We start from the raw sequence: 47850 nt of genomic DNA on the forward strand, positions 1-47850 counted from the left end.
TTGCGTTGGGTTTAGTGGTTAAGGTGTTATGCGGTCACTTTTGTATTGCGTGCCCGCGCCCCTTAACGCGGCGTTATACAAATGGAGTAATAAATGAACTCGTGGCTAGACTTTGAGCATAGGTTTCGAACATTAGCACCTGCACTTCAATATCATCGATTGGATGATCAAACTGGAGCGGCAGGAGAGTGGTGGCGTGTCGCTGGTCAACCTTGCAAATCAGTCGAGGAGTTTGAGTTACTCTGTGAGTTAGCAGGTGAGCAGTTAATCGAGTTACTAAAGTCGGAAAGTGAATATGGAAATATCATTTCTGGTGAGAGACCTCAATGTGCATGGTACAGAATGCTTAAAAAGCATACATCATCATATGAAATTGGCACGTCTGGGTACGAAATAGACGAAAATGGCTCTAAAAATTGGATACATACAGGCACGCTCTACCATATCGGGGAGTCTTCGGCTAATTTAGCGTTGTGGTTAAATACTAAATATCCCATACCATTAAAAGTTAAAGATGTTTGGTACAAGCGTTTGTACCGTGATTACGGTAAGGAAATCCTTATTGGATTAATTGTTGCGATATTAGGTAGCTTTTTTGCGCTGTAATTATTTGTATAACAAACAATTCAACAGTGATTTGCAACGCTTGGCGCTCTCACTTCAGGTTGAGTTTTGTGTTTACGGCGCAGTGTTTAAGTTCAGTGTTTGCGCTGCTCACACGTTAATTGGGCGTTATAAGCCTTAGAGGATATGATGAAATTATTTGAATTTCTTGAAAGAATAACGAAAGAAAAGTTTCCATTTCAAATCAATTACATTGAGTTGTCGGGCTGCGTAGATGTCGATGTTAATGCATTCACAGAACGTTGGATAGTGTCATTCGATGAGGATGGTTTTGTTGATTTCAGAATATTTAAAGACATTGGCGCACCTGACAATGAAAACGCTGAGTTATTGGAATTATTATTTAACCGTCCTCAACAAGCATGGTTAGATGCATCTAAAGATCTCAGTATTGAGTTTGTATCACCTTTTAAATTCATGGGAAGTGATGGTAAAGAGCATGAAGTTACGGGTTTATTACCTCAGTTTGGGAGCAAATACGGTACACTAATTGTCTCTCGTAAAGATGATGATGAGTCTGTATTTGAATCAACAAAATTGGTTGGTTATTACAATTCAGGGTTAAACCCCATTTACTACGACAAATACGACCGTAGTAGGTTTATAGAAACGTTGAAAGATTGGGGGTGGGTCTCTGAAAACTCTAAACCTGATTGGTTAGGCAAATAGGCTTATAACAAATTGTTCAAGAGTGATTCGGCACGCGTGGCATTTTTACTATGCGTTGGTTCTAGTGATTAAGCTGGTATGCGGAGGCATCAGTATTGCGTGCCTCACACCTTAACAAGGCGTTATGCGTATTTTAGAGAGATAAAAATGACAGCAAGTGAATGGCTAGATAGAAGCTTAAACCACGAAGACCCTATGGATTCTTTTTCTAGTTGTTGGATAGGGTTTAATAATTTATACAACAACTATCCGTCTAATAGTGAGCGTAGCTCTATCCGTAATTTTGTTGACGCCAATGTTACTGAGGGCGATGCTGAGGAGATAATAAACCTGCATGACACTGAGATTGAGTATTTTATGTCTCAAGCGGTTATAAACCTGAGGAATAGTGAAAGAGATACTCAGATTGATATTAATGCATATAACGAGTCCGATAGTTTTATAGCGAAATTGAAATCAATACTCATGATTGCATACCAAGTTCGTTGCAATCTCGTTCACGGAGGTAAATCTCCAAGTAGAGAGCGAGATGTTGAACTTTGCCGTTACTCTTGGCCTTTTGTGGCGGAGCTTGTCGATAGATACGCATAACAATAAATTTAAGAGTGATTCACAACGCTTGGCGCCATCACTTCAAGTCAGTTTAGTGTTTAAGGCACAATGCTTTAGGTAAGGTGTCAGCGTTGTTCACACCTTAATTTGGCGTTATACAAATACAGGGATGAAAATGGAAATTACAATTAAGAAAATCTCGAAAAGGTCTCTTTTCAAAATGCTCTTTATCGGCTTTAGCCTAAGTTTCTTTGTTTTCTTTTTAATCTGTGGCATCGCATCCATATTTGGTGCGGAGACTGTAAAGTGGGAAGAAACACCAGTAACGGGTATATCTGGTCTGTTACTAGCCTTAGCAATGTGGCCAATATTTAGTTTTTTCTTAACACTGTTTATGTGGTGCTTTGTGGCATTTGGTTTGTGGATTTACTCTTTAGTTAAACCTTTGAATCTGGTCTTTAAAGAGACAGTAGAATCCAATTAACCATTTGTATAACAAGGCGTTTAAGGCGGATTCACAACGCGTGGCGTTCTCGGTTAAAGTTAGGTTAAGTGTTTAAGGTACAATGGTTTAGGTTTGGTGGTTTGCGTTGTTCACCACTTAACGCGGCGTTATGTGTTCTTCCAACACCAGCGTATCTACTGGTGTTGGAGCCTAGAAAGACAGCGTCAGTTCTAGATCATAGGGCCTCTGGGACAGCCAATTGAAATTACTTCCCCGTAGCTTGTTGTGGGCGTGAATATCATAGCTAAATCAAAGGGTAGAAAAACAACATCTGTAGCTAAATTTATTGGTACTGCCATTAACGATAAAGGGCTTAAAGCGTAGTCGACCGCTGTTCCCCGAAAGAAGCAAGGCAGACGGACTACTGACAATGCCGTTCCGGAAAATGGTTTACCATAACCTCCGTAACCATGTGCATCCATCGATGAGCAGCCAGATGTTAAAGTAACAAGTAGTAATGATAGTACTATTTTTAAACTGAATTTCATTTACCTAGACCTTAGCTAACGTTTTATTAATGAATGAATATCAGACAACTTTATAGCTAGTGCTAATTGTTTTCTAATGATTGGTTGTTTTTGAATCAAAAAATGTGCTATTGACGAAGAAATACTAATTTTCATAGAGTTAGCAAACACATAACAAGGCGTTTAAGCGGGATTCATGCCGCGTGGCATTTTTGGTATGCAGTGAGTTTTTGTGGTCAAGGTGGTCTGCGGAAGGTTGATTTTGGCGGCATTCACCCCTTAACGCAGCGTTATGCTTAATCAAATAAAATCAGTAGTTTATGGTTTTTCTTTGTTCCCTCGGCTGATTGTTTTTGTGCTTGTCGGCAAATTGACTTCATTGGTCGCTGTTTTCTGGACATTTATTCTTTGGAGCTGAAAATTCTGAGAATTGCCTCAATCAATTTTCGGGCAAGTGCGAGGTTAGGGCAGTTGGCTCAATTAGGAATTCGTTTTTAGGTTTCCAAGTTTGGGTGGTCAGAATCCCGAGTCTGATCATCAAAACTATGAGTCATTTCAGTTTTCTACGCTGTGGCTTTTGTTTGTAAATCAAAGTCGAGTTAATCTTGGTTTTATTAAAACGTAAACCATTGAAGCTTAAGCATAACAAGGCGTTTAAGCGGGATTCATGCCGCGTGGCATTTTTGGTTTGCAGTGAGTTTTGGTGGTGAAAGTGGTATGCGGAAGCTTGGTTTATGCGGCATTCACCCCTTAACGCAGCGTTATGCTTTTTGGTGACTTAAGGATTAGTTAAGAGAGTAAATATGCCGTTTACACCTTTGCATATGGGGCCAGCGTTAGTTTTGAAATCGGCGGCTAGTGCAAGTTTTTCATTAACTGTTTTTGGTTGGTCTCAAATAGTTATGGATATTCAACCTTTAGTTGTGATGTTGACTGACTCAGGAGAGTTGCATGGCTGGAGTCACACGATTCTAGGAGCTACTTTGCTAGGTCTGTTATCAGCAATAACGGGTAAGTATCTGAGTGAAAGTGGATTGTTTATTATTCGGTGGCAGCGCTTTCTTCCAATAAAGTGGAGAACTGCTTATCTAAGTTCCTTTCTAGGTACATACAGCCATGTTTTTATTGACGCCATAATGCATGTAGATGTTTTACCTTTTTCTCCCTTATTCGATGGCAATCCGTTTCATGGGATGGTCAGCATAGCCGTGCTTCAACAAATTTGCATAGCGAGCGCTGTTATTGGTGGGATTCTTTGTGTTGCTCGAGATAGTAAATCAAAAAAAGCATAACAAAGCGTTAAAGAGGGACTTAGCACGCGTGGCATTTTCAATTTGCGGTAAGTTTAGTGGTTACGGCGTGATGCGGTCACTTTTGTAGTGCGTGCCGGCGCCCCTTAACGCGGCGTTATGCCACACGGCAGGATTTGGCCTAGGAGAAAAAATGAATAAAAAATTAGCACAGCGTTTTAATGAGCTGCAAGATCAGCTAGATACTATCGAGGCAACCAAGCATATGGTAGATGGTTTGTATGGTCCAATTCCAAGTGTAAATGAAGAGTTGCTCACTAGTTGGAAAGTTAAGGTAAAGAACTTGCTGGTAACAGCTTGTGGGGAGCAGTCACAACACTTTATCGCTTTTGTAAAAGGCGAAGACTACCGAACAATGGAATCTAACTATGATGTCAAAAAGCGTATAGGTGCGATCTTTGAAGCTGCAAAAGAAGACTTTGAAGGTGGATACTTAACCTCGCTAAAACAACTTGTTCAAGCTGAAGTCTTTGAAAGTGAGTTAGAACAAGCGCAGGAGTTATTGGATAGTGGTTATAAGTTAGCATCAGCAGTAATTGCGGGCGTTGTGCTTGAAACGGCATTACGTGATTTATGTACCAACAATAACATTGCACATGGAAAGCTGGACACCATGAACTCTCAACTAGCGAAAGCAGGTATATACAATAAGCTTCAACAAAAGCAGATCACAGCTATTGCTGATATTCGTAATAGTGCTGCTCATGGCAAACCTGAGCTATTCTCTGAGCAAGATGTTAGAAATATGATCAGGGATATTGAATCATTCCTTATCAACTATGTGGCATAACAAACTGTTTAAGAAGGATTCGCAACGCGTGGCATTTTCACTATGCGCTGATTTTAGTGTTTAAGGTGGTATGCAGTGGCTTTTGTATTGCGTTGCTCACCCCTTAACAGAGCGTTATAACGCATTTGAGTACGCCACATATCAAGGATTGAAATGGAAGAATATTGGAATCCCATGGTGCCTGAGTTGTCGGTATCAAACTTTGCTAACTCTATAGATTTTTATTGTGAAATCATTGGCTTCAAAATTAGAAATCAGAGAAAAGAACCAGATTTTGCTTACCTTGAGCTTGAGCAAATCCAAATTATGTTGGAGCAAATCCACGATGAAGCATGGGTGACAGGTGAGTTGGTTTGGCCACTTGGAAGGGGTGTGAATTTTCAGATTGAGCTTTCTGATATTGCGCAGGTGTATGAACGAGTTAAGGCTTCAAATATTACACTCTTCAGAGAACTAAAAGAAACTTGGTACGACGTGGGTGAGTGTTTGTCTGGACAAAAGGAGTTCCTTGTCCAAGATCCTGACGGTTATTTGTTAAGGTTTTCGCAGTACTTAGGTGAAAAACCTAAGGTCTAAAACTGCGTTATAACAAGGCGTTCAAGTGGGATTCGTGCCGCGTGGCATTTTTGGTATGCGGTTGGCTTAATCAGTAATTTGATCTTAGGTTTTTGAGTTTTAGCGGCCAAATTTCAAAGTCCGATTTTTAAAACTATGAGTCATTTCGGTTTTCTACGTTTTGGTTTTTGTTTGTAAATCAAAGTCGAGTTAATCTTAATTCAATTAAAACGTAAGCCATTGAAGCTTAAGCATAACAAAGCGTTTAAGAGGGATTTGGCACGCGTGGCATTTTTGGTTTGCGTTGGGTTCGGTGATTAAGTCACTGTGCGGTAGCTTTTGTATAGCGTGCCTGCACCCCTTAACGCGGCGTTAGCAGCAAGAAGTAATAAGGAGCCATAAATGGAATTAAAGTATCGTTCAGCTGATTTTGAAGATTTGGAAAGTCTTGTAGCTTTGCTCTCAAATGACCCACTTGGTAGTAAAAGAGAAGATGCATCTGTTCCGTTAAATAGTGGGTATCTTGAAGCGTTCGAAGCAATTGTAAGAGATCCAAATAACGAATTACTTGTTGTTGAGCTGGAAAACTCTCTAGTTGGGATGCTTCAAATTACTTTTATTCCTTACCTAACGCATATTGGTAGTTGGCGTTGTCTTATCGAAGGTGTTCGAATCCATAGTGACTATCGTGGACAAGGTTTCGGTGAGCAAATGTTCGCACATGCCATCGAATTGGCAAAGAATAAAGGCTGTACAATCGTTCAGCTAACAAGTGACAAGCAGCGTCCTGATGCAATCAGGTTCTATGAGAAACTTGGATTTAAAGCAACACATGAAGGGTTTAAACTCGCGTTGTAAGTTGCTGCTAACAAAGCGTTTAAGACGGATTCCCAACGCATGGCGTTTTCGGCTTACTTTGGTTTTAGTGTTTATGTCACAATGGTTTAGGTAGGTTGGTTAGCGTTGCTCACCACTTAACGCGGCGTTAGCTGAATGGTGGTAAATATCAGCATGATCGAAATTAGAAAGTATCAAGAATCAGATGCGCATGATTTATGGGCTATTTTTTATCATACGGTTCGTAATGTGAACTTACGTGATTATTCACAAGACCAAGTTGAAGCATGGGCTCCAGATGATTTTTCTTCAGAGATTTGGCAACGAAAAATGAACTCGCTGTCACCTTTTGTGGCTGAAATTGATGGAAAAATTGTTGGTTATAGTGATCTTCAAGAAAATGGATTAATTGATCATTTCTTTTGTCACCATGAACATCAAGGTAAAGGAGTCGGACGACAGTTAATGGAACATGTACTCAGAATGGGTGAGTTACAAGGAATTACAAGGTCTTACTCTGAGGTGAGTATTACAGCTCGTCCGTTTTATGAGAGATTTGGGTTCAAAGTTATACAAGAACAAACCATAGAAGTTCGCGGTCAAAAGCTGTGCAACTTTGTCATGGAGAAATTCAGCTAACAAAGCGTTAAAGAGGGACTTGGCACGCGTGGCATTTTGGGTTTGCAGTTTGTTTAGTGATTAAGGCGGAATGCGGTCACATTTGTAGTGCGCGCCTGCGCCCCTTAACGCAGCGTTATGTGCTTAGGGAGAAAAAGTAACATGCTTAGAAAGCTGGGAGACTTTCCGAATAGGAGTGTCGTAGAGTATGCGACAGTACTTATTCGCGTGAGAAATGATCTTCTACCTCAAAACCTGCGCTCTTATCATTGGGAGCATGATGATAATTCAATGATTACTGTCAGTGCTTCACCTGCCGGACGATTGCGTGGGAAGAGCATTTACCTTGATTCAATAGAGTTAGCAGAACAGTTTGCAGCCTTTTTGCACCAACAGTTCGAAAAACGAAAATATAAATCAAACTACACAATCGAAGTACTTGTAGATACTACTTCACAAGGTAAAACAGTATCTCGTTGGAAAGAGTCTGACTCTCGTGATGTAAGGGATGTGCTTTCGTTAAATGTACGCACATAACAAACAGTTCAAGTGGGATTCAGCACGCGTGGCATTTTTGGTATGCGTTGATTTCGGTGTTGAAGTGGAATGCAGCGGCTTAGTCATTGCGTGCTTCACCCCTTAACTGGGCGTTATGCTCTCAGGAGGGAGTTGTGTATCTCAGGGAAAAAGATAAAGCTTTGAATAAAGGTGCAATTTTAATCGGCACTATAGGTATTATCGTTATTTCTATTGCATCAGGAAGCTTATTTGTAGCGCTAGGTTTGAGCTCGATAGCCGCAATTAGCTTATTGTTACAGCAAAAGTTTCCGGATAAAAATGGTCTTTACAGCATCGAGGTTCTAGGTGGGCGTATTAGTCTTAAACTGGGAAATAGCGCACTTTGGCATTTGAGTGTATGTGATGTTGAGTCCTATGATACGACTTACTCAAGGGACGGTGCAGTGATCAAAGAAATTACTTTAAAAACGGTGAACGATAGTTATGTCTTACCAAAACTAGATCGCTTTGAAACTACCGCAGTTTTGGATCTTGTAAGTCTTTTACAAACCCTAAAAGAACGAGCATAACAAATTGTTCAAGAGTGATTCGGCACGCGTGGCATTTTTACTATGCGTTGGTTTTAGTGGTTAAGGTGGTATGCGGCGGCTTAGGTATTGCGTGCCTCACACCTTAACAAGGCGTTAGGCGAGGGAAGTCATGTATAGAATCTTATTCCTGTTTTTATTATTGCCATTATGGTCAGTTGCAGCCGTAAATTTACCATCTGATTATGTTGGAATTGAAATATATCAATCTACAATTGATGACGTGTCTAAAAAACTCGGTAAATCTCAATTTCAAAGTATCCCATATGGTCACCATGAAAATGGTTATTGTTATGTTTCTGATAATGGTATTTATGCGGTTTTTAGTTCAGGCCCAATGGGAGCCCAATCCATTATTACCAGAATGAGTATTCATTTGGACAATCCAGGATTGAAATGTAGCCCAAGCAAGCTAGAGTTACCTACTTGTATTGGTGAATTTTGTTTAGGTGTTTCAAAAAATAAATCTGAAAGCCTTTTAGGAGGAGTTTTAGATCTTACAAATGATGGCAGTAATAGTTACGTGAAAAGCTTCTGGTTGACAAGGGAATTGACAGAAGAGGAAAAACAGAAGTTGAATTTATCTGAAGAAATGACTGTTGCTGATATTACCAATAACATTTGGTTCAAATTCGTAAATGAAGAAGCAATAGAAATTGGTGTTATAAAGTTTGAAACGTACTGAGTCGCCTAACAAACAATTTAAGAGTGATTCAGCACGCGTGGCATTTTTTGTTTGGCTTAGTTTTAGTGTTTACGGCACAATGATTTAGGTTTGGTGGTTGCGTTGCTCACCACTTAACGCGGCGTTAGGTTAATCTATTCAACGTAGGGAGTATAAATGGAATTTGTCCCCGTAAATCTCGAAACGGACGGTACTCTCGATTTGTGTATTCAATTTCGTCGTGATGCACATCTCGTAAGTTTTGGAGATGACGCCAGCTTTAATGTCGGCGAGACTAAAGCGTGGTTTACAAGGCTAAATACATTTGACAATTCTGGCTTTTATCATGTTTTCAAAAACAATAAGGTTATCGGTCAAATAGAATTCAGAAATGGCTTGTTGGATGAGCAAGGAGTAAAGTTTGGCTACATTAACTTGCTGTATTTGTTACCAGAATTTCGCAACAAAGGTTTAGGTAGTGAGCTAGAAGGCTTTATATTTGCTCAGTTCAAACACGAGCAATGTGCGTATGCGCAGCTGCGCTATATACCAGCAAATTTACAAGCAGTTAGTTTTTATCATAAGCATGGTTGGACTGATGTAGGTGATATTGGTGAGCGCGGACAATTAGCAGAAAAACGATTAACCTAACAAGGCGTTTAAGTGGGATTCATGCCGCGTGGCATTTTTGGCTTGCAGAGAGTTTTGGTGGTGAAAGTGGTCTGCGGAAAGTTGGTTTAGGCGGCACTCACCCCTTAACGCAGCGTTATGCTTACAATCAAATTTTTATTAACTAAGGTTGTTTAACAATATGAAAAATATAGCAATACTGACACTATCTTCTCTAATGCTCTTTTCTTCTTACACTTTTGCTAGAGATGATATTGGCTCATATTCCATAGAAAACGCTCTGAGCTCAGAAGCCGCAAAAAACAAGCTAGGTACAGATGTAAAGTTTTACTTTGGAGAACAGAAATTTCCTAAAGTTGTGGCAGAATTTGGCGAGTTCAAAACGAACAAAAAGACAAATGCATTTAATAAAACAGATGAAGAGGCGTGTAACTGGGTCTTTTTATCGGCCATGATAGTACTGAAAGAAAGAGCAATTAAAGAAGGTGGTAACGCGGTCGTTGATATCAAATCCAACTACAAAAACAACCTAACTTCAAGCGTTGACACTTTTCAATGTGGTGCTGGGACAATGGTCGCTGGCGTTGCATTGACGGGTAAAGTCGTGAAGCTAAAGTAAGCATAACAAGGCGTTCAAGAGGGACTTGGCACGCGTGGCATTTTCAATTTGCGTTGGGTTCAGTGGTTAAGGTGTGATGCGGTCACTTTTGTATTGCGTGCCTGCGCCCCTTAACGCAGCGTTATGTTTTTAGAGGGTACATTGTTGAAATATTGGGGTTATTTGACGAGAGAACAACATTTAGAGATGTTTGAAAAAGAGTTTCCACCAATCACGTGCCCTGAAGCAGATAAGTTTTTCTCAGTCTCTACAACTGATATCACGAGACGGATAATTGAAGAAAAAATACCCGTTGGTATGTTAAGTGCGAGCAAAGCTAGTCTTAACGCTATCTGCGATGAGTATATGATTGTCAGTACAGTGGGAATGACTTGGTTACTACCAGTAGTGTGTAAATATGTACTTCAGAGAAAAGCTGCTCATAAAGCATTTGCTGATAAGATCCCCTTGTATATTGAGTTAGGAGAGGTAGGGTACAGCTTCGACCTGGATTTTTTAAACGAACAACAAAAAGAACTACTATACAACCTCTTAGAGTATTTGGCTGAAATGTATTCGTTAGATGTATGTAATGCTCAGATCAAGTTGGCAAACAAAACATAACAAGGCGTTCAAGAGGGATTCATGCCGCGTGGCATTTTTGGTATGCGGTGAGTTTTGGTGGTGTAAGTGGTCTGCGGAAAGTTGGTTTATGCGGCATTCACCCCTTAACGCGGCGTTATATTTATTTGAGGCTTCCATGAGAATTGAACATTTTTATAAAGTGGATAATGCTAGAATCATAGCCGACCTTTCTGATGATAATAAGCACAGGGTATCTCTAACAATCCCTCTTTTAGATAGATCTACAAATAAAACCCTATGTATTATTGGACAAAACCCGAGTAAAGCTAATCAGCTTTGTGCAGATAAAACCCTGCATTTTCTAGAGCGATTTGTTTATGAACGAATGCCACAGTACTCGAAGATTGTAATGCTCAACTTATATACAAGGTTTGATACTGCAAAAGAATTTAAGGTCGATCTACTACGCTTGGATTCTGAGCGAAAGGTTCGGCGAATTTTAAAGGAAAATACAGACTTTCTGCTTGTCTTTGGTAAGCTAAAAAATCAAGGTGGGTACAAATTCCCTAAAAAATTTTCTCACTTTAAACATCACTTAATGGGTAAAAATAACTACATCATAGGTGTTGACGGTATAAACGATTACGCACCACATCCAGGAAATAAAGATATTTACTACGGTAACTATACTTACTCACCAAGACGAGTAAATGTAGAGGAACTTTAAATATAACAAACAATTTAAGAGTGATTCAGCACGCTTGGCATTCTTGATTTGGGTTGAGTTGAGAGTTTACGGTGGTCAAATTGAGAGTCGTGGTCGCGTGCTTCACACCTTAATTGGGCGTTATGTGTTCGGAGATAGTCATGGCTAGGTATGGAGCTTTGTTTATGCTGCTTTTTGCTAGTTTTTCAAGTTTAGCGACAACCTTAGTGACAAAGAACTATGTTGTTTCGATAGCATCAAACTGCATGGAAGGCGAGGTTACTTGTGATGATGTAACTTATTATGGCAAGTCCAAGAAATCTGGTGATGAGATCATTCTTAAAGGTCACACGTTACATACTCATTTGTCAGACGGTACTCCTTCAAAATTTTTGGGTTATAAGTTCACTAATAGTAACGTTGTTTACATGATTTCAGATTCTGGTGTACTGACAGTAACCCAAGATGAAAAAGTTTTGGTGAGTGAACAAGGGCAGTGGGAGTAGTTGAACTACACACATAACAAGGCGTTCAAGAGGGATTCATGCCGCGTGGCATTTTTGGTATGCGGTGAGTTTTAGTGGTGAAAGTGGTCTGCGGAAAGTTGGTTTGAGCGGCACTCACCCCTTAACGCAGCGTTATGCATTTTAAGCGCTCTCATCACAATTCGCAGAGCACATCACGCTTCTATTATTGCGCTCAATTTCATACAAAAGTAGTATCATAAGGGCGATTTTGCTCTATGACACTGATATAGCTACTACTTTAGTTCGTTGCTATATCAGTCTCAAATCAGTATGACTTTGAGGTTTAACAATGGAACAAGAAAAGTACTTAGGTTATATAAAGTACGATGGTGAGTTAGTAGAAGATGGGTTAATGGATGCCAGAAGACAAGCTAAAGCTCTACTCGCATATGATGGCGCAATTAGAGAGCTTATTTCTAAACAAGCACCAGACTTGAAGCATATTGATTTTGAAATTCCAATGAGGGTCCAAAAGGGTTCTTGGGAAGCTTTAGTTCCAGAAACAGTTGCTGGGTGGGCGCAAGCTGGACTTGGGGTTGTTGCGACCGCTTATTTTAGTAAAGCTGCATCAAAAATGGCTGAGAAAGATTTTGAGAACTTCGGCTTCACCTCAATATTCTCGAAAGCACTAGATGGGTTAAAGTGGTTTGCACGAATCAGCAAACATCTAGGAGAAACGGGTAAAAAAGATCTTTCCAACCTTAAGTTTAAAAATAATAACGAACTTATCGGTATTCCTAACAATCGTGGAGAGTACATATATGTTCCAAAGCCTGCGTTAGATCTTTATCTAGATTCCAACTCAAAATTGCTAGAAGAATTGGCTCGTAATATAGCTGAAGGACGCTCGTTGAAAATAGGAACATACAGCGATGGGGTTAAGGACGAAGTTACTATTGGTAAACAAGACAAAGCAATCTTCTGTAAGGATGACAGTGAAGATGACGATGAAGTCTTAGTTTTACCTGAGCTAGTGCATGGTGCAACGGTTGTGATTGAAGGCGAAGTTACGAGGGAAAATAAAACATCCAACTCCTTAGGCTTTAAATACTTAGGGCACATTCTTACTGCTTATCCTGATGTGGGTAGTGTCGTTAAATATAAACCTCTTCTGTTCTTGCGCTGTAAGCTAGTCGGTACCGTTAGCCGTTTAGATGAAAAAGGTCGAATTGCAGCGAAACGACCAAAACTTATTGTGTCCCACTTGGAAGCGCTCGAACAAACCAACGGTGACCTATTTAACTAAATGCATAACAAAGCATTTAAGAGGGATTCTCAACGCTTGGCAGTTTTGGTAAAAAATTTAGCTTAAGTGTTTATGGCACAATGCCTTAGGTTAGGTGGTTGCGTTGTTCACCCCTTAATGCGGCGTTATGTGTTGCCAGAGGAAAAGGTATGGAAGTACAGCTTAAAATCGGTAGCGACCCCTTATTCGCAGAGTCTTTAACCAAGACAAATATGGCAAGTTACTATCTAACTCGTGGGATTATCTGGGATCACAATCAGTTTCTAAACAGTTGGGAAGAACTAGAAAACTACGAGATTCACCTAAACCAAACTCGTGTAGGTGTTCTTCGTTTTAGCTATAGTGGCGAAACGACCTATCTGAGAGACTTTCAGCTTTTACGGGAGTTTCAAGGTAAAGGAGTTGGGACTAAGTGCCTTGATCTAGTCGTAGGGCATGCACTCAATCGCCAATCCACTAAGCTCGTTCTACGTGTGTTTAGTGAAAACCCAGCAATCAATCTGTATGAGTCCAAAGGCTTTGTTAGAACATCTGAAGTCAAAGGGTTGGTGGAAATGGAAGTCCCTTTAAGTTCAAACACATAACAATAAATTTAAGAGTGATTCACAACGCTCGGCGCTTTCACTTCAAGCCAGTTTAGTGTTTATGGCACAATGCTTTAGGTAAGGTGTCAGCGTTGTTCACACCTTAATTTGGCGTTATGCTTAATCACGTAAAATCAGTGGTTTATGGTTTTTCTTTGTTCCCTTAGCTTTTCAGTTTGGTGTATGTCGGCAAGTTGACTTCATTGGGCGCTGTTTTTCGGACCCTTATTCTTTGGCGCTGAAAATTCAGAGAGTTACCTCAATCAATTTTCAGGTAAGCGCGAGGTTAGGGTGGCTGGCTCAATCAGCAATTTTATCTTAGGTTTTTGAGTTTTAGCGGCCGAATTTCAAAGCCCAGATTTTCAAAACTATGAGTCATTTCGGTTTTCTACGTTTTGGCTTTTGTGTGTAAATCAAAGTCGAGTTAGTCTTGTTTCCAGAAAAACGTAACCCATTGAAGCTTAAGCATAATAAGGCGTTCAAGTGGGATTCATGCCGCGTGGCATTTTTGGCATGCGGTGAGTTTTGGTGGTGAAGGTGGTCTGCGGAAGGTTGTTTTGGGCGGCATTCACCCCTTAACGCAGCGTTATATTTTTTAGGTAACTGTCATGGAACGACTATTTTTTCTCCTGCTCGTGTTGTTGAGTGCGAGTGTAAGCGCAGGCAACTCATTGTCAGATTTGGTTGAAGCTGCAAAAGAAAGAACAACACATACTGTAATTTATGATGGAAGCTATATAAAAATTGCCTATCCCAATGGAGATGTGCCGCCTAGTCTCGGGGTTTGTACCGATGTAATTATTCGTAGTTACAGAAAACTGGGCGTAGATTTACAAGTCTTAGTTCATGAAGATATGCGTGACAACTTTTCACTGTATCCCTCAAACAGAATTTGGGGTTTGTCAAAACCGGATCGCAACATAGACCATCGTCGAGTGCCGAATTTACAGATTTTCTTCAAACGACATGGCCAAAGTTTAACGATTAGTGATGAAGGTTTGGATTATAAAGCTGGTGACATCGTGACATGGATGCTCCCAGGTAATTTGCCTCATATCGGTATCGTAACAAACGACTTGTCGCAGGATGGGAAACGGCCTCTAATAGTCCACAATATTGGTTCAGGTCCAGTGCTTGAGGATATGTTGTTTGACTTCCAAATTACGGGTCACTTCCGCTATGAGCCCTAAATATAACAAGGCGTTAAAGAGGGATTTGTGCCGCGTGGCGTTTTTGGTATGCGGTGAGTTTTGGTGGTGAAAGTGGTCTGCGGAAACTTGGTTTGTGCGGCACTCACCCCTTAACGCAGCGTTATGTTTAATCATGTAAAATCAGTTGGTTGCATATCTTCTTTGCATTCTCGGCTTTCTAATTTTGGTCTTGTCGGCAAGTTAACCTCATTGGGCGCTGTTTTCTGGACTCCAATTCGTGGGCGCGAAAAATTCTGAGAGTTGCCTCATTAAAGTTCAGGGCGTTTGTGAGTCGAATAAAGCGTCTTAGTTTCAAAGTTTGAGCTCCAGTTTTCGGTTTTTCACGCTAAAACTCAAGATTATTGGAATAAAATTTATGATTTAATTCAGCATTTTAGCGTCTGGTTTTGGTTTTCAAAGTTAAGTCGAGTTAAGCTCTTGGTATCGTAAAACTTAACCCTTTGAGTCTTAAACATAACAAGGCGTTCAAGAGGGATTCGTGCCGCGTGGCATTTTTGGTATGCGGTTGGTTTTGGTGGTGAAAGTGGTCTGCGGAAAGTTGGTTTGAGCGGCACTCACCCCTTAACGCGGCGTTATAAAACAGGTGGAGTTTTTCATTGTGCAGCATCATAAATTTCTTGTTGCAAAAGAGCATCTTCAGTGTGCGATAGATCTGTTTTTGAGCGAAAAATATAGCTCAGCTTTAACGCTTGCAGGAGCATCAGAAGAAATTTTTTCTGGATTTATTAGAAAGCATACGCAGAAAGATCCGGCTTTAAGGCAAGTTACTCGCTTGCTTAATCGTAAAGTTTTTCCTGATTACAATGAAAAGGATGTCATTAATGTTCTAAACAAAACAAAGAATGCAGTTAAGCATCCTGATTCTAAGGGTGTATTTGATCCGATAGTAAACGGTCACATTAAAGAAGAGGCTTTGGTACTTATAATGAGGGCTCTATGCAATTACTGCTCATTTTCTGAATGTTTCTCTGATGATTTCCAAAATATTGATAAGTACCTTCAAATAGTTGACAGTAATCCTCATATGCATATGAAAGTAAGTGTTTTATAACAAACAATTTAAGAGGGATTCCCAACGCTTGGCATTTTTGTTTCTACTTCAATTTTAGTGGTTACGGTACAATGCTTTAGGTTAGGTGGTAGCGTTGCTCACCCCTTAATTGGGCGTTATGTTTACTTGAAATTCAAAGGCTTAAATATCTTAGGCTCTAGTTCTTTGTCCCTCAGGCAACTCGTCCCTAGTAGACTCAGCAAATCAGTATTGTCGCCCTAAGTTCTTGAATCTCTTTGGCCGTAAAACATGCCAATGTTCGCGGGTTGCTTCATTGTCAGGTCGTGGCGGTTGGCTGTTTGTGTAACTGGCTTAAAGTCGCTTTTAGGTTTTTTGCCAATTAGTATTTCGGCTTGTCAGTTGCCTCGGCAATTCAGCATTGTTTTGCGCTTTGATTGGAAAGAAAGGGCGCTTGTTGTTACTTGGTCGGGTTGCCTCATTGGGCAGGGAAGTGGAATTGCTCGTTTCTGGTTGGTCGCCTTTGGCGGTCAAGTTGGTTCTAGCCTTGTGGTTTACTTCAGAAAACTAGTCAGAAATAGTAGTTCTTTCTCAATTAAATCATGTGTTTGTGGTAAAACATAACAAACAATTCAACAGTGATTCGCAACGCTTGGCGCTCTCACTTCGGGTTGAGTTAAGTGTTTACGGCGCAGTGGTCAAGTTCATTGCTTGCGCTGCTCACACGTTAATTGGGCGTTATGCGACAAGGCAAAATTTTGGGTTTCTTCTAATTTAATCTCTTTGGCCATTCGTTTTTTGGTTTCGGCAAATCAGCATTTTCGGCTCAAATTCTTGAATCGTTCAAACCGAAAAACATGCCAAAGTTCGTGAAGTTGCCTCATTCAAAATTGTATTTGGTCGGGGAAAGTTTTTCGGGCGTAAAGTGTGGAAATTGCAAGTTTATGGAAAGCCGGTATTTGCTGAAATTGCGGCTCGTTGAGTTTCGTGTAAGCAAAAGCCAAATCTTCGCTTTAAAGCCGTGTTCCGCGCTCGTGGCTGCCTTTTTATTAAATGTTGAACCCGTTGGTTCTTGAATCACAAAAAGTTATCTGCGCGTTTGTAGTTTCTCGTGTTTAAGGTAATGTTTTCGTTAGCCTATTTTAGCATTGCCGAAAAATCGCATAACAAACAATTTAAGCAGATTCGCAACGCGTGGCAGTTTTGGTTTGCGGTGAGTTTTGTGTTTAAGGCGTAATGCGGTGGCTTTTGTATTGCGTTGCTCACTACTTAATTGGGCGTTATATGCAATGGATTGGAATGTTTATGAAAGGATTAAATGGAATCTTAAATGGTTTTTCCTGGGGAATCGGTTTCTCAGTTGCAATCATTCTTAGTGGGTTGGTCTATACAAAGTTCGTTGAACCTTCGCTCGGAAATATTCTTGAAGACAAAGAAATCGACGACAAAGCAATTGAGTATTTGGCGGATTTCAAAACTGCCTATGGTTTAACATTGAAAAATGTCTTCAAAGATGGCGACGACGTGCGTTTAGCTGTTGTACAAGAAAACCTTACGGAAGACGCATTATATTCTCGTGAAGTTTTAGCATCTGCGTTTGATGTAAATGGTAATTTTATTGGCAATTGTATCGGCGAAAATGAACTTTTCATTATGCAGCCAAAGGAAACCTCTTATCTTGAGATCAAATGTGCATTTGTACCGTCGCAAGTCGAGCAAATCGATTCGTTTAAGTTAAGAATTAAGCCGATTTAGCAAGCGCCAGAAAATTGCATATAACAAGGCGTTCAAGAGGGATTCATGCCGCGTGGCATTTTTGGCATGCGGCGAGTTTTGGTGGTGAAAGTGGTCTGCTGAAGGTTGGTTTGAGCGGCATTCACCCCTTAACGCAGCGTTATGTTTAATCACTTAAAATCAGTTGCTTGCATCTTTTCTTAGCTTTCTAATTTTGGCTTTGTCGGCAAGTTGACTTCAGTGGCCGCTGTTTTCTGGACTCCAATTTGTGGGCGCAAAAAATTCAGAGAGTTGCCTCATTGAAATCCAGAGTTCTGGCGAGGTGAGTGAAGTGATTTTGATTTCAAAGTTAAAGCCTCAGCTTTTCGGTTTCTGACTTCAAAGTTCAATGTCAGTACAATCAAATTTATGAGTTAATTCAGTTTTTTAGCTCCTGATTTTGGTTTTCAAAGATAAGTCGAGTTAAGCTCTTAGTATCGCAAAACTTAACCCTTTGAGTCTTAAACATAACAAGGCGTTTAAGAGGGATTCATGCCGCGTGGCATTTTTGGTATGCGGCGAGTTTTGGTGGTGAAAGTGGTCTGCTGAAGGTTGGTTTGAGCGGCATTCACCCCTTAACGCAGCGTTATGTGCTTAGAGGAAAAATGAACAAAATCATCTTAATTTTACTGTTGGTGTCGTCTTCAGTGTTTGCGGATAGCGAGAGCTTTTTCAATCGGTTATTTTTTGAAAATGTTTCGTACCCAGAACTTGTTACTCCAGAAAATAAAGACGTAGTAAGACCAATATTTCAGCAAATTGATGCCAGCTTAGCCTCAGAGGAATGGAGCAATGCAGATAAGTTAGACGTATTGCGTAGCATATTAGCAATTTATTTGTCTGAAGTTGCATCAGTAAAATCGATGTCCTTTGAGCAAACCTTGTCTAAATTCAAAGCTGGCGAGCTAAACTCTGACATCACTAAAGCCTATGCTGATGAACATAATTCAAAAGTAGTTAGTAGTGAACTCGATAAGGTCGTTAATGCACGAAACTACGAGGAGACTCAACAGACAGCTAAAGAACAGCAAAGGCTAAAGTTGTTAAAATGTATCATTGATAATATGAAAAACTTACCAGCCAATATGAAAGAAGTAGTTGATGCATATTGCAAATTAGAGCAGAAAGTTTAGTACGCACATAACAAAGCATTTAAGAGTGATTCCCAACGCTTGGCATTTTCAGTTTAAGGTTGGGTTTTGTGTTTACGGCGCAATGGTTTAGGCTTGCTGGCAGCGTTGCTCACACCTTAATGCGGCGTTAGTTGCCAACGAGGAAAACGCAGCTAAAACAGAATGTGTAGGTCTGATCGCACGTGTGCTTTGCTCTATTTTGCACTTCGAACTATCGGGATCTTGGTTCGCGGAAATTGAGCTTCGTTCTTTTCCTAGTTTGATTGGCCGTTTCAGAAGCCGATATACTTGTTGAAAGTCAGCTTTGTGGCATTGTTTCTCCAAAAGGTCTTTTGGGTGTTGTTAGTTCGTTTTCTACGGCGTTGCGTGTTCCAAGTGGTTTCAGCGACAAACGCTTTGAAACTGCGCCTGATTTGAGTTTTCCAACATACGTAAAGCAAGTGTTGGCAAAGCGGTAATTAACTTCAAATCAAAGCTTTAGGTTTGGCAACTAACAAAGCATTCAAGAGGGATTCACAACGCTTGGCAGTTTTGGTTTGAATTAGCTTAAGTGTTTACGGCACAATGGTTTAGGCAGGGTGGTGGCGTTGTTCACCCCTTAATGCGGCGTTATACGTTTTAAAAAATGGAGCCAACATGGCATTTGAAATTGAGACAAAAAAACAAATACAAAACTATATTGAAGGTCATTTAGCTGACTGGGATTGGCATCAAGCTAGATTTAATATCATCAGTGACGAAACATTAAGAGATAGGTTAGCTGACGAATTTATGTCCGCTAGATACATATATAAGTTACTAGAGGGTATGGCTGCTGATGATTGGTTACTTAGAGCGCAAATAAGAATTCAAGTGCTTTCATACGCATCAATTTACGAAGCCGTTATTCATCATATTTTGTTTGAGGACTTTAAAACTCACCCAGAAGTAATTGCCTTAACAGAGTTCCAAGCCAAAAAAGTCATCAGTATTCCTGCCAATAAGTTGGCAACCTTAGAAAAAGAGCTTGAGCACGATGGTAAGAAGATCATCCCAACTTATATCGGAATCGGTCGTACTGATATTACAAAGGTAAGATTTGACAGCAAAGCGGAATGTGCTTTCAAGCTTGGTTTAATTGATGAGTGGTTAAGGGATGAGATTATTGAGTTTTATGAAGCTAGAAATGCTATTCATATACACGCCGAAATTAGAAAAAGTTTGGAGTATCAGTTAGATCTTTCTAAGCGTGCATACAGACGAATGGAGCCGTTTATAGAACAGATTACTAACAACCACTCTAGTGTAGCGGCAAGCAACGTATAACAAACAATTTAAGAGTGATTCAGCACGCTTGGCATTTTTGGTTTGGGTCTAGTTCAGTGTTTACGGTGATCTAATCAAGTATTGTGGTAGCGTGCTTCACACCTTAATTGGGCGTTATGTCTCAGTAGGAATGGTATGATTTTTGACGAATGGAAAAATAGAGAAATCCACAAAGGAAAATTTTTCATCACCGATGGGGTTATCGATATCGATAGGTGGGAACAGTCAAGTTTTAAAATCCTATTTATACTGAAAGAAGCATACAGTGGTACTCCAGACTCGGAAGGAGAATGGGACTTAGCTAGTTATCTGAATCAAGGCTTACATGCCTTGCGAGGTAAAATGTGGAAAACAGTATCCCAATGGTGTTTAGGTATCCAAAAATTAGTGATCTCGGGCGAAGTCTGCATTTTTGATGAAAGTTACAAGGGAAATATGGAGTTTGATGACGCACTTCGTGGTTGTGCTGTCATAAATTTAAAGAAAAGTTCAGGCTATAGTTCATCTAACAATGCTGATCTTCGCCAGTATGTCGAGAGTGACTGGGACTTGATTGAGGCACAAATTGATGAGTTGAAGCCTGACCTGATAGTTTGTGGCTCCACTTGGCCGTTGATTAAGTCAAAAATACCTCATGAAAAGTGCGGCGAGTGGTTGTATAAAAGTGACAGACATTACTTCGTTGATTTTTGGCATCCTGCTAATCAATATCCCAATAAGCTCAACTATTACTCTTTATTAACTGCTCTGAAGCTAAGTATTCAAGAGTGGCGACCAGAGACATAACAATAAATTTAAGAGTGATTCACAACGCTCGGCGCTTTCACTTCAAGCCAGTTTAGTGTTTATGGCACAATGCGTTAGGTAAGGTGTTAGCGTTGTTCACACCTTAATTTGGCGTTATGTTCACAAGATGGATTGTAGATATGGATGAAAAAGTACAAATAGCTTTTGGTGTTTGGGCGGGTGTTTCACTCCTCGGTTATGTGTTGTTCTATGCGAATAAAAATACACAGTTTAAGAGGAAATATTATCCAGCATTCTCTGTCGTGACAGGCGCTTTATTTTTGTTCATTGTTAACTTGATGGGCTTTTTCAAACATCAATTCTGGATTGTAATTGTCCCAATTGTTGCGCTAATAACTTTTATGAACATACGTGGTGCTAAGTTTTGCGACAACTGTGGGAAATCAAACTTTACGCAATCGTTAAAAGATAGAAAAATCGAATGTCAAAAATGTGGGCATACTATTTGAGCAATGTGAACATAACAAGGCGTTCAAGTGGGATTTATGCCGCGTGGCATTTTGGGTTTGCAGTGAGTTTTGTGGTGAAGGCGGTCTGCGGAAGGTTGGTTTGAGCGGCATTCACCCCTTAACGCAGCGTTAGCTGTAATAAGTATTTGGGAGTTCTAAAATCGGATGTATAAATTAGAAATATTCTGTACGCCTGAGCAACAAGATCTAGTGCTGAGTACTTTACATGAATCAGGTGTAGATAAAATCGGAAACTATGATCATTGTTGGGCTATTGGTTCAGTTACAGGCTCTCACCGAGCGCTTGATGGCTCAACTCCAGTATTTGGAGGCAAAGGAAATGTGGAAAGCTATCCTCTGCTGAAGGTTGAAATCAACGTTGCGAAAAGCCAAGTGAAACCTATAGTTGAGCAACTACGAATCTGTCTTGGTTGGGAGGAGCCTTTGGTAAATGTCTTCAAAGTTTATAACTCGGAGTTTGACCTTTAACGGTGGAGCATACAGCTAACAAGGCGTTTAAGGCGGATTCACAACGCTTGGCGATTTCAGCTCTAGTTAGGTTAAGTGTTTAAGGTACAATGCTTTAGTTTTGGTGGTAGCGTTGTTCACCACTTAACGCGGCGTTATGTGTCACCAGAGGAGAATGCATGGAAGTGAAGCTAAAAGTTGGTAGTGACCCCTTATTTGCAGAGTCTTTAACAAAGTCAAATATGGCAAGTTACTATCAAGCCCGTGGGATAATCTGGGACCATAATCTGTTTCTAAGTAGTTGGGATGAGTTAGACAACTACGAAATCTATCTAGACCAGGTTCGTGTTGGTGTGTTGCGTTTGAGTTACAGTAGCAACAAGACCTTCTTGAGAGATTTTCAAATTTTGCCCGAGTTTCAGGGTAGAGGAATCGGTGCTAAGTGTCTTGAGCTAGTTTTTAGGCATGCGCTCGACAGACAATCCACTAAGCTAGTTCTGCGTGTGTTTAGTGAAAATCCAGCAATCAACCTGTATGAGTCAAAGGGGTTTGTTAGAGCATCTGACGTCAACGGGTTGATTGAAATGGAGATCCCTTTAAGTTCAAACACATAACAAGGCGTTCAAGAGGGATTCATGCTGCGTGGCATTTTTAGTGTGCGGGTAGTTTTTGTGGTGAAAGTGGTCTGCGGAAGGTTGGTTTAGGCGGCATTCACCCCTTAACGCAGCGTTATGTTTAACTTAAATTCAAAGGCTTAAAGGTCTTAGGCTCTAGTTCTTTCTCCCTCTGGCAATTCGTTCCTAGTAGACTCAGCAAATCAGTATTATCGGTCTAAGTTCTTGAACCACTCAGCCCGTAAAACATGCCAATATTCGTGGGTTGCTTCATTGTCAGGTCGTGGCGGTCGGTTTTTAGTTTAACTGGCTTAAAGTCGCTTTTAGGTTCTTTGCCAAGTAGCATTTCGGCTTGGCAGTTGTCTCGGAAATTTGCCATTGTTTTACGCTTTGGTTGGAAAGATAGGGCGCTTGTTGGAGCTTAGTTGGGTTGCCTCATTGGGCAGGGAAGTGGAATTACTGGTTTTGGGTTAGTCGCTTTTGGCGGTCAAGTTGGTTCTTGCCTTGTGGTTTGGTTCAGAAAACTGGCTTGAAATAGCAGTTCTTTCTCAAGTAAATCATGTGTTTGTGGTAAAACATAACAAACAATTCAACAGTGATTCGCAACGCTTGGCGCTCTCACTTCGGGTTGAGTTTAGTGTTTACGGCGCAGTGTTCAAGTTCAGTGTCTGCGCTGCTCACACGTTAATTGGGCGTTATGTTTAATCACGTAAAATCAGTTGGTTGCATCTTTTTTTGCTTTCTCGGCGTTATAATTTTGGTCTTGTCGGCAAGTTGACTTCAGTGATAGCTGTTTGCTGGACTTCAATTCGTGGGCGCTAAAAATTCAGAGAGTTGCCTCATTGAAATGCAGTGTTTTGGTGAGGTGAGTGCAGCTTGCTCAGTTTCAAAGTTAGAGCTTCAGCTTTCGCTTCTCACGTTGAGATTCAATGCAAATTCAATCAATTTTATGAGTTAATTCAGTTTTTAGCCTATGGTTTTGGTTTGCAAAGGTAAGTCGAGTTAAGCTCTTGGTATCGTAGAACTTAACCCTTTGAGTCTTAAACATAACAAGGCGTTCAAGAGGGATTCATGCCGCGTGGCATTTTTGGCATGCGGTAATTTTTGGTGGTGAAAGTGGTCTGCAAGAAGTTGGTTTGTGCGGCATTCACCCCTTAACGCGGCGTTATAAACTAGGATAAAAAATGTACAAAAAACAAGACTTTGAGTCGTCTTATTTGCCTTTGTCGGAATTAGTGTCAATAGGTCTAATTGTTGGTTTTGGTGGGGCAGTGTTGGAATATATTGGCGTTATATATACAGCACTTACTCACTCTTGGGATGAGTTCCCTATACACTATCTTATCGTCAATCTAAGTGAGTTTGTAATTTCTCCTATCTATGGTGCAATTTCTGCACTATTAGCATACCCCTTTTATAAGCAATGGGTTAAAAGGAAAAATGGGTTAAAAATGACGGTTTTCTCAATGTCCGAAAATAAGTAACTCTATTGTGTATAGTACGTTTATAACAAGGCGTTTAAGGCGGATTCACAACGCTTGGCAGTTTTAGTTCCAGTCAGGTTTAGTGTTTAAGGTACAATGGTTTAGGTTTGGTGGTAGGCGTTGTTCACCACTTAACGCGGCGTTAGTTTGCTCCGAAAAAATCTAGAATCCAGTATTAAAGGAGAGTGCATGTGGAAGAGTCAGTTTTGGCATTTTTTCGAATGCTAGGTTCCTTATTAAAGACAATTGTTCAGTCAGTCATTATTGATCGTATTGGTTACGGTGTAGGTTGGGTGGTATCGAAATCGGTTACATTCGGGCGTTTCCCATCTTCAGAGGTAACGGAATCAGAACGCGGAAAAGTCAGCTATATTGGGCTTGCTAATATTGCTTTAGTTCTTCTAGGAATCGCTGTATTCAATGGTATGTAGCGCGAGTTTGGTTACGCAACTAACAAGCAATTCAAGCTGATTCGCAACGCTCGGCACTTTCGGTTTCAATTGGTTTAGTGATTAAGGTGAAGTGTTCGGGTAAGGTGGCAGCGTTGCTCACAACTTAATTGGGCGTTATATGCTTTCAAAATCTGTGAGCAAAAGGGAGTTTAAAATGATTCTAAATCATGTCTCAGTTGGTGTTTCAAATGTGCCATCTGCGGTGGTTTTTTACGATTCAGTTCTATCTACTTTGTCCATAAAACGAGCTCATTACATCGAGAATGTCGCGGCTGCCTACGGCGAAAATTTTGAGTTTTGGGTAGGTTGCCCATGTGAAAATTCAGCCTCTTCAGGTAATGGAACTCACATTGCTTTCAACGCGCCAAACAAAGAAGCTGTTGACCAGTTTTATGCTACTGCATTAGAGCTTGGTGGCGAGTGTGCCGGTAAGCCTGGCTTGCGTCCAGAGTACGGTGAGACTTACTATGCAGCGTTTGTCCGCGATGTTGACGGTAACAAAATTGAAGCAGTCTTTATGTAGCCGAAGCTACGCATATAACAAGGCGTTTAAGACGGATTCACAACGCTTGGCGGTTTCAGTTCCGGTCAGGTTTAGTGTTTAAGGTACAAAGGTTTTGGTTTGGTGGCAGGCGTTGTTCACCACTTAACGCGGCGTTATATGCTTCCGTCAGTAGAAGGAATAGAACTTATGTCACTCTATGAGAAACGAAATAGCAATTCGCAGCAAGAAGACGCGATGTTAGTTGCTTCGGATTCTTGGTTTACAGTCAAATTTGCCCAGGAAGCAGCAAAGTCTTGGAAGCGTATTATCTTACTCTTCGTTGTTGCCATTCTATGTTTGTTTGCACCAGCATTGGGCCTTATTGTATCTGCAATTAATGCTTTGTTTTCGTAAATACATAGGGAATCGTCTGAAAGGTAGGTAAGTGCCACTTAAAGAAGTCGTATTTTCATATTCAAGTACGCATATAACAAGCAATTCAAGCTGATTCGCAACGCTCGGCGCTTTCGGTTTCAATTGGTTTGGTGATTACGGTGCTGTGTTTTAATGTGGTGGCAGCGTTGCTCACAACTTAATTGGGCGTTATGCTCTAGGAGGTAATTTTGCTCGATTTACTCAAAAAAGTGGTTCTAATTAACCTCTCTGCGGCTCTTGTTGTGATCGTTCTAGCCCAGTTTGTTCCATTCTTTGCTACCACTCAGTTGGTCGATTTTCTCTTCTTTGTTGTCATAGTCATATGGATTTTGGCGAAGCTAATGTGGGAAGGTGGAGTTCATAGTAAGACGACTCGGTTAGATGACCCTAGAACAGACAAAGTCTACAAAATGGTAGAAGGGCATGATTTCGAAAAAGACGAACGCGAGCACTACCGAATGAACTACCAGACAGGTTTAGTTTTCTTTATAGCCGGTCTGCCAGCGTTTATAGCTTGTTTAGTCCTTCAATTTCTTTGAGCACGAGCATAACAAGCAATTTAAGAGGGATTCTCAACGCTTGGCACTTTTGCTTCTACTTCAAATTTAGTGTTTACGGTACAATGCGTTAGGTTGGGTGGTGGCGTTGTTCACCCCTTAATTGGGCGTTAGTTTACTAATCAAGATCATCACCCTAGTTTTTATTTCGGGTGATGTCTTAGCTACAAGTGGTTTTGGGGGAGTTGTGATTGACCAAGTACAGCCACAACTAAGATAAAACCGTCTTCTTTTGTAAAGTAAGCCGTGTGTTTTCCTACCGGAAAATAGAAACCGCTTGGATAAATCTCATCACAACTGCGACCTACGGCTGGATTGTCGGCAAGCATTTGAAACCCAGTTAGCAATGTATCTTTATAGTTGTTCCACTGCATTTCAGAAAAGTTGTTGACGGTATAGCTTTTAATTTTTCGTAAATGAGCCTGAGCCAATTTACTTAGTTTGTATTTGTTCTTTTGCATAGTGGGTTACAAGGTGCTTAGGAAATCTTCACCATCAACTACATTGCCTTGTGCTAAGTCTTGTTTAGCTGACTCGAAACAATGTTTAAGGTAATCAGCTTTCATTGCCTCTAGTTCTTCATAGTCTTTGATAGACATTACCACTACGGCATCTTTACTGTTTTTGCTAATCTTTACTGGTTCACGTTGGGCGCTTAGAAGCAGCTCACCAAAGTTACGCTTTGCATCATTTGCTGTTAGTGTGTGCATGCTCAATCTCCAAATTTGGAAGTACAGTAAGATTATAGTTTGTCGCACAAAATGGTCAATATAATTAAATCGTGCGATTTGTGCGAAGGGTAAACTAACAAGCAATTTAAGAGGGATTCACAACGCTCGGCATTTTTGCATCTACTTCAAATTTAGTGTTTATGGCACAATGCTTTAGGTTTGGGTGTTGGCGTTGTTCACCCCTTAATTGGGCGTTAGTTTATATCGGACAAGTTCAAAAATGGAAATAGCAGACTTAAAGAAGCAGTACAAGAGTGATAGTGGTTTCAGCAGTTTAGCTTATCATGAGCATGACGAAGCTAAATTTAGAATGGCTGGTATACATGGTACATCCCGTATACATAAAACTTGTATGAGTGGACCGGTTTTGTGGAATTTGCATTTTGATCAGCTTTGGACCATTCGTAATAGCATCCCATCTGACCCTATTGAATTTGAATGTTGGTTTAAGTCTCAAATCAAGACAATATCCCAACTTATCGCAGCTAAGAGGCTTCATAATAATTGCGGAGCAGAACATTATGCAATTGGTCTAGCTCAAAAGTGTTTAAACTTGTTCCTTAAAGATCTCTGGGCGTTTGACCAAGTAACACCCTCACAGATAAATAATTTTCATGCAGTGCTAGATAGTTTGGTCCTCTCACATTGCGACAATGTGCCAAGGACTTGGGCTGCGTGGACGAATGTTATAGCTAGGAATGAAGATGAATTTGAAAAACTATACAGTGACTACCTTACAATCCAGAAGTGGCTTAGAACTACACAAAACCGCTTGAAGTTCGATTTTGCTAATGTTGTTGAACTAGAACAATTTATTTGGCACTTCGAAAAAAACGGTTATTCATACGTGGTTAAAGATAAACTAACAAGCAATTCAAGCTGATTCGCAACGCTCGGCGCTTTCGGTTTCAATTAGTTTGGTGATTACGGTGAAGTGCTTAGGCAATGTGGCAGCGTTGCTCACAACTTAATTGGGCGTTATGTGTCTTTCCGGAATTTATCTTTCTAAATCAAAAAATAAAAATTAGAATTGCGGAAAATGTTTCTAGTGGATTACTAGTATGAATCGTCACAATATCATTGGGTTCTTATCATCGGTTTTGTCTTTGAGTACCCTAGTTTTCGTCATCATGGACGGGTCTCACTTTCCGCTTCTCGTTTGGCCTTACGAAGCTTTCCAAGGTTTGGTATTTTCTTTCGTTTGGGGTTTTGATGTCTCGACAACGGTTGGCTACTTTTTCTCAATAATAGTTGCTGTTACTGTGGCGGTAGTAAGTTTCGCGGTGGGGCATAAATTATCGCGCTTTGTGGTCAAAACAGGTAATCTTTAACTGTTAATTCAAACACATAACAAGGCGTTCAAGTGGGATTCATGCCGCGTGGCATTTTTGGCATGCGGTGAGTTTTGGTGGTGAAGGTGGTCTGCGGAAGGTTGGTTTAGGCGGCATTCACCCCTTAACGCAGCGTTATGCTTAATCACGTAAAATCAGTGGTTTATGGTTTTTCTTTGTTCCCTCGGCTGGTTGGTTTCGAGTTTGTCGGCAAGTTGACTTCATTGGGCGCTGTTTTTCGGACACTTATTCTTTGGCGCTGAAAATTCAGAGAGTTGCCTCTATCAATTTTCAGGTAATCGCGAGGTTAGGGTAGCTGGCTCAATCAGCAATTTGATCTTCGGTTTTTGAGTTTTAGCGGCCAAATTTCAAAGCCCGATTTTCAAAACTATGAGTCATTTCGGTTTTCTACGTTTTGGCTTTTGTTTGTTAATCAAAGCCGAGTTAATCTTGTTTCCAGAAAAACGTAACCCATTGAAGCTTAAGCATAACAAAGCGTTAAAGTGGGATTTGGCACGCGTGGCATTTTTAGTTTGCGTTGAGTTCGGTGGTTACGGCACTGTGCGGTAGCTTTTGTATTGCGTGCCTGCACCCCTTAACGCGGCGTTAGGTTTATTACCTTAGTATCAATACGTTAGTCTCATTTTTAGATGCATGTATCTAATTAAAAATAAACCTATATATAGACATTGAAAGCATGAGGCCATGTTGAATAATGAGTTACCGCGGTCAGCGGATTCTACTTAATTCGAATCTACATATGATTATTTTAGAGGGCATATTCAATATGAAATCGTTTTTTTTCTTTGACTCAATGTTGACACCAAGGCTAATTACAGTGTGTTACTGGTTCACACTTGTCGCCGTAGTTTTTTCTGGAATAACTGCGATGAACTCAGGCTATCAAGGCATTACGCCTACAGACGTTTTTCTTGGTATAGGTGCAATATTGGTCGGTGTATTAGTCTCAAGGGTCTGGTTTGAGCTAATGATCGTTTTGTTCAAGATTAATGATAACTTACAAGCACTAAGAGAGAGTAAAGAATAGTTCCCCCACACCAAACCTAACAAGGCGTTCAAGAGGGATTCATGCCGCGTGGCATTTTTGGCATGCGGTTAGTTTTGGTGGTGAAGGTGGTCTGCGGAAAGTTGGTTTAGACGGCATTCACCCCTTAACGCAGCGTTATGTACTTTATTGGAATATTGAACTTTATGGATGATAGCTCAGCAACTTGGCGTCAATACTACGAAAAATCATTGTTACGCCCCCACAATTCGCGCACTGAAATCGCAATTGAGTTGAATCAGTCTGGACTGCAAACCGCTGTCGATTGCGGTTGTGGAACGGGAAGTGAGATAGCGTATCTAGAGCAGCAAGGTTATCAGGTGTATGGCTTTGATATTAACCCAGACTCTGTTGCGATATGTTCTGAAAGGTTTAGTTCCAAACCACTGGTTAAACTTTCAGAGTGTTCATTTGAGTCTTTCAAATATCCTTCTGCTGGTATAGTGATAGCAAACTCAAGTTTGTTCTTTGCTGACCCGCTAGAGTTTAAAAATACATGGCGTAAAATTGCCTCTTCTATTGCGGTTGGTGGTGTCTTTGTCGGTGATTTTATGGGGCCTAGAGATAGTTGGGCAACGAATTATCGTTTACCTACGGCGCCGTTGAGTAAGAAACAAGTTGAGCTCTTGTTTAAAGAGTTTGAAATAGTCAGTTTCAAAGAGCGTGATGAGCCTGGCGCAACAAGGATTGGATATCCTAAGCATTGGCATATCTTTTCAGTGATTGCCGTAAAACGTACATAACAAGGCGTTCAAGAGGGATTCATGCCGCGTGGCATTTTTGGTATGCGGTGAGTTTTGGTGGTGAAAGTGGTCTGCGGAAACTTGGTTTGTGCGGCATTCACCCCTTAACGCGGCGTTATGCCTTATGAGGAAATAAATGAGTTTGGAAAGTGTTGTTTCGTGGTTAGCTGTATTTATTTCAGTTGTCAGTCTGTTGGTTAGTGCATATGCAATTTATCGTGATAGAAGTCGGGTCAAAGTTTTCTGTAAAGTAGTTTACGACTGTTCCAAAGATCAATCGGAAAACTTGGATAACCCGCCTCCTTTTCTGCGTATCTATGCTGTAAATACAGGCAAGAGGGCAATCTTTCTGTCTGATTTATGTGGTTATGTTTCAAGAAGAGCATCAAGCTCTTGGGCTTTAAAAGAAGTACCAGTAGTTTTTGATAAAAATGGAGCTCCATCAGTGGTATCTAGTGGATTTGTCCATGATGTCGCAGTGAGATTAGATGATGGAGAAATTTACGAATATCGTATCAGGCATGATGACTATACAAAGTTATACGCCATTGATCATGATGGGGTGCTTTTTAAGAACTATTTTTTAACGGATGTACTTGGTAAGAAATATCGAGTAAAAGGTTCAAAAAAAGGCATTGAGAAGCTGTTGGCATATAAGGCATAACAAGGCGTTCAAGTGGGATTCATGCCGCGTGGCATTTTTGGTATGCAGTTAGTTTTGGTGGTGAAAGTGGTCTGCGGATACTTGGTTTATGCGGCATTCACCCCTTAACGCAGCGTTATGTTTGCCAATGTTGGTAACAGCGAAAGTACAATATGATATATAATAGGGAAATTAAGAGTATGAAAGTTGTGGCTACACATAATAACTGGCTTTTATATAGTGATGGGGAAAGTTATATCCTAAATTCAAGATGTGATTATGGCATTGGAGAGGAAACAGCTACTTTTTTATTAAAGGAGGATGAAGTTTCTCGTTATTTAAAACTTGGAGAGGAAGTAATTCACGAACTTTCTGATTCGGCACGTAGTTCATCAGGAAAGCATTATTATGAGAAACAGCGCCCTGTCAGCGATAAGCTAATGAAAGAATACCATAAAGCAAAGAGTGAATATATTGATAAGTATATCCGAAAAAATGGGCAATGATATCTTTCTACTTTTGAACGTTGATGGTGCAAACATAACAAACTGTTTAAGAGGGATTCGCAACGCGTGGCATTTTTATTATGCGTTGAGTTTGGTGGTTATGGTGGTATGCGGATACTTTTGTATTGCGTTGCTCACCCCTTAACAGGGCGTTATGCTTAATCAAATAAAATCAGTGGTTTATGGTTTTTCTTTGTTTCCTCTGCTTTTGGGTTTTGTGCGCGTCGGCAAGTTGGCTCCAGTGGGTGCTGTTTTCTGGACACTTATTCTTTGGCGCTGAAAATTCACAGAGTTGCCTCAATCAACTTTCGGGCAAGCGCGAGGTTAGGGCGGTTGGCTCAATCAGCAATTTGATCTTAGGTTTTTGAGTTTTAGCAGCCAAATTTCAAAGTCCTATTTTCAAAACTATGAGTCATTTCGGTTTTCTACGCTTTGGCTTTTGTTTGTAAATCAAAGTCGAGTTAATCTTGTTTTCAGAAAAACGTAATCCATTGAAGCTTAAGCATAACAAGGCGTTCAAGAGGGATTCATGCCGCGTGGCATTTTTAGTATGCGGTTAGTTTTAGTGGTGAAAGTGGTCTGCGGGAAGTTGGTTTGTGCGGCATTCACCCCTTAACGCAGCGTTATGTAGCAAGGAGATACGGTGTGCTTAACTTTTTGAATAAAAAGTCTTATGTTCAGTCAGTTGCTAAAGATGTAGCTCCTAAACTGTGTGCTAAGTTTGGGAAAAAGCTAGTCTATTCGTTTCAGGAAATTAGTTGGGCATTGAGTGAGATTAAGCGTAGTGATGACCAGTTCTATAGGTCAGTTTCTTATAGCATGTTGTTGCCTTACAGTAAAGAGTTGGCTATCGAGTTACAAGAAGACTTAGGTGACTTGTTAGAGTTTCAAAAGTCTGTCGGAGAGATCTTATTTAACGTGTCGGAAGTTCCATCGTTTGAAAGCTACCTGTTATATGCAGAGGTAAATTCAGCACCTAAATGTAGTGTTACGAACACGACTCTAGATAGTTCCGGTGGAGTAAACTTTCTTGATTTTGGTGGCGCTGACTAGCTACATAACAAGGCGTTTAAGAGGGATTCATGCCGCGTGGCATTTTTGGCATGCGGTGAGTTTTGGCGGTGAAAGTGGTCTGCGGAAAGCTGGTTTAGGCGGCATTCACCCCTTAACGCAGCGTTATGTTTAATCACGTAAAATCAGTTGGTTGCATCTTTTCTTTGCATTCTCGGCTTTCTAATTTTGGTCTTGTCGGCAAGTTAACTTCAGTGGTCGCTGTTTTTTGGACTCCAATTCGCGGGCGCGAAAAATTCTGAGAGTTGCCTCATTAAAGCTCGTTGCGTTTGTAAGTCGAATAAAGCGTCTTAGTTTCAAAGTTTGAACTCCAGTTTTCGGTTTCTCACGCTAAAACTCAAAATCATTAGAATCAAATTTATGAATTAATTCAACTTTTTAGCGTCTGGTTTTGGTTTTCAAAGTTAAGTCGAGTTAAGCTCTCAGTTTCGTAAAACTTAACCCTTTGTGCCTTAAACATAACAAGGCGTTTAAGAGGGATTCATGCCGCGTGGCATTTTTGGTATGCGGTTGGTTTTAGTGGTGAAAGTGGTTTGCGGAAAGTTGGTTTAGGGGGCATTCACCCCTTAACGCAGCGTTAGCTGGCAAAGGAGAACAAGTGAGCCCGAGATTGATTGGTATTCAAAATGGCATCATTGTATTCGTATTTTGGTTATGCGTCGGGCTACTTTTAGTTTCTGATTGGCGTATTGCTATCCCATTGTTTGCAGCATATTTATTCCCAATTTCTTTAGTGGTCGCATGGCGTAGCGCGAAATTGGGTTGCAACCTTGCCAAGCAATGTGTGACTGTCAAGGCCTACGCAGTAGAAGGTTTTTTGGTCGGTTTTACTGTGTGCATCGTGTTTTTTGGGTTAACTATCTCTAACCAAGCTTTTGCAGCCGGAACTGTACTTGATGGCGCAGATTTAAACGACATCATAAAGTATGTGCTGCTTTTCGCCTTGCCAATCAGTGTTTCTGTAGGCTTGCTCGGTTCTGTTCAAGGTTTGTTATTCTATCACCTTAACCGTTGGCAGTTAGCCAGCTAACAAGGCGTTCAAGAGGGATTCATGCCGCGTGGCATTTTTGGTATGCGGTTAGTTTTGGTGGTGAAAGTGGCTTGCGGAAGGTTGGTTTATGCGGCATTCACCCCTTAACGCGGCGTTATGCATTTTATGAAATTGGAGTGATTATGGAAGTTTGGGTCACATTTGATTCGAATGTATGGGAAATAATAGTAGATGAGAATAAAAGAGCCAACGCAGATCAAGTTTATACTCAGCTTTTTGAGTTAATAAAATCGAAGGCTATTATTCCTTTTTTCTTTGAGGGTCTCGCAACTATCGAGACATTGAAAAAAACCGATAGAAAAGAGTATATAGCAAATTATAAAGGCGCTTTTTCTATGTCTGTTGACGGTGAGGTTGTGTCTGCTTCTAAAGGCTCAGATGCTCCGCAACTAACAGATTATTTGGCGACTGCAATTCCTAAAGCTTTAGAACTTGGATTCAGGTTTACGAAATTACCAAGAATCGGAGCTCCGATGCTAGAAATTGACGAAAAATATCGTGCGCCAGATGAACGATATGAGCTAGGCGAGAGGTTGAAGCGTTCATTTGAGTGCCTAAGATTCATTGAAAGTATAGGGGCTGGCAGAGACCATCTAATGAAACAGCTACCAGAGGTAGAGGGGGGTGTTATTCAGAGGACTAAAGCTGCTCACAACTTATCGGACAAAAAGTATGCTAAAGGTGTTGGCGAATGGGTTGATGGAGATGCTCTGGCTGCAAACTATGGTTATGGTATCGATTTTTTCTGTACCAATGACAAAGCTAGTGGTGCTGGTAAAACGTCCATATTTTCTGAGGCAAACCTTGAGCAGCTAGAGAGCAAATATCCGGTAAATGTGATCTCTCCACTAGGCTTGATAAGTAGATTGGGAGCTCAAAATGCATAACAATCTGTTTAAGAGTGATTCGCAACGCGTGGCATTTTTGCTATGCGTTGTGTTTAGTGTTTAAGGTGGTATGCGGAAGCATCGGTATTGCGTTGCTCACACCTTAACAGGGCGTTAGGCCAAGAGTATTTTAGAGTAGAGTATGTCGATAGAAATAATCAGGGAAGCGGCGTGGCCTGAAATACTGAAACTACAATCAGAGGTCTATCTGCTAGTCGAACCCGAAAGTCTTGAGGTGTTAAAGGACAAATGGAATAGAACCCCCAAATGCTGCTTTATCTATCGTGATTGTGAAGAGCTAAAGGGTTATTTGTTAGCGCACTCTTGGAATAAAGAGCAGCCTCCGAAGTTGTTTAACGCCTTACCTAAAGAAACTGAAGGGGATATCTTGTTTCTTCATGACTTGGCAATAGCAAGTTCCTCATTTGGCCAAGGCATTGGCTCAAAATTGATGAAGCATCTGGTTGGGATTGCAACTGGTTTGGGTTTCAAAGAAATTAGGTTGGTTTCAGTCCAGAACTCAGAGCCGTTTTGGCAAAGGCAGGGTTTTAAACCGCTATCGGAAAATGTATGCAAAAGTTATGGTGCTGATGCGCAATTGATGTGGCGAAAACTCTAGGCCTAACAAGGCGTTAAAGAGGGATTCATTCCGCGTGGCATTTTTGGTATGCGGCGAGTTTTGGTGATGAAGGTGGTCTGCGGAAGGTTGGTTTGAGCGGCATTCACCCCTTAACGCAGCGTTAGTTGCCAACGAGGAAAACGCAGCTAAAGCAGAATGTTTAGAGTTAAAGTCAGTGTGTTTTTGGTTGGGTTTTCGTACTTCAATTTTGAATCGTTCGGGTTTGTGAAAATCGTTCTCAGGTTTCTTTTGTGGTTGGATTTTCTGTTTCAGAAACCGATTTGTTTGTTGAAAGCCAGCTTTGTAATATTGTTTTCTCAAAAGATTTTTTTGGTGTTGTTAGTCCGCTTTCTACGGAGTTGTATGTTCCAAGTGGTTTCATTGACAGGCGCTTTGAAATTGCGCCTGAACTGATCTTTTCAAAGCACATCAAGCTAGTGTTGGCAAAGCAGCAATTAACATCAAATCAAAGCTTTAGGTTTGGCAACTAACAAAGCATTCAAGAGGGATTCACAACGCTTGGCAGTTTTGGTTTGAATTAGCTTAAGTGTTTACGGCACAATGGTTTAGGTAGGGTGGTTTGCGTTGTTCACCCCTTAATGCGGCGTTATGTTTACTTGTATTTCAAAGGTTTAAAGGTCTTGGGCTCTAGTTCTTTGTCCCTCGGGCAATTTGTCCCAAGTAGACTCAGCAAATCAGTATTATCTGCCTAAATTCTTGAATCTCCCAGCCCGTAAAACATACCAATGTTCGTGGGTTGCTTCATTGTCAGGTCGTGGCGGTTGGCTTCTTGTTTAACTGGCTTAAAGTCGCTTCTAGGTTCTTAGCCAATTAGTATTTCATCTTGGCAGTTGTGTCGGCAATTCAGCATTGTTTTACGCTTTGGTTGGAAAGAAAGGGCGCTTGTTGTTACTCGGTCGGGTTGCCTCATTGGGCAGGGAAGTGGAATTACTCGTTTCTGGTTGGTCGCTTTTGGCGGCCAAGTCGGTTCTTGCCTTGTGGTTTGCTTCAGAAAACTGGTCAGAAATAGCAGTTCTTTCTCAAGTAAATCATGTATTTGTGGTAAAACATAACAAACAATTCAACAGTGATTCGCAACGCTTGGCGCTCTCACTTCGGGTTGAGTTAAGTGTTTACGGCGCAGTATTCAAGTTCAGTGTATGCGCTGCTCACACGTTAACTGGGCGTTAGCACACAGGTTCAACATTCGTGATTAAGGAAGAGGTAAATGTCTAAAGATGAAACGCTTCTACATTGTGGAAACTGCAATCAGAAGACGGCTCATAGAAGGCTAAGTGCATCTGAAGTCGAAGCTCAGCAGCGAGTGAAGAATAGTACCAAGTCTCGTATTCTCAATATCGTTTTTGGTGTTCTGCTAGGCTCAAGCAAATCAGAGTCGCAGGTTAGTTACTTCAGGTGCAAGGTCTGTAATGCGGAACATGATAGCAATGAAGGTATGCCTCACGGTTGGGGCTAGTTAATGCGTAACCCTATGTGCTAACAAGCAATTTAAGAGGGATTCACAACGCTTGGCACTTTTGTTTCTACTTCAGTTTTAGTGTTTATGGCACAATGCTTTAGGTTTGGGTGGAGGCGTTGTTCACCCCTTAATTGGGCGTTAGGTTTCTCCGCGGGAAACATCGAATTCGAGGATTTTAGATCATGGATTATGAAGCGAAGCTACGACTTGCTCACAAAGAGTTAAATGATAAAGGCGTTTGGAAGTCGAACTACAATCCACCAATTGTAAAGTGGCTACGTAAACTTGGAATGTGTTTTCCGCCACCTTATTACCAAAGTTATTTTGCAAACGTTATGCTTTGTGTGACGTTCTTTGCTCCTGTATGGGGAATCTTCCAATGGTTTCTTGTGTGGAACGAGCTAGGTAAACCAGTTTTAGAAGCCATTTTCATCTCGTTACTTGCTGGCACTTTGTTTGGCTTTATTATGGCAACCTTCTACTACATTAGACGTAAGCAATTAAATCTAACAGATTGGGGTTCATTGGGAGAATAAGCCCAAAACCTAACAAAGCGTTCAAGACGGATTCCCAACGCATGGCGTTTTCGGCTTTCCTCAGTTTAAGTGTTTATGTCACAATGGTTTAGGTAGGGTGGTTGGCGTTGCTCACCACTTAACGCGGCGTTAGGAGGCTTAGTGACAATTGTAAAGTTGGGGAAGATTGCACTTGATGTGGACGTCGAAAGGACTCGAGCAATCTATAGCCAAATAACCAGTGCAAGTTCAATTGATTGTGGTTGCATCTATTGCAAGAATTACAGGAAAGCGCATCCTTTCTCTTTGCAAAAGGAAGTATTGGATTTTCTAGTTCATTGCGGTGTTGATCTTGAGAAAGACGTTGATATCTACTTTATGGACGATAGAGAAGGTGAGTATTGTAAGTATGGCGGTGAGTACTACATTGTGTGTAAATCCTTGCCAAAGATTGATAGTGACAAATTGCCTGACGGTTTTGAATTTGCAGTGACATACCCAAGTCCAGTTATTCCTACTGAGCTTCGTGAGATATCTGGTGTAATGTGCTTTAGTTTTATGTCATTAAGTGTTCCTTGGGTGCTAGAAGAACGCTCCTAACAAAGCGTTTAAGAGGGATTCATGCCGCGTGGCATTTTTAGTATGCGGTTAGTTTTGGTGGTGAAGGTGGTCTGCGGACAGTTGGTTTAAGCGGCATTCACCCCTTAACGCGGCGTTATGCGGCAGAGGGGCATAAGGGGCTAGAGCTTGAGTTCTAGCCCAATTAAACAACTACTACTTAGTTCTTACAGCCGTTTTTGTCACATGTGATCTTACTGTGTGAGTCACTCCAATGAGATGCTTCTTTCTTGGTGTCAAAGCCACAACCAGTAGTTCCTCCTTTTTTGCCTTTATGAACGACTCCAGTGGGTGTATGTTTTACTGCCATAAACGTACTTCCTATCTATCACCAGTATTGGTGCCCGTATTTTACTTCTGAGAGTAGTTTTAAAGTGTATGCTTGGTTGCTTATTTCATCTGAAAGTAAGGTAAAATTAAACTTTGCGAGCAACCGCATAACAAACTGTTTAAGAGTGATTCGCAACGCGTGGCATTTTTACTATGCGTTGGTTTTAGTGCTAAAGGTGGTATGCGGAGGCATCAGTATTGCGTTGCTCACACCTTAACAGGGCGTTAGCTTAAAACATTGAAAATCAATTGTTTGTGGCTTTTTCTTTCTTCCATCGGCAATTAGCTCAGGTTTTTCGGCAAATCAGCATTGTTTGTCAATGCGAGTTTTGAGCAGTTGCCTCAATTGAGTTTTGGGATTGCGCGAGGTTCGCAAATTTGGCGCAAAGTCGCTTTGGCAGTTTTGCATTCTCTTTGAGTTTTCAGAAAGTGATTTATCAAAATTTTCGGGTTTTCAAATAGCATGAAAGGCCACAAAGTTTGAACCAATTCGGGTTTCAAAACTCAGGTGGTTTGTTGGTTTTCCAAATCGGTTTAATCTCAGCTTTTGGCAAATCTAAGGTGCTGAAATTTAAGCTAACAAACTGCTTAAGCGGGATTCGCAATGCGTGGCATTTTTAGCATGCGGTGAGTTTCGTGATTAAGTTTGTATGCGGTAGCTTTTGCAGTGCATTGCTCACCCCTTAGCAGGGCGTTAGCTAACAAGGAGATTTGAGTGTGTCGAGGAAATGTTTTCTTTGTTTCATTCTGATTCTATGGAATAACTTTTCTTATGCCGAAGTTATTTCGTATCCTAATTGTGAGCGAAGTGAAAGTTTAAAAACGCCGATTCAACTCTATTTGTCCGAAAAAGTACTGGCAACTCGAACTAAGGATGCTGTTCACCAAATACTCAACAAATGGGTTAATTATTCGAATGTTGTATTACGCAACTCATGTGTCCCAATCGAGCGTTATTTAAGTAAAGTTGAGTTTCTCGATGATATTGATGAGACTTGGTTTCAATCTTTAAGTGCAGCGAAAGTATTGCTTACTTTAAGCCTTGGCTACGAACCACCTGAATTGAATAACAGATCTATACCAAGTTTTGTTGGTGTGGTTTTTGATAGCTATAAAGCTAGTTTTGGCGGGTCTAATTGCGGATTATCAAGCGATTCGGGTAACTTTTTCTTCGCTGCTTTAGATTGCGCAGACTTTGTTATGGAACATGAAATAGGACACTTAAGCGGGGCTCATCATGATCACGAGTCAATTTTATCCTCTCACTCAACTTTAAATGCTTTTGAGCAAACGACTTATCCTCGGATAAAGTCATTTGCTTATGGTTGGCGCTGCGGTAATTACGGGACGGTAATGTCATTTGCACCCCAAAAGATCCCAGCTTACTCATCTCCAGAGTTATTTGTGGGTGACCTAGCATGTGGTGACCAACGTTTGGGTGATAATGCGCGTGTTATGAGAACATATGCGCTTAAACATATGCGAAAATTTGATTAGCTAACAAACAGTTTAAGAGGGATTCAGCACGCGTGGCATTTTTGGTATGCGGTGGCTTCGGTGTTGAAGTGCCATGCAGTAGTTTAGGTATTGCGTGCTTCACCCCTTAACTGGGCGTTATGTAGCAAGGAGATACGGTGTGCTTAACTTTTTGAATAAAAAGTCTTATGTTCAGTCAGTCGCTAAAGATGTAGCTCCTAAACTGTGTGCTAAGTTTGGGAAAAAGCTCGTCTATTCGTTTCAGGAAATTAGTTGGGCATTGAGTGAGATTAAGCGCAGTGATGACCAGTTCTATAAGTCAGTTTCTTATGGCATGTTGTTGCCTTACAGCAAAGAGTTGGCTATCGAGTTACAAGAAGACTTAGGCGACTTGTTAGAGTTTCAAAAGTCTGTTGGAGAGATCTTATTTAACGTGTCGGAAGTTCCTTCTTTTGAAAGCTACCTGTTATATGCAGAGGTAAATTCAGCACCTAAATGTAGTGTTACGAACACGACTTTAGATAGTTCCGGTGGAGTAAACTTTCTTGATTTTGGTGGCGCTGACTAGCTACATAACAAGGCGTTCAAGAGGGATTCATGCCGCGTGGCATTTTTGGTATGCGGTGAGTTTTGGTGGTGAAAGTGGGCTGCGGAAAGCTGGTTTAAGCGGCATTCACCCCTTAACGCAGCGTTAGGGCTTACTACAAAAAATTTGCAAGGATGGCGAAATGGTAAGGTTTTATCTAGTTCTTACTTTGTTAGGTATATTGCTGCCTTATGGAGCGTTGGTTCCTTGGTTAGTTGCCAATGGCTTAGATATTAGTCTTTTGTTCAGTGAAGCGGTGGCAAACCCCATTAGTATAATGGCTTGGCTTGATGTCTTGGTTGGTGCGATTGCTCTGATAGGCTTTATCTTAGTGGACGGGCAAAAGCATAAAGTGAAGTATCGATATTTTGCAGTCTTGGGAACTTTGTCGGTTGGAGTATCTTTTGGACTCCCAATGTATCTGTACTTAAAAGAAAAACAGTCCCTTCAACCACAGCCCTAACAAGCAATTTAAGAGGGATTCACAACGCTTGGCACTTTTGTTTCTACTTCAAATTTAGTGTTTATGGCACAATGCTTTAGGTTTGAGGGAGGCGTTGTTCACCCCTTAATTGGGCGTTAGGGTACAAACGTAAAAAAGCCCACCATATCAACAGTGGGCTTGGAATTTAAGCTTCCTCTGCTTCAGCTTGGCTAGAGTTACTTTTGTCGAAAGCAAACTCAAGTTTCAGAAACCAAGCATGAAATGCTGCAGAAACACTAAAACTAATCTTCATAGTCAACGCCTCTAAGGGTTGGTGACTATCAGGCTTGAAGGTGTGTTTTGAGTTTCAGGTATATTGAAATTAGTCGTTTTAAGTTAAATTAGAGAGAGTTTTAATATTAGTGTTTGTCTTCAATCTTATGAGCTTTAGCATCTTAAGCATTGAAATAGTAGTCTAGTTTATGTAGCTCTATACTCTAATCTTTATTCAGTTATGTTAGTTTCAGTATCTTATTTTTGGTATTTAGTTACCTTAATTTTGCCTGACACCTCGCGGATAACCGTTTGAAATTTATACTATGCATTTAAGCACTCATGTCAAGCGAGAAGTACCCTAACAAAGCGTTTAAGGCAGATTCGCAACGCTTGGCATTTTTGGTTTGATTCAGCTCTAGTGTTTACGGCACAATGTTTTAGGTGTGGTGGTGGCGTTGCTCACTACTTAACGCGGCGTTATGTGCTTACCCAAAAACATATAGTATAATGTTCACTTTGTTGCTTAACTAAATTTACGATGAATATTGTTGTACATGTGCATGATGGTGTAGCAAAGCACGGCTACGAAATGGGAACTCGACAAGCATGGAAATGTGGAGATAAAGCTCACGAAGTGTATCGAGTTCTAGGTGTCATCAAAGGTCAGGTAGTAAGTGTTATCGAGGACGTTACCGCTGAATTGTCTACGTTCGACAACAACCCAGAACACCATTCAGGTAGTGATGGTCGCTATATATTTTTAGGTGGGAAGTGCTGGAACGAAAAGGAAATCTTTGCTCCAGATATGCCAAAGTTTATGTTCAAAAAGATTAAAGGCTTAAACCAAGGACACCGTTATTTGAGTGATGCTGAACTTGAAGCGAGTTTGTCATAACTGGTTAGTACGCACATAACAAACTGTTTAAGAGTGATTCGCAACGCGTGGCATTTTTACTATGCGTTGCGTTCAGTGTTTAAGGTGGTATGCGGCGGCTTTAGTATTGCGTTACTCACACCTTAACAGGGCGTTATGCTTAATCAAATAAAATCAGTGGTTTATGGTTTTTCTTTGTTCCCTTGGCTGATCGGTTATGCGCTTGTCGGTAAGTTAACTTCATTGGTCGCTGTTTTCTGGACACTTATTCTTTGGCGCTGGAAATTCAGAGTATTGCCTCAATCAAATTTCGGGTAAGCACGAGGTTGGGGCAGTTGGTTCAATCAGCAATTTGATCTTAGGTTTTTGAGTTTTAGCGGCCAAATTTCAAAGTCCGATTTTCAAAACTATGAGTCGTTTCAGTTTTCTGCGTTTTGGCTTTTGTTTGTAAATCAAAGTCGAGTTAATCTTGGTTCCAGTAAAATGTAACTCATTGAAGCTTAAGCATAACAAGGCGTTCAAGTGGGATTCATGCCGCGTGGCATTTTTGGTATGCAGTGAGTTTAGGTGGTGAAGGTGCTCTACGGAAAGTTTGTTTATGCGGCATTCACCCCTTAACGCGGCGTTAGTACTGGATTGGCATCAACGGTAAAATTTTCGGAGTTTATCGGTTTCTTTTCCTTGTTTTACACCTGGTCAAATGTGCCTTTCACTTTCTTTCCGGTGGCACTATATGAGTTGTGTTCGCGTTGACTTCACCGTTTACGGTTTCTAACTTTCGGGCTATTTCTCTGGTGTGGCTTCTTTGGTGCTGGGAAATTCTCGTCAAACACTGAGTTTCTTTGGCGCTACCGTTTAGTTCTGCAGCCCGTATCCTTTGTTAATTTGAAAACGGCGAAAATAGGGCAGTTAAGCAAGTTTTTCTTCTAGCCAACTTGCGTTTTGAGATTGAGCTCTAGTTTGGCAGTTGTCCCTTTAGCTTCGGTGTTTTAAGCCAAAAGTTTCGTGCTATATTTCAATATCTTGGCATGTGCCAAATGTTCACGAGCAGCGTACTAACAAGCAATTCAAGAGGGATTCGTAACGCGTGGCATTTTTGGCATGCGTTGGTTTTAGTGATTAAGGTGGTATGCAGGGGCTTTGGTGTTGCGTTACTCACCCCTTAATTGGGCGTTATGTTTTTACAGGGAAATGATGAGCTTACGTGATGTGATTGATTCGGATTGGAATCAAATATACGAACTTATTGAAGATAATATGCTCAATATGCAGATTGAACTTGGGTTGAAGTGGGATCGAGAATCGATCATACGTCACTATAAAAGTAAGTCTGTTATTGTTGAAGTACAGCGAGATCATATCTCTGGATTCATCGCGTACCATCAAAATGAAGATGTTCACTTTATTGACTCTTTGCAAGTGGCTCAAGGGTATCAAAACAGATTAGCGGGTTTTCGTTTGTTAAAATCGAGTCTATTAAAAACAAGCGTATCTCCTATGGTTCAAAAAGTGCGTTGTTGTGTTTTTGAAAATAATACTGCCAAGGAGCAATATTTTTCAGTTGGCTTTCGCGAGCTCAGTCGTTCTAAAGGTGTTTTGACGTTGGAAATGCCGATGAAACAGCTGATTAAGCGTTTGAGGTTGGCCAAAACATAACAAACTGCTTAAGAGGGATTCGCAATGCGTGGCATTTTTAGCATGCGGTGAGTTTTGTGATTAAGTTGGTGTGCGGTAGCTTTTGCAGTGCATTGCTCACCCCTTAGCAGAGCGTTATATCTAATTTACATCACACATTCATAGCTGTATGGATGTACATGCCTGTGTGTTGGTATACTATTCACTGGTTTTTTAGTTATAGAGTTATAAAATGACCAAGTACCTAGAAGCTGGCATCAGAGAGCTAGTCGAAGAATTTCAATCTAATGGTAAACCTTGCCCTTCAGCACAAACAATCGCTGATCGCCGGGCTGGCTATATTGGTAGCACTGTACTAGCTGGTGAAAGTCCTAAAATTGAAAGCGAATACTTAGATGTAATTAATAGTATTCCGGTTAAGATTTACAAGCCTACAGATGAAGTGAACTTACCTATAACGGTCTATTTTCATGGAGGCTGTTTCATCAGTGGTGGCTTTGGTACACATGATGTTCAGCTAAGACAAATTGCTCTTCTATCCAACTCGATAGTTATTTGCATTCAATACAGGCTTGCACCTGAATATGCTTATCCAGCAGCACACGATGATGTATACCAAGCTGTACTCGGTATTAAGGAGCAAGCGCACAAGTATGGTGGTGATTCAGAGCAATTAGTATTTGTTGGCGATAGCGCCGGAGGGCAATTAGCTTTGGCTACGACGCTTAGATTGAAAAAGCTAGAGCAGTGGTTGCCTCGTCAGCAAATTCTTATTTACCCAATGCTGGATCCAACAGGCAATTCGAAAAGTTACAGAGAAAATGGTTTAGATTATATTATAACGGCAAATATGCTTCTTTCTGGTTTCGAGTTATACGCGAATTGCAGCTCTAAAGAAATTGTTGAACCAGAGCTTAACCTTTTAAACAGTGACTTCAGCGGTCTGCCCATCACAACTATTATTACCGCGGAGTTTGACCCGCTACGTGATGAGGGTGAGCACTTATACAAGTTGATGCTTTCACAAGGCGTTGAGGCTTACTGCGAACGTTATTTGGGCGTGATTCATGGTTTCTTTCAGTTGTCTGGCGTTTGTAATTCGGCAAAACGCTGTATCACAGCAATTTCAAACCAAATAAAAAATTAGATATAACAAACAATTTAAGAGTGATTCAGCACGCGTGGCATTTTTGGTATGCGGTGGTTTTGGGTGTTGAAAGTGGTCTGCGGCGGCTTGGTCGTTGCGTGCTTCACACCTTAATTGGGCGTTAGCTGCTTGGAGAAGATTTATGGTTCGTGTAGTCCAAATCAAAGATTTAGATGTGTTGGTTAGCCTTTTCATTGCTGAGAACGAGCACAACTCAGACTTAGCCCCAGATGTTGTTCGCAAAACTGAAGATGTACTAAATGAGACTGAGCTTCAAGACATTCTATCTGATGAAAATCAGTTGCTTATTGTTAGCGAGCACGATGGAAAGGTAGTCGGAGCTTTATTGGGGAATCTCACTGACGTTAAAGAGCGTCGTTGGACGCAATCACGAACGTATGGATATATTGAAGAGTTAATCGTTTCTAGCGAAGCTCGAAAGCTGGGTGTAGCTACAGGGCTAGTTTCTTACTTTTCTAAGTGGGCTAGTGCTCTTGGCGCTAGTTCAGTTGACCTGCATGTTTGGTCAAATAACACAGGAGCTATCGGTTTTTATACTAGCGCCGGATTCGAATCAAAACAGAACCTGCTCTCCAAAAAGCTACGCAGCTAACAAAGCGTTTAAGGCGGATTCCCAACGCTTGGCATTTTCGGTTTGCTTTGAATTTAGTGTTTACAGCACAATGATTTAGGTAGGGTGGTAGCGTTGCTCACCACTTAACGCGGCGTTAGTACTGGTTTGAAATCAGAAGGTTAAAATTTCGGTGTTTATCTTATTTTGTGCTCAGATATTTACCTGAAATTAAGTACCTAAAACGTTCTCTCCGGGGGCACTAGATGTGGAGTGATCGCGTTGAAACAGTCGGTGACGGTTTCGAACTTTTCAGCAATTTCTTTGACGTGGTTTCTTTTTCGTTGAAAAATTCGGGCGAATAAATTCGTTGGTTTTGTTGTTGTCGTCAAATTGCGAGGCTCGTATTCATTGCAAATTTAAATTCGAGTAAAGTAGGGCAGTAAGCACGTTTTTCTTCGCGGTAGTTTTCGGTAAATACACAGCGATTTGTTTTGTCGTTGTCCATCTCACTTCGGTGTTTACAGCCTTTTCATTCGTGATTTCATCCACTATTTTGGTGGTTTCAAAGGCGTTTTGAGCATCGTACTAACAAACGCTTCAAGACGGATTCGCAACGCGTGGCATTTGTGGTTTGCGGTAAATTTAGTGATTTAGGTGGTGTGCGGAAACATCGCATTGCGTTGCTCACCACTTAAGCGGGCGTTATGTGCTAGGGAAAGAAATCAGGTTTGGTGATGAAAAGAATTAATGTAATAGGTACAAGTGGTAGTGGTAAAAGTACTTTCAGTCGCCAACTTGCTAGCAAGCTTAAATACCCATATTTGGAAATGGATGCGATATTTTGGAAGCCAAATTGGCAAGAGTCTACAGATGAAGAGTTCTTCGCAAATCTAACTGAGAGTCTAAGTGGCGAACATTGGGTGCTTGATGGTAACTATAACCGGACAGCCGAAATCAAATGGGCTAGGGCTGACACCATCATTTGGGTGGACTATTCCTTTTCTAGGACGTTATTTCAAGCTGTGAAACGAGCGTTAACTCGTATTGTGACTAAACAGGAACTGTGGGGTAAAACGGGCAATGTTGAGTCATTCAAAAAGTCGTTTCTTAGCAAAGATTCGATTATTCTCTGGACATTGAAAACGTATAAAACAAATCGTATTCGTTATACAGAGTTACTTAATGACCCGAGATATAGCCACATAAAGTTCGTTAGAGTAACTAGCCCGAAAACGGCTAGGGTGTTCATCGATGAGCTGCGCACATAACAAAGCGTTCAAGAGGGATTCATGCCGCGTGGCATTTTTGGTATGCGGTTGGTTTGGGTGGTGAAAGTGGTTTGCGGGAAGTTGGTTTGTGCGGCACTCACCCCTTAACGCAGCGTTAGCTTAAATCATTAACAAGGATGTGTAATGAGAAACAAAAAATGGGTCTTTGCGGCGATTTTGCTCATTGGTGGCCCTTCACTATTGCCCTTTAGTTTGGAAGTGATTTCTGCAATCGAGTTATTTGGCCTTTTGGGTTTATGGACAATTTACTCATCCTATGCGGAATATTTGGTGAATCATCCTAGATTCAAAAGAGGTGTTTGCTTAGCGACTAGTTGGGACTTTCAGCCTCAGATGCTGTTCTCTCCAAGTGAGCTTAAGGCATGTCCCCAGCTAATTTTTCATATGCTTCCAGTTCAAAGCGCTATGGTTTGGACTCTGAATATTCTGTTTTGGGGCGGTGTGGCTTGGTGCTACATAATTTAAGCTAACAAGGCGTTCAAGAGGGATTCATGCCGCGTGGCATTTTTGGCATGCGGTGAGTTTTGGTAGTAAAAGTGGTCTGCGGAAAGCTGGTTTAGGCGGCATTCACCCCTTAACGCAGCGTTATGTTACTGCACTTTACGAGTAATTGAATGAATATAAAGTTGTTAGTTGGCGGTTGTTTACTCGGTGTAACCGCTCTATTTTTTGTCGGTAAACGAGGTGGTGAGGAGTTATCGCTCCCCGTGTGTGATTCCGTCCCTAAAATTGATACGCCAGTGCATTTTTTCACAGATGACTCCATTAGTGAGGCACGAATTGAAGAGTTTATTGACTATTCAAACCTTGTTCTAGAGAACTCTTGCATTCCAATTAGAAGGACCCTTTCAGGAATCACCAAACTTGATTTGACCAGTTTTAAAAGTCAAGACAGTGGTAAGTTACATCAACAGTTACTCCTAAATGTTGGTAGCTCGGTTCTTGAGCCAATGCAAAAAGTTGGAAGTTATTATGTTCTAGTTCTTCCTAAAGACTTTCCTTTTGCAAAAGACAGTGCAGGAACTGCTCATGTAAATTTTAGTCGCAGTTTTTTGGTTCTATCTTCTGATGCAGAACTTCATGTACTTGAGCATGAGTTGGGGCATCTGGCTTGGGCATGGCACGACAACACAGCAATACATTGGTTAAAAGGGCAGCTTCTAAAAGAGCATCACAAGCAAATTAAGCGATATGCATTTGGGGCATTGTGTCATGAAGCGGGGACGGTAATGACTTATGCAGAGAAGCAGTTGCCAGCCTATTCATCACCAGATATCAAATATTATGGACAGGCTTGTGGCAATGCCGAAACTGCTGATAATGCACGTCATATGCGAGAGTTTGCGCTATCACTGGTAGCTCCGTAACATAACAAGGCGTTCAAGCGGGATTCATGCCGCGTGGCATTTTTGGCATGCGGTGAGTTTTAGTGGTGAAAGTGGTCTGCGGAAAGTTGGTTTATGCGGCATTCACCCCTTAACGCAGCGTTATGTACTAAGAAGAAAATGAAAGAATTAAGTTTAATTTTACGACAAGCAACTAATCAAATTGATCAGAATTACTTCCACTTGAACATTGATGGGGGAGATCCGGTTTATAGAGAACGGGTCTATTGCTACGAGTTATACCATCAAATGAGATTAAAGTGGCCGCCCAGAACGGAGTACCATTTGAATGGAGAGATAGATAAGGCTGCTCATCCAATTTTAAAGTCTCTTAAATCTGATCATATAAAGCCTGATTTATTGGTACACAAACCGGGTTACATGTCAGGAAACCATGCAATTATTGAGGTTAAACACCAAAATGCTCAACCCAGAGGAATAATAAAAGACTTGGAGTCTCTGTCTGTATTTCTGAATGTTGTAGGTTATGAGCGAGCTATATATCTTGTGTATGGCTATGATATTGATCCTGTGAAGTTTAGTTCTAAGATTGCTCATTACTCTCGGGTAGTTAAAAAGTTAGGGTGTATAGAACTTTGGTACCATATGTCAGATTCGAGTGAAGCATTTCATCATTGCACTCTATTGGCACGTACATAACAAACTGTTCAAGAGTGATTCGCAACGCGTGGCATTTTTACTATGCGTTTGTTTTAGTGTTTAAGGTGGTATGCGGTAGCTTTCGGTATTGCGTTGCTCACACCTTAACAGGGCGTTATAACGCATTTGAGTACGCCACATATCAAGGATTGAAATGGAAGAATATTGGAACCCCATGG

61 protein-coding genes are annotated in these 47850 nt (G+C 40.9%); 58 read left to right on the forward strand and 3 right to left on the reverse strand.

The features are described 5' to 3' along the window. Positions 1-93 precede the first annotated feature (93 nt). The 4 genes from PQQ36_RS20045 to PQQ36_RS20065 all read left to right on the forward strand — a co-directional run bounded on the left by PQQ36_RS20045 (position 94) and on the right by PQQ36_RS20065 (position 2329). Positions 94-606, forward strand: a complete 513-nt coding sequence (locus PQQ36_RS20045; RefSeq protein WP_045596009.1) for a hypothetical protein — start codon at positions 94-96, stop codon at positions 604-606. A 147-nt stretch (positions 607-753) separates the two neighbouring features. Further along, positions 754-1293 carry a hypothetical protein gene (locus tag PQQ36_RS20050; RefSeq protein WP_224655708.1) on the forward strand — a complete coding sequence of 180 codons (540 nt, stop codon included), beginning with the start codon at positions 754-756 and terminating at the stop codon, positions 1291-1293. 147 nt (positions 1294-1440) lie between these two features. Beyond that, entirely contained in the window at positions 1441-1884 is a 444-nt protein-coding gene (locus PQQ36_RS20060) for a HEPN domain-containing protein (RefSeq protein WP_239732424.1), read from the forward strand. Between the two features lie 130 nt (positions 1885-2014). After that, on the forward strand, positions 2015-2329 hold the full coding sequence (locus PQQ36_RS20065) for a hypothetical protein (RefSeq protein WP_207217264.1): 315 nt from the start codon (positions 2015-2017) through the stop codon (positions 2327-2329). Positions 2330-2520: 191 nt separating this feature from the next. Here PQQ36_RS20065 and PQQ36_RS20070 read toward each other — a convergent pair whose 3' ends face one another. After that, a complete protein-coding gene (locus tag PQQ36_RS20070) occupies positions 2521-2838 on the reverse strand; it encodes a YceK/YidQ family lipoprotein (protein ID WP_072599303.1) in 318 nt (105 codons plus the stop codon). 782 nt (positions 2839-3620) lie between these two features. Between PQQ36_RS20070 and PQQ36_RS20085 the strand changes: the two genes are divergently transcribed. The 29 genes from PQQ36_RS20085 to PQQ36_RS20285 all read left to right on the forward strand — a co-directional run bounded on the left by PQQ36_RS20085 (position 3621) and on the right by PQQ36_RS20285 (position 25736). Then, entirely contained in the window at positions 3621-4109 is a 489-nt protein-coding gene (locus tag PQQ36_RS20085; RefSeq protein ID WP_182289703.1) for a hypothetical protein, read from the forward strand. Positions 4110-4260: 151 nt separating this feature from the next. Continuing rightward, positions 4261-4917, forward strand: a complete 657-nt coding sequence (locus PQQ36_RS20090) for a hypothetical protein (protein WP_263180676.1) — start codon at positions 4261-4263, stop codon at positions 4915-4917. 153 nt (positions 4918-5070) lie between these two features. Next, positions 5071-5493 (forward strand): bleomycin resistance protein, encoded by a 423-nt coding sequence (locus PQQ36_RS20100; RefSeq protein WP_013571695.1) that lies wholly within the window; start codon positions 5071-5073, stop codon positions 5491-5493. Between the two features lie 381 nt (positions 5494-5874). Continuing rightward, positions 5875-6330 carry a GNAT family N-acetyltransferase gene (locus PQQ36_RS20110; RefSeq protein WP_126576033.1) on the forward strand — a complete coding sequence of 152 codons (456 nt, stop codon included), beginning with the start codon at positions 5875-5877 and terminating at the stop codon, positions 6328-6330. A gap of 153 nt (positions 6331-6483) precedes the next feature. Continuing rightward, entirely contained in the window at positions 6484-6948 is a 465-nt protein-coding gene (locus PQQ36_RS20115) for a GNAT family N-acetyltransferase (protein WP_045620250.1), read from the forward strand. Positions 6949-7089: 141 nt separating this feature from the next. Continuing rightward, positions 7090-7464, forward strand: coding sequence for a hypothetical protein (locus PQQ36_RS20120; protein ID WP_140078504.1), 375 nt, complete (start codon positions 7090-7092; stop codon positions 7462-7464). 134 nt (positions 7465-7598) lie between these two features. Continuing rightward, positions 7599-8015, forward strand: a complete 417-nt coding sequence (locus PQQ36_RS20130) for a hypothetical protein (protein ID WP_046876173.1) — start codon at positions 7599-7601, stop codon at positions 8013-8015. Between the two features lie 130 nt (positions 8016-8145). After that, positions 8146-8718 carry a hypothetical protein gene (locus tag PQQ36_RS20140; protein WP_131069850.1) on the forward strand — a complete coding sequence of 191 codons (573 nt, stop codon included), beginning with the start codon at positions 8146-8148 and terminating at the stop codon, positions 8716-8718. Positions 8719-8874: 156 nt separating this feature from the next. Continuing rightward, on the forward strand, positions 8875-9348 hold the full coding sequence (locus PQQ36_RS20150) for a GNAT family N-acetyltransferase (protein WP_011150330.1): 474 nt from the start codon (positions 8875-8877) through the stop codon (positions 9346-9348). A gap of 160 nt (positions 9349-9508) precedes the next feature. Then, positions 9509-9946 carry a hypothetical protein gene (locus PQQ36_RS20155; RefSeq protein ID WP_039470159.1) on the forward strand — a complete coding sequence of 146 codons (438 nt, stop codon included), beginning with the start codon at positions 9509-9511 and terminating at the stop codon, positions 9944-9946. A 144-nt stretch (positions 9947-10090) separates the two neighbouring features. Then, on the forward strand, positions 10091-10549 hold the full coding sequence (locus tag PQQ36_RS20160) for a hypothetical protein (protein ID WP_130194359.1): 459 nt from the start codon (positions 10091-10093) through the stop codon (positions 10547-10549). Between the two features lie 28 nt (positions 10550-10577). Beyond that, positions 10578-11237 (forward strand): DUF1643 domain-containing protein, encoded by a 660-nt coding sequence (locus PQQ36_RS20165; protein ID WP_263180725.1) that lies wholly within the window; start codon positions 10578-10580, stop codon positions 11235-11237. A gap of 140 nt (positions 11238-11377) precedes the next feature. Continuing rightward, positions 11378-11722 carry a hypothetical protein gene (locus tag PQQ36_RS20170; RefSeq protein ID WP_225471132.1) on the forward strand — a complete coding sequence of 115 codons (345 nt, stop codon included), beginning with the start codon at positions 11378-11380 and terminating at the stop codon, positions 11720-11722. 310 nt (positions 11723-12032) lie between these two features. Next, positions 12033-12989, forward strand: a complete 957-nt coding sequence (locus PQQ36_RS20180) for a hypothetical protein (protein ID WP_085761124.1) — start codon at positions 12033-12035, stop codon at positions 12987-12989. 149 nt (positions 12990-13138) lie between these two features. After that, on the forward strand, positions 13139-13573 hold the full coding sequence (locus tag PQQ36_RS20185) for a GNAT family N-acetyltransferase (protein WP_263180680.1): 435 nt from the start codon (positions 13139-13141) through the stop codon (positions 13571-13573). Between the two features lie 608 nt (positions 13574-14181). Then, positions 14182-14763 (forward strand): DUF1287 domain-containing protein, encoded by a 582-nt coding sequence (locus tag PQQ36_RS20195; RefSeq protein WP_080537777.1) that lies wholly within the window; start codon positions 14182-14184, stop codon positions 14761-14763. A 619-nt stretch (positions 14764-15382) separates the two neighbouring features. Continuing rightward, a complete protein-coding gene (locus tag PQQ36_RS20205) occupies positions 15383-15835 on the forward strand; it encodes a hypothetical protein (protein ID WP_225471091.1) in 453 nt (150 codons plus the stop codon). Between the two features lie 1263 nt (positions 15836-17098). Continuing rightward, on the forward strand, positions 17099-17548 hold the full coding sequence (locus tag PQQ36_RS20210) for a hypothetical protein (RefSeq protein WP_017790377.1): 450 nt from the start codon (positions 17099-17101) through the stop codon (positions 17546-17548). A gap of 575 nt (positions 17549-18123) precedes the next feature. Continuing rightward, complete coding sequence (locus PQQ36_RS20225) at positions 18124-18699, forward strand: hypothetical protein (protein ID WP_373055662.1); 576 nt, start codon at positions 18124-18126, stop codon at positions 18697-18699. Between the two features lie 636 nt (positions 18700-19335). Further along, complete coding sequence (locus PQQ36_RS20235; protein ID WP_017188031.1) at positions 19336-20004, forward strand: hypothetical protein; 669 nt, start codon at positions 19336-19338, stop codon at positions 20002-20004. 135 nt (positions 20005-20139) lie between these two features. Then, positions 20140-20790 carry a hypothetical protein gene (locus tag PQQ36_RS20240; protein WP_225471089.1) on the forward strand — a complete coding sequence of 217 codons (651 nt, stop codon included), beginning with the start codon at positions 20140-20142 and terminating at the stop codon, positions 20788-20790. Positions 20791-20930: 140 nt separating this feature from the next. Next, on the forward strand, positions 20931-21260 hold the full coding sequence (locus PQQ36_RS20245) for a hypothetical protein (protein WP_011150407.1): 330 nt from the start codon (positions 20931-20933) through the stop codon (positions 21258-21260). Between the two features lie 165 nt (positions 21261-21425). Then, the gene (locus PQQ36_RS20255; RefSeq protein ID WP_025793425.1) at positions 21426-21749 is read left to right on the forward strand and encodes a hypothetical protein; all 324 of its coding nucleotides are present in this window, start codon (positions 21426-21428) and stop codon (positions 21747-21749) included. A 158-nt stretch (positions 21750-21907) separates the two neighbouring features. Beyond that, positions 21908-22342 (forward strand): GNAT family N-acetyltransferase, encoded by a 435-nt coding sequence (locus PQQ36_RS20260; protein ID WP_085761122.1) that lies wholly within the window; start codon positions 21908-21910, stop codon positions 22340-22342. A 1184-nt stretch (positions 22343-23526) separates the two neighbouring features. After that, a complete protein-coding gene (locus tag PQQ36_RS20265) occupies positions 23527-23826 on the forward strand; it encodes a hypothetical protein (protein ID WP_225471126.1) in 300 nt (99 codons plus the stop codon). 191 nt (positions 23827-24017) lie between these two features. Further along, the gene (locus tag PQQ36_RS20270; protein WP_225471127.1) at positions 24018-24257 is read left to right on the forward strand and encodes a hypothetical protein; all 240 of its coding nucleotides are present in this window, start codon (positions 24018-24020) and stop codon (positions 24255-24257) included. A 175-nt stretch (positions 24258-24432) separates the two neighbouring features. Further along, the gene (locus PQQ36_RS20275) at positions 24433-24801 is read left to right on the forward strand and encodes a VOC family protein (protein ID WP_225479894.1); all 369 of its coding nucleotides are present in this window, start codon (positions 24433-24435) and stop codon (positions 24799-24801) included. 168 nt (positions 24802-24969) lie between these two features. Beyond that, positions 24970-25176 (forward strand): hypothetical protein, encoded by a 207-nt coding sequence (locus PQQ36_RS20280; protein WP_011080318.1) that lies wholly within the window; start codon positions 24970-24972, stop codon positions 25174-25176. Between the two features lie 209 nt (positions 25177-25385). Continuing rightward, a complete protein-coding gene (locus PQQ36_RS20285) occupies positions 25386-25736 on the forward strand; it encodes a hypothetical protein (RefSeq protein ID WP_061058614.1) in 351 nt (116 codons plus the stop codon). A 182-nt stretch (positions 25737-25918) separates the two neighbouring features. On the opposite strand, the gene PQQ36_RS20290 is transcribed toward PQQ36_RS20285, so the two are convergent. Together PQQ36_RS20290 and PQQ36_RS20295 are read right to left on the reverse strand one after the other, a co-directional pair. Continuing rightward, entirely contained in the window at positions 25919-26215 is a 297-nt protein-coding gene (locus tag PQQ36_RS20290; protein ID WP_025794194.1) for a type II toxin-antitoxin system RelE/ParE family toxin, read from the reverse strand. Between the two features lie 6 nt (positions 26216-26221). Continuing rightward, positions 26222-26464: a type II toxin-antitoxin system Phd/YefM family antitoxin gene (locus tag PQQ36_RS20295; RefSeq protein WP_118893651.1), complete on the reverse strand. Its 243-nt coding sequence runs from the start codon at positions 26462-26464 to the stop codon at positions 26222-26224. Between the two features lie 241 nt (positions 26465-26705). Here PQQ36_RS20295 and PQQ36_RS20300 point away from each other — a divergent pair, with 241 nt between their 5' ends. The 25 genes from PQQ36_RS20300 to PQQ36_RS20525 all read left to right on the forward strand — a co-directional run bounded on the left by PQQ36_RS20300 (position 26706) and on the right by PQQ36_RS20525 (position 47671). Beyond that, a complete protein-coding gene (locus PQQ36_RS20300; protein ID WP_206626165.1) occupies positions 26706-27368 on the forward strand; it encodes a hypothetical protein in 663 nt (220 codons plus the stop codon). 1235 nt (positions 27369-28603) lie between these two features. Beyond that, positions 28604-28864 (forward strand): DUF4282 domain-containing protein, encoded by a 261-nt coding sequence (locus PQQ36_RS20310; protein ID WP_263217804.1) that lies wholly within the window; start codon positions 28604-28606, stop codon positions 28862-28864. Positions 28865-29028: 164 nt separating this feature from the next. Beyond that, the gene (locus PQQ36_RS20320; protein ID WP_013571707.1) at positions 29029-29625 is read left to right on the forward strand and encodes a class I SAM-dependent methyltransferase; all 597 of its coding nucleotides are present in this window, start codon (positions 29029-29031) and stop codon (positions 29623-29625) included. A 136-nt stretch (positions 29626-29761) separates the two neighbouring features. Further along, complete coding sequence (locus PQQ36_RS20330) at positions 29762-30289, forward strand: hypothetical protein (protein WP_039470306.1); 528 nt, start codon at positions 29762-29764, stop codon at positions 30287-30289. Positions 30290-30468: 179 nt separating this feature from the next. Further along, positions 30469-30774: a hypothetical protein gene (locus tag PQQ36_RS20340; protein ID WP_225471140.1), complete on the forward strand. Its 306-nt coding sequence runs from the start codon at positions 30469-30471 to the stop codon at positions 30772-30774. 182 nt (positions 30775-30956) lie between these two features. Next, a complete protein-coding gene (locus PQQ36_RS20350) occupies positions 30957-31142 on the forward strand; it encodes a hypothetical protein (protein WP_152593425.1) in 186 nt (61 codons plus the stop codon). Positions 31143-31419: 277 nt separating this feature from the next. Next, positions 31420-31827 carry a hypothetical protein gene (locus PQQ36_RS20360; protein ID WP_273662483.1) on the forward strand — a complete coding sequence of 136 codons (408 nt, stop codon included), beginning with the start codon at positions 31420-31422 and terminating at the stop codon, positions 31825-31827. Positions 31828-32443: 616 nt separating this feature from the next. Further along, positions 32444-32875 (forward strand): hypothetical protein, encoded by a 432-nt coding sequence (locus tag PQQ36_RS20375; protein ID WP_039553784.1) that lies wholly within the window; start codon positions 32444-32446, stop codon positions 32873-32875. Positions 32876-33018: 143 nt separating this feature from the next. After that, the gene (locus PQQ36_RS20385) at positions 33019-33783 is read left to right on the forward strand and encodes a hypothetical protein (RefSeq protein ID WP_225471108.1); all 765 of its coding nucleotides are present in this window, start codon (positions 33019-33021) and stop codon (positions 33781-33783) included. 142 nt (positions 33784-33925) lie between these two features. Continuing rightward, positions 33926-34402: a GNAT family N-acetyltransferase gene (locus tag PQQ36_RS20395; protein ID WP_038969955.1), complete on the forward strand. Its 477-nt coding sequence runs from the start codon at positions 33926-33928 to the stop codon at positions 34400-34402. 251 nt (positions 34403-34653) lie between these two features. Beyond that, positions 34654-34893 carry a hypothetical protein gene (locus PQQ36_RS20405; protein ID WP_065090352.1) on the forward strand — a complete coding sequence of 80 codons (240 nt, stop codon included), beginning with the start codon at positions 34654-34656 and terminating at the stop codon, positions 34891-34893. A gap of 451 nt (positions 34894-35344) precedes the next feature. Further along, on the forward strand, positions 35345-35593 hold the full coding sequence (locus PQQ36_RS20410; protein ID WP_225471105.1) for a hypothetical protein: 249 nt from the start codon (positions 35345-35347) through the stop codon (positions 35591-35593). Between the two features lie 471 nt (positions 35594-36064). Beyond that, complete coding sequence (locus tag PQQ36_RS20415) at positions 36065-36418, forward strand: DUF6404 family protein (RefSeq protein ID WP_225471106.1); 354 nt, start codon at positions 36065-36067, stop codon at positions 36416-36418. Positions 36419-36559: 141 nt separating this feature from the next. Further along, the gene (locus PQQ36_RS20420; protein ID WP_045613080.1) at positions 36560-36997 is read left to right on the forward strand and encodes a hypothetical protein; all 438 of its coding nucleotides are present in this window, start codon (positions 36560-36562) and stop codon (positions 36995-36997) included. Between the two features lie 1065 nt (positions 36998-38062). Next, the gene (locus PQQ36_RS20435; RefSeq protein WP_052298472.1) at positions 38063-38842 is read left to right on the forward strand and encodes a hypothetical protein; all 780 of its coding nucleotides are present in this window, start codon (positions 38063-38065) and stop codon (positions 38840-38842) included. A gap of 139 nt (positions 38843-38981) precedes the next feature. Next, positions 38982-39389: a hypothetical protein gene (locus tag PQQ36_RS20445; protein WP_001900222.1), complete on the forward strand. Its 408-nt coding sequence runs from the start codon at positions 38982-38984 to the stop codon at positions 39387-39389. A gap of 160 nt (positions 39390-39549) precedes the next feature. Continuing rightward, a complete protein-coding gene (locus PQQ36_RS20455; RefSeq protein ID WP_038938931.1) occupies positions 39550-39870 on the forward strand; it encodes a DUF2834 domain-containing protein in 321 nt (106 codons plus the stop codon). A 775-nt stretch (positions 39871-40645) separates the two neighbouring features. After that, positions 40646-41002, forward strand: coding sequence for a hypothetical protein (locus tag PQQ36_RS20460; protein WP_020198239.1), 357 nt, complete (start codon positions 40646-40648; stop codon positions 41000-41002). Positions 41003-42175: 1173 nt separating this feature from the next. Beyond that, positions 42176-42637 carry a GNAT family N-acetyltransferase gene (locus tag PQQ36_RS20480; RefSeq protein WP_043921024.1) on the forward strand — a complete coding sequence of 154 codons (462 nt, stop codon included), beginning with the start codon at positions 42176-42178 and terminating at the stop codon, positions 42635-42637. A 211-nt stretch (positions 42638-42848) separates the two neighbouring features. Next, positions 42849-43763 (forward strand): alpha/beta hydrolase, encoded by a 915-nt coding sequence (locus PQQ36_RS20485; protein WP_273662484.1) that lies wholly within the window; start codon positions 42849-42851, stop codon positions 43761-43763. Positions 43764-43905: 142 nt separating this feature from the next. Then, positions 43906-44376, forward strand: coding sequence for a GNAT family N-acetyltransferase (locus PQQ36_RS20495; RefSeq protein ID WP_262663214.1), 471 nt, complete (start codon positions 43906-43908; stop codon positions 44374-44376). Between the two features lie 695 nt (positions 44377-45071). After that, entirely contained in the window at positions 45072-45605 is a 534-nt protein-coding gene (locus PQQ36_RS20505) for a shikimate kinase (protein ID WP_182289656.1), read from the forward strand. Positions 45606-45749: 144 nt separating this feature from the next. After that, complete coding sequence (locus PQQ36_RS20510; RefSeq protein WP_043920998.1) at positions 45750-46091, forward strand: hypothetical protein; 342 nt, start codon at positions 45750-45752, stop codon at positions 46089-46091. 149 nt (positions 46092-46240) lie between these two features. Beyond that, positions 46241-46993: a hypothetical protein gene (locus tag PQQ36_RS20520; RefSeq protein ID WP_273662485.1), complete on the forward strand. Its 753-nt coding sequence runs from the start codon at positions 46241-46243 to the stop codon at positions 46991-46993. A gap of 138 nt (positions 46994-47131) precedes the next feature. After that, complete coding sequence (locus PQQ36_RS20525; RefSeq protein ID WP_273662486.1) at positions 47132-47671, forward strand: hypothetical protein; 540 nt, start codon at positions 47132-47134, stop codon at positions 47669-47671. Positions 47672-47850: the final 179 nt, after the last annotated feature.

The sequence above is a fragment of the Vibrio sp. CCUG 15886 genome, from assembly GCF_028570825.1.
Taxonomy (GTDB): domain Bacteria; phylum Pseudomonadota; class Gammaproteobacteria; order Enterobacterales; family Vibrionaceae; genus Vibrio; species Vibrio vulnificus_B.

Bases quoted from the DNA above. Each gene is read 5' to 3' on its own strand.
- PQQ36_RS20045 (WP_045596009.1), top strand. From the start codon at position 94: ATGAACTCGTGGCTAGACTTTGAGCATAGGTTTCGAACATTAGCACCT.
- PQQ36_RS20050 (WP_224655708.1), top strand. From the start codon at position 754: ATGAAATTATTTGAATTTCTTGAAAGAATAACGAAAGAAAAGTTTCCA.
- PQQ36_RS20060 (WP_239732424.1), top strand. From the start codon at position 1,441: ATGACAGCAAGTGAATGGCTAGATAGAAGCTTAAACCACGAAGACCCT.
- PQQ36_RS20065 (WP_207217264.1), top strand. From the start codon at position 2,015: ATGAAAATGGAAATTACAATTAAGAAAATCTCGAAAAGGTCTCTTTTC.
- PQQ36_RS20070 (WP_072599303.1), bottom strand. From the start codon at position 2,838: ATGAAATTCAGTTTAAAAATAGTACTATCATTACTACTTGTTACTTTA.
- PQQ36_RS20085 (WP_182289703.1), top strand. From the start codon at position 3,621: ATGCCGTTTACACCTTTGCATATGGGGCCAGCGTTAGTTTTGAAATCG.
- PQQ36_RS20090 (WP_263180676.1), top strand. From the start codon at position 4,261: ATGAATAAAAAATTAGCACAGCGTTTTAATGAGCTGCAAGATCAGCTA.
- PQQ36_RS20100 (WP_013571695.1), top strand. From the start codon at position 5,071: ATGGAAGAATATTGGAATCCCATGGTGCCTGAGTTGTCGGTATCAAAC.
- PQQ36_RS20110 (WP_126576033.1), top strand. From the start codon at position 5,875: ATGGAATTAAAGTATCGTTCAGCTGATTTTGAAGATTTGGAAAGTCTT.
- PQQ36_RS20115 (WP_045620250.1), top strand. From the start codon at position 6,484: ATGATCGAAATTAGAAAGTATCAAGAATCAGATGCGCATGATTTATGG.
- PQQ36_RS20120 (WP_140078504.1), top strand. From the start codon at position 7,090: ATGCTTAGAAAGCTGGGAGACTTTCCGAATAGGAGTGTCGTAGAGTAT.
- PQQ36_RS20140 (WP_131069850.1), top strand. From the start codon at position 8,146: ATGTATAGAATCTTATTCCTGTTTTTATTATTGCCATTATGGTCAGTT.
- PQQ36_RS20150 (WP_011150330.1), top strand. From the start codon at position 8,875: ATGGAATTTGTCCCCGTAAATCTCGAAACGGACGGTACTCTCGATTTG.
- PQQ36_RS20155 (WP_039470159.1), top strand. From the start codon at position 9,509: ATGAAAAATATAGCAATACTGACACTATCTTCTCTAATGCTCTTTTCT.
- PQQ36_RS20170 (WP_225471132.1), top strand. From the start codon at position 11,378: ATGGCTAGGTATGGAGCTTTGTTTATGCTGCTTTTTGCTAGTTTTTCA.
- PQQ36_RS20180 (WP_085761124.1), top strand. From the start codon at position 12,033: ATGGAACAAGAAAAGTACTTAGGTTATATAAAGTACGATGGTGAGTTA.
- PQQ36_RS20185 (WP_263180680.1), top strand. From the start codon at position 13,139: ATGGAAGTACAGCTTAAAATCGGTAGCGACCCCTTATTCGCAGAGTCT.
- PQQ36_RS20195 (WP_080537777.1), top strand. From the start codon at position 14,182: ATGGAACGACTATTTTTTCTCCTGCTCGTGTTGTTGAGTGCGAGTGTA.
- PQQ36_RS20210 (WP_017790377.1), top strand. From the start codon at position 17,099: ATGAAAGGATTAAATGGAATCTTAAATGGTTTTTCCTGGGGAATCGGT.
- PQQ36_RS20235 (WP_017188031.1), top strand. From the start codon at position 19,336: ATGGCATTTGAAATTGAGACAAAAAAACAAATACAAAACTATATTGAA.
- PQQ36_RS20240 (WP_225471089.1), top strand. From the start codon at position 20,140: ATGATTTTTGACGAATGGAAAAATAGAGAAATCCACAAAGGAAAATTT.
- PQQ36_RS20245 (WP_011150407.1), top strand. From the start codon at position 20,931: ATGGATGAAAAAGTACAAATAGCTTTTGGTGTTTGGGCGGGTGTTTCA.
- PQQ36_RS20255 (WP_025793425.1), top strand. From the start codon at position 21,426: ATGTATAAATTAGAAATATTCTGTACGCCTGAGCAACAAGATCTAGTG.
- PQQ36_RS20260 (WP_085761122.1), top strand. From the start codon at position 21,908: ATGGAAGTGAAGCTAAAAGTTGGTAGTGACCCCTTATTTGCAGAGTCT.
- PQQ36_RS20265 (WP_225471126.1), top strand. From the start codon at position 23,527: ATGTACAAAAAACAAGACTTTGAGTCGTCTTATTTGCCTTTGTCGGAA.
- PQQ36_RS20275 (WP_225479894.1), top strand. From the start codon at position 24,433: ATGATTCTAAATCATGTCTCAGTTGGTGTTTCAAATGTGCCATCTGCG.
- PQQ36_RS20280 (WP_011080318.1), top strand. From the start codon at position 24,970: ATGTCACTCTATGAGAAACGAAATAGCAATTCGCAGCAAGAAGACGCG.
- PQQ36_RS20290 (WP_025794194.1), bottom strand. From the start codon at position 26,215: ATGCAAAAGAACAAATACAAACTAAGTAAATTGGCTCAGGCTCATTTA.
- PQQ36_RS20295 (WP_118893651.1), bottom strand. From the start codon at position 26,464: ATGCACACACTAACAGCAAATGATGCAAAGCGTAACTTTGGTGAGCTG.
- PQQ36_RS20300 (WP_206626165.1), top strand. From the start codon at position 26,706: ATGGAAATAGCAGACTTAAAGAAGCAGTACAAGAGTGATAGTGGTTTC.
- PQQ36_RS20310 (WP_263217804.1), top strand. From the start codon at position 28,604: ATGAAATCGTTTTTTTTCTTTGACTCAATGTTGACACCAAGGCTAATT.
- PQQ36_RS20320 (WP_013571707.1), top strand. From the start codon at position 29,029: ATGGATGATAGCTCAGCAACTTGGCGTCAATACTACGAAAAATCATTG.
- PQQ36_RS20330 (WP_039470306.1), top strand. From the start codon at position 29,762: ATGAGTTTGGAAAGTGTTGTTTCGTGGTTAGCTGTATTTATTTCAGTT.
- PQQ36_RS20340 (WP_225471140.1), top strand. From the start codon at position 30,469: ATGAAAGTTGTGGCTACACATAATAACTGGCTTTTATATAGTGATGGG.
- PQQ36_RS20350 (WP_152593425.1), top strand. From the start codon at position 30,957: ATGGTTTTTCTTTGTTTCCTCTGCTTTTGGGTTTTGTGCGCGTCGGCA.
- PQQ36_RS20385 (WP_225471108.1), top strand. From the start codon at position 33,019: ATGGAAGTTTGGGTCACATTTGATTCGAATGTATGGGAAATAATAGTA.
- PQQ36_RS20395 (WP_038969955.1), top strand. From the start codon at position 33,926: ATGTCGATAGAAATAATCAGGGAAGCGGCGTGGCCTGAAATACTGAAA.
- PQQ36_RS20415 (WP_225471106.1), top strand. From the start codon at position 36,065: ATGGATTATGAAGCGAAGCTACGACTTGCTCACAAAGAGTTAAATGAT.
- PQQ36_RS20455 (WP_038938931.1), top strand. From the start codon at position 39,550: ATGGTAAGGTTTTATCTAGTTCTTACTTTGTTAGGTATATTGCTGCCT.
- PQQ36_RS20460 (WP_020198239.1), top strand. From the start codon at position 40,646: ATGAATATTGTTGTACATGTGCATGATGGTGTAGCAAAGCACGGCTAC.
- PQQ36_RS20480 (WP_043921024.1), top strand. From the start codon at position 42,176: ATGAGCTTACGTGATGTGATTGATTCGGATTGGAATCAAATATACGAA.
- PQQ36_RS20485 (WP_273662484.1), top strand. From the start codon at position 42,849: ATGACCAAGTACCTAGAAGCTGGCATCAGAGAGCTAGTCGAAGAATTT.
- PQQ36_RS20495 (WP_262663214.1), top strand. From the start codon at position 43,906: ATGGTTCGTGTAGTCCAAATCAAAGATTTAGATGTGTTGGTTAGCCTT.
- PQQ36_RS20505 (WP_182289656.1), top strand. From the start codon at position 45,072: ATGAAAAGAATTAATGTAATAGGTACAAGTGGTAGTGGTAAAAGTACT.
- PQQ36_RS20510 (WP_043920998.1), top strand. From the start codon at position 45,750: ATGAGAAACAAAAAATGGGTCTTTGCGGCGATTTTGCTCATTGGTGGC.
- PQQ36_RS20520 (WP_273662485.1), top strand. From the start codon at position 46,241: ATGAATATAAAGTTGTTAGTTGGCGGTTGTTTACTCGGTGTAACCGCT.
- PQQ36_RS20525 (WP_273662486.1), top strand. From the start codon at position 47,132: ATGAAAGAATTAAGTTTAATTTTACGACAAGCAACTAATCAAATTGAT.